Here is a 48,073-nt window from a genome sequence, read left to right on the forward strand (position 1 = left end):
AGTACATAACACCCGAGCATTTTAACCGTATTAAAAAAGACTACTTTGGTAACGTGCCTCTTCAACATGCGATAGACTTATTCGTCAAAGAGTGTGAACGTTTCGATCTAGATTTAGATGAATTAGTCCATCGTAAACAGGGCGAGCCGATTCATGATTTAACTTATGATTTAGATCATCCTAAAGAAGTGGGGATCTTCCAAACGCTATTAGAAATGGTCAAAGAAAATATGAACTGGATTTGGAATAGTTTCAGTCATCAAGATCAGGAAAAATTCTTGAAAGAGTATCACGGTATTCTGAAAGCAAATTCAAATCCAATGCCACCGACTACAGCACATTTAATTATCGATGGTATTCATGACGGTTTGATCGAAATTAAGAAGAATGTGAAAGACATTTATTACGATGAACCTAACAGTCGCTTCTGTATTTATTACGAGGAAGAGAATGAGAAACCATCCATTTTCGATATTGTTATTAATGCGACAGGTGCCAAAACGCATCTTGCCGATCTTGACCATGATGACCAACTCGTCATTAATTTGGAGAATAGACAAGTTGTGCAGTCTCATTCGCTGGGTGGTATTCAAATCATACCTGAAACCAATCAAGTGATTAGTCCGCGTTATGGCACCTTGCGACGTATGTATGCCTTTGGACAGCTCACAAATGGTATTAATCAATCGCGCAATGGTGTAAATATGATTGTGAAACAAGCTGCAAGTGTTGTAGATCAAATGTTTGACAATATGAGAGAACATTAGAGAAAAGAAAGACGAAGTTTAAGTTTCTGTTGGGGAAGCGTCGAATTCGATCAAGCGTGTACAGCTTCGAATCTTACTCAACTTATCGTTATAGGTGCAGGAGATCAAGTTTTAGAAAGTTTTTCTTTAACGTAAAAGGTTTGGTAGTGGGGAGACGTTGACGTACGTTTCCTCGCTACCTTTTGCTATATAGGGAGTCCTGCAAATTGAGTAGTGAAAGATGATGGCGAAACGAAATGAGAGGAGCGCTGATACTTACTTCAAACGTTTGACACTTGGAATGAGCTTCTCCACGTTATACAGACACCTGAATTGTGTTTCACAATATTTTGATGTAAGATAATGATAGACTCAATCATCGATGTCAATTGAACAATTAAATAGAGTAATTCTTTCGGGGCAGGGTGAAATTCCCAACCGGCAGTAAGTGAAGCCTGCGACCCGAGGTCATAAGATATGACCTTGGCTGATCTAGTGAGAATCTAGAGCCGACAGTATAGTCTGGATGGGAGAAAGAATGAAGTAAACGACAACCACCATAACGTGTGGTCTACTTTGTCATGTGAAGTATGCATTATAACACGGACTTACTGTGTTAATAGTGGTGACAAGCGTTAGTAGAGCAGACATATGTCAGTAATATGTTGAAGTCTGCGCAAGTTAGGTTTGTGTGCCATTATGACCTAAAGTCGTACGTGATGATACACATATGGAACATGTTAGTTTACTATTTTTCTCACACCTGAAGCGAAGCCTTAGGTGTTTTTTTAATGAGGTGATGAAATGAGTCATTATTTAAATTATGCTATTCAACTTGCGGAAATGGTTGAAGGACAAACTGGAGTCAATCCGCCAGTGGGTGCAGTTGTGGTTAACCAAGGGAGAGTTGTTGGCTTAGGCGCGCATCTGCGACAAGGTGATAAGCATGCTGAGGTTCAAGCATTGGATATGGCAGGTGCAGAAGCGCAAGGTGGCACGATATATATTTCACTTGAACCTTGTACGCATTACGGTTCTACGCCACCTTGTGTGAATAAAATTATTGATTTCGGTATTTCTAAGGTCGTGTATGCAATCAAAGATACGACGCTTTCTTCAAGAGGCGATCAAATCTTGAAAGAACACGGTATTGATGTGGAATTCCGTTACCAAGAAGCGGCGATGAGACTTTATGAAGACTTCTTCTTTGCTAAACGTAATGCGATGCCTGAAGTAACGGTGAAAGTTTCATGCAGCTTAGATGGTAAGCAAGCGACAGATATCGGTCAGAGTCAATGGATTACGAATAAGGCTGTGAAACAAGATGTCTTTCAACTGCGCCACACACATGATGCGGTCATTACAGGTAACGGTACGGTTCATGCAGACGACCCGAGCTATACGACACGCATTGAAGATGGTAAGCATCCAGTCAGAGTCTTACTTTCTAAAAGTGGTGAAATCAATTTCGATTTGTCTATGTTTCAAGATGCCACAGCACCGATATGGATTTATACTGAAAATCCAAACCTTTCCGCAAACCAAGAACATATAGATATTATTTATTTAGAAGAATGTACAATTGAACGTATCCTTTCTGATTTATACAGCAAAGGTATTGGGCGTGTACTCGTAGAAGCAGGCCCACAAGTTACTTCTCAATTTCTCCATTCAACACTAACGAAAGAACTCATCCTTTATTATGCCCCGATTATTATAGGTGGTTCTGGTCAGCATCAATTCTACCAAACTGATGAAGTACTAGAGCTATCGCAAGTTCCTAACTTTGAAATTGTTCGTACAGACATGCTTGAGCAGAATATTAAAGTCCAGTTACGAAAGAAGTGAGACGATGTTCACAGGTATCATAGAAGAGGTCGGTACGATTGAACGTATGCAGACTGTCCAATCTGTTATGACGCTCTCTATACGTTGTCAGACAATATTAGAAGACATGCAGATTGGTGATTCAATCAGTGTGAACGGCACGTGTTTAACGGTCACAGCTTTCGATTCAAATCACTTTGATGTCCAAGTCATTAAAGGTACAGAAAGCAAGACGTATTTAAATCAGTTATCTCAAGGAGATCCCGTCAATTTAGAACGGGCGATGAGTGGTCAAGGTCGATTTGGTGGTCATTTCGTACTTGGTCACGTTGACGATATTGGTCGTATCTCTCGTATTGAGAAGAACAGCAATTCAACGATTATCACAATTCAAGCACCACAAGATTTGTTAAATCAAATGGTCTCTCGTGGCTCTATAGCGGTAGATGGTACGAGCTTAACGATATTTCAACTGCGCGCGAATGAGTTCGATATCCATCTCATTCCAGAAACACGTCATGCGACCATTTTAGATAAAAAGAGAGAAAACGATCTCGTGCATCTAGAGACAGATATGTTATTTAAATACGTTGAACGCATCATAGGAGACCAGAAAGACGGTCTCTCAGTGGATAAGATGAAAGCGTTAGGATACTAGGAGGGGTAGAGGATGAAATTTGACCGCATAGACGACGCAGTAGAAGCCCTTAAGAATGGGGAAAGTGTCATCGTAGTAGATGACGAAGATAGAGAGAATGAGGGAGATCTGATAGCAGTCACCCAATGGATGAAAGAGGATACTGTAAATTTCATGGCGACATATGGACGTGGATTAATATGTGCACCCGTGAGTCAGGATATTGCACAACGTCTTGATCTAGCGCCAATGGTTTCACAGAACTCTGACGCCTTTGGAACTGCATTTACCGTGAGTATCGATCACCGTGAAACGACGACAGGAATTAGTGCAAACGAGCGTATGTTAACGGCGAAAGCGTTGGTGAGTCCAGAAACGACAGCGCAAGATTTCAACCGACCAGGTCATCTCTTCCCTCTCATCGCTAAAGAGGGTGGTGTCTTAGAACGTCAAGGTCATACTGAAGCAGCAGTGGACTTAGCGAAACTTTCAGGCGCTACACCTGCCGCGCTCATTTGTGAAATCATGAATGATGACGGTACGATGGCGAAAGGCGACGATTTGATGCAGTACAAAGAACAGCATGGCTTGAAGATGATTACGATTAAAGATTTGATGTATTATCGCCGTGAACGTCAAGCTCAAGCGATTCAAGCACGTGCGAAAGTGAAGATGCCGACAGATTATGGTCAATTCGATATGTATGGTTTTACGACGCATGATGGTGAGGAAATCGTTGCTATCGTTAAAGGCGAAATTAGTGAAGTTGAGAATGTACGCTTACATTCAGCATGTATGACAGGCGACATCTTCCATAGCCAACGTTGTGATTGCGGTAAGCAATTAGAAGCGTCAATGAAGTATATTCAAGAGCATGGTGGTATGATTCTTTATCTTCCTCAAGAAGGTCGCGGTATTGGATTGATTAATAAACTACGTGCTTATGAGTTAATCGAGGATGGTTATGATACCGTAACAGCAAACACTGCGCTAGGCTTTGATGAAGACTTAAGAGATTATTTCGAAGCGGCACAAATTCTTAAACACTTTGGTATTAAAAAAGTGAATTTGTTGAGCAATAATCCAGCGAAGTTTCAAAGTTTAGAACACTATGGTATAGAGATTGCGCAACGTATCGAAGTGATTGTGCCAGAGAATGAGCATAATCATGATTATTTAATTACTAAAAGAGATAAAATGGGTCATTTAATTTAGGAGGTACACATAATGAAATTTGAAGGTAAATTAACAGGTTCAAATCTGAAAGTAGCGATTGTGGTGAGTCGTTTCAACGACTTTATTACAATGCGTTTATTAGACGGCGCGAAAGATACGCTCGTGCGCCACGAAGTAGATGAGGATAATATTGATGTGGCACTCGTTCCAGGTGCATTTGAAATTCCACTTGTAGCGAAGAAGTTAGCGCAAAAAGGTAAATACGATGCAGTTATCACACTCGGTTGTGTCATTCGTGGATCCACTACACATTACGATTATGTCTGCAACGAAGTATCTAAAGGAATTTCACGTGCAAACGACGCGACAGATGTTCCAGTCATCTTCGGTATCGTGACTACTGAAAACATTGAACAAGCTGTTGAACGTGCAGGTACGAAAGCAGGAAACAAAGGTGCAGATGCAGCGATGAGTGCGATTGAAATGGCTAATTTATTTAAAACAATTAATGAAAATTAAGAGCGTGAACATAAGTAAGGGCAAGTTGAGTAGAATTCTACTTAACTTGCCCATTCTTTAATTTGAGAATAATATTAATCTTTCTATCAAGAAAATTCTAACTACTTTGTGATGAAAATGAGCACTGTCTCTAAATAAGACAATGTAAGTATCACGAAGTCATTTTTTAGCGAATTTCGTAACGAGACCTGCAACTACTCCGAAACCAACTAATGCACCTGCCACAAATCCAGTCTTCTTCAATGATTCAGGTGTCACGAATTCTTTGAATGCGAGATTTAAGTTCTGAGGACGTTCTGCCAAACGTCTCATAAAGTAACTGAACCAGTCATCCCCGTATGGCACGTAAACACAGAAATTATAACCTTCATTAGCAATTTCTTCGGCTAATTCAGATCTGAAGCCGTAAAGCATTTGGAATTCGAATTGATCTCGCTCAATATTATGATCCTTCACATATTGCTTCACGTGATTGATGATTTTGTCATCATGTGTCGCAATTGAAGTGACATGCTCTGCATTGTTCAACCTTTTTTCAATGAGGTGAATGTAATTTCGATCAATGTCTTCTTTCGTTTGGTAGGCGATATCTTCTTTCTCTTTATAAGCACCTTTAACCATACGTAATCTTAATTCTGGATATTTGTCGACAAGATCATCCGCTTTGTATAGATAAGCTTGAATAACGGTACCGACATTTTTGAATTCACCTTTTAAACGATCAATCGTTTGAGTAATATCAGCTAAGCTATCGTATTTCTCTGTATCGATATTGATATGCATGTTTCCAAATTCATTAGCTTTCAATAATATTTCTCTTAAATTACGATAAGCTAATTCTAAATCGAACTCAGCTCCGAGTTGACTGAGTTTCACTGACATGTGCGCATCGACATTATGATTGTTGATCGCGTACATGACTTCGAGGATTTCATGTTTCGCTAAGATGGCTTCGCCTTCATTCTCAACGAATTCTCCCAGTTTATCTACTGTCACTGTAATCCCTTTGTCGTTGAGCTTTTGAATTGTATCGATGAGCTGCTCCATCGTGTTTCCAGCTACTACTCGATTTGCTCCTAGTGTAGGGCCGATACTCTTAGCGAGTTTGTTTAAAAAAGTATTATTAGATATACCTATAAAAAAATCTTTCACTAGTGGCATTGAAACTCCTCCCATTCCTTTAGAAATATTGTGCCTTTCATATAGTGTAGCATGAAATGAATAGTAGTGAAATCGTTTACAAACACATAATTTACACAATTTGCAAATTTTCAAACATTAAAAGTGCGAAAGAAATTGCGACGCGGGACGTTTAGCCTTTTACCTATAAAATAAAGAAAATGGTTGTTACGACCTTAAAGAATCAGATTAACTATGCTTAGAAAGAGAGTAAAGTATTTTAAAAAGGAGAATGGGTTGAACGTGGAAATACGGAAACAGAGTTTGATACAATAAAGAATAAGAATTTGAACAAGAAGGGATTTAGAAGACATGTGGAAATGGGAAACTGAAAGCGAGGCGAAAGGCGTCATCGTCATCGCGCATAATATGTTAGAACACACAGGTCGATATGCATATCTCATTACGATGTTGCGACGCCAAGGCTATCATGTCATCATGGGCGATTTACCTGGACAAGGTCAGACCTCTCGTGCAAATAAAGGACAAATCGAGAGTTTCGATGTCTATCATGAAGCAGTCCTTGAGTGGATCCGCATTGCAAACGAGTACAAGTTACCTACATATCTCCTCGGTGTGGGTCTAGGTGGACTCATCGCGCTCAATTTATTGGAAAAAACTGAGGTGCCAATTGAAGGCCTATTACTCGTTTCTCCACTGTTAGAATTTACGAAAACAGCTAAGACGCGTAAAGATAAAATACTTTCAAATATTGGAAAGTTAGCGAAAGATACACGCTTTAATATGGGAATTGAAGCACGTGATTTAACGCGTAATGAAGAAGTAATTGAGGAAACTGAAGATGATCAAATGATGTTGCGTAAAGTGACATACTACTGGTACAAAGAAGTAACTGAAATTATGAAAGAAACCGTAGAGCATTTGAAAGATATTAAATCATTACCGTTACTCTTGATGCTAGGAACAGAAGATAAGATTGCTGATATAGAAGTAATTCGTGAAGTGAAAGCGAAGGTAGCTACATCAGAACTGTACTATAAAGAATGGTCTGGACTGTATCATGAAGTCCATAACGAACCGGAAAGAGATGAAGTGATGCGCTACATTCTAGCTTTCTTAAATAATAGTGTCAGCAATCTTGGATTCATCATTGATGACGAAAATCAAGTTAATTCAACTGACTAATGATAAAGGCTAAGCTCAGCAAGGGTCATTTAACATTATAATGCCATTAAGGTATGAGAAGACTAGGATTTCACACGTAGCGCTTGTGTTTTTAAGTGTCTGTGAAGTTCTAGTCTTTTTTTAGGTTTGTAAGATGACTCGAACAGTCTTTGTTTGAAAAATGGCAAATGTATAAACATACTGTAAGCGTGAGTAATTATATAGTGACGAAAATTTTACATGAAGCTATTAATCTTGCTTTTTATAGAAAAATTTGGTATATTTAATTTGTGAAATAAATCACATAGTTATACAAAGTTTTGTGATAGGAGAGAGTAAGTATGGAACGTACGAAAGGTAATAAAGTAGTATTAGTTGGAGACGGTGCAGTAGGTTCAAGCTACGCATTTGCGATGGTAGCGAAAGGTGTAGCAGACGAGCTTGTTATCATTGATCTCAATGAAGATAAAGTGAAAGGTGACGTAATGGACCTCAACCATGGTGCCCCTTATGGTGATTCACGCGTGACTGTTAAAGCAGGTCAATATAGCGATTGTTCAGATGCTGATATCGTAGTAATCACAGCTGGAGCGGCTCAGAAACCAGGTGAAACACGTTTAGACTTAGTTGAGAAAAATACGAAGATCTTTAAATCTATCGTGACAGAAATTATGAACAGCGGTTTCGACGGTATCTTCCTTATCGCGACAAACCCTGTCGATATCTTAACTTATGTCACTTATAAAGTCTCAGGTTTACCGAAAGAACGTGTTATCGGTTCTGGCACAATCTTAGATACTGCGCGTTTCAAATTTGAACTCGCTGAAGAATTTGGTGTATCTCCAGGTAGTGTTCATGGTCAAATTATCGGCGAACATGGTGATTCAGAGTTAGCTGTATGGTCACAAGCAAATATCGCAGGTCAACCTTTATTTGATATTTTAAAAAATGATAAAAAACGTGAAAAACGTATTGAAGAAATCTTTGTACGTACACGTGATGCAGCATATGAAATTATTGAAGCGAAAGGTGCGACTTACTACGGAATTGCGATGGGCTTATTACACATCACGAAAGCAATCCTCTTTAACCAAAAGAAAGTCCTCACTGTATCTAGCTATCTAGAAGGTGAATATGGACAAGAAGATGTTTACATTGGCGTTCCAACATTAGTAACTCGAGATGGTGCGCAACGTATCTTTGAATCCCCATTAAGTGAAGAGGAACAAGCGCAATTTGATAAGTCAGCACAAGTGCTTAAAGAAATGCAAGATAAAATTCAAAACCATATAATTGCATAAATCATAGATTGATCTTAAAATGATAATGAGATTAATTTAATATAAAATGTTTTGTGAATTTACTATATCTCTTTAGACAAACTATTTACATTGCATTTAACATATAGTCATTTTAAACTGTAGAATGTAAAGTGTTACTTCATGATGCGTAGGGATGTTATTGTAAAGTAACACTTCTTCTACAGTGTTCTACATTTTATATAAATTAATTTTTTCTTTATCGTTAAAATCTATGATTGGGGGAATGTTTGATGGGGAACACGACTGAACAAAAGGTGACGAATATTTTAGAACTTGAATCTTTATTTAAAGATGTTGAAGCGATCTTCAACAGTGTTCAAAGCGAATACGAGTTATCTAAAGAGGAAGTTCTGATTCTATTGACGCTTTGGGACAAAGGTTCTATGACGTTAAAGGAAATGGATGATCACGTACCTGTTAAATCATATAAACGTACACGTACGTACAATGATTTAGTAGAGAAATCATGGGTCACTAAAGAAAGACCTAAAAATGATGAACGTACAGTGATTATTCACTTCAATGCTTCTATGAAGAAAGAGAAAGAACAACTGTTAGATTACATCATTAAAGAAGCACAAGAGAGAAAAGAAAAAATGCAATCCAGTCTTAATTCTATATTAAATTTATCATAATAATAAATCTCGGTTGGAGAAGTTCACTTACTTCTTCGACCGAGATTTTTTGTAATGCATGATTATTGTTTTTGTTAAGCCTAAGATAGCTCGCATTGAGCTACCATCGGTTTAGTACGAATCAGCGCTTTTCTATCGCACAAATAAACGGCGGGTGATTCTGTTGGTTGATAAACTGATATTGGAGTACATGTGCTTTTTGCTGATCGATCTTACTCAAGTATTCCAGTAGAGCGTCTTTTTCTTCAGTGCCTCCGGGATGGCCATGATAAATGACGAGTATGATGATACCTTCGGGCGCCAACATTTCCATGATCGCTTCAATAGCAGCAATCGTTGAAGGCGCTTGAGTAATAATCGTTTTATCACCGTGAGGGAGATAGCCTAAATTGAAGATAGCGGCATCGACATGCCCACGGTGTTCTGGAGCAAGATGTTGCGCAACATTCGCGTGACTGTCTTGAATCAGTTGAACATTTGAATAGCCATTAACGCGCTCCTCAGTTTCTGATATCGCAGTTGCTTGAATATCGAACGCATAGACATGGCCTTGAGATGTTTGTTGCGCCAGGTACAGCGTGTCGTGTCCGTTACCACATGTCGCATCAATAACGATACTATCTTCTTTAATATGTTGGTTTAATAACGTTTTACTAAAAGGGAGGATGCGTTCGACTTTCATGATTGTACCTTGCTTTCAAACTTTTTACCTTGGTAGGAATGACGGCGTGCAAGTTCGTCATCAATGTCATTAAGCACTTCCCACTTATTCACGCTCCACATCGGGCCTACCATCAAGTCAATTGGACCGTCGCCAGTAATACGATGAACAATCATCTCTGGGGGAATGACCTCAAGTTGGTCACAAACAAGATTCGTGTACTCGTCTTGTGACATAAACTCCAGCATACCTTTCTCATATTGTTTAACCATCGGCGTCCCTTTAAGAAGATGGAGAAGGTGAATCTTAATACCTTGTACATCCATTTGTGCTACTTCACGTGCTGTCTCCATCATCATGTCGTAATCTTCGCCTGGCAAACCATTAATAATGTGCGTACAAATATTAATATTATGTTTACGTAACTTCTCGATACCTTCATAATACGTTTGCATATCATATGCACGATTGATGAGATCAGACGTACGTTGATGTACTGTTTGTAAACCTAACTCTACCCATAAATACGTGCGCTCATTTAACTCAGCCAGATATTCTACCACGTCATCTGGCAAGCAATCGGGGCGAGTGGCGATAGATAAACCAACCACACCCTCTTCTTTCAACGCAGCCTCATATTTCTCACGTAAGACTTCGACAGGCGCATGTGTGTTAGTGAACGCTTGGAAGTAAGCGATATACTGACCTTCATGCCATTTCTCATGCATACGATCTTTAATTTCTTTAAATTGTACTTCAATTGGATCTGCTCGGTTACCCGCGAAGTCACCACTTCCAGCTGCTGAACAGAATGTGCAACCGCCATGTGCAACTGTGCCATCTCTGTTCGGACAGTCAAAGCCGCCATCTAAAGCGACTTTAAATATCTTCTGACCAAATTTATTTTTCAAGTGATAATTCCAAGTATGATATCTTTTATCTTCAAATGCGTAAGGGAAATATTTACCCATGTTACATTTTCCTTTCTAAGTCATATAATCTTTCCACATTTTAACATATTCTTCTACCTTACTGGTGATAGTGAGAGAGGTCAAGTACAGGCTTTTACTCGCTAATAGTAAAAGAGGCATCTCGAAAATTTCTTTAATAAATAACAAAGGTTAATTAAAGGTAACGTTATAGAATGGAAAGTTAATTAAATAATAATTACTATTAACTGTGTTATAGTGAGTATAAATGTTGTTCTTATGAAAGGGGCGGTGTGAATGAAGATGCCTAAAGCGGTTTGGTGGCTCGTCATAGGTATGGCTCTGAATATCACAGGTGCCAGCTTCCTCTGGCCATTGAACACCATTTATATGAAAGAAGAGTTAGGGAAGAGTTTAACGCTCGCTGGTATCGTACTCATGATTAATTCATTTGGAATGGTCATAGGCAATCTGCTTGGGGGAACGTTATTTGATAAACTGGGCGGTTATCGAACCATTCTAAGCGGGACAGGTATCTGTTTAACGAGTACGACATTGCTCTTCTTCTTTCATGGTTGGCCTTGGTATGCGATCTGGTTGGTGTGCCTCGGATTCGGCGGGGGCATGATTATACCTGCGATCTACGCTATGGCAGGTGCAGTGTGGCCTCGAGGTGGACGGCAAACCTTTAATGCGATTTATCTCGCTCAGAATATAGGCGTTGCACTCGGAGCGACGACTGGCGGATTTGTGGCAGAAATTGACTTTAACTATATCTTCTTAACCAACCTCATCATGTATGTGTGTTTCGCGGTAGTTGCGGTTACCCAGTTTAATCTTCAAATGACTTACAAAGTGAAACCGCAAGAGAACACAGGGTTATTTTCCAAAGCTCAACGTCCGCAATTTATAGCGCTATTGCTCGTTTGTCTCATGTTTATTATTTGTTGGATTGCTTATATTCAATGGGAGAGTACGATCGCTTCATTCACACAGCAATTGAACATTTCGATGAGCCAGTACAGTGTGCTGTGGGCGATTAATGGTGTGATGATCTTAATTGCCCAACCGCTTATTCGTCCGGTAATTTATCTTTTACGGGGAAACTTGAAGTATCAAATGTTTGTCGGAATAGGAATCTTTGCATTATCATTTTTAATCACAAGCTTTGCGGAACACTTTATCATCTTCGTCATCGGCATGATTATTCTAACCTTTGGTGAGATGTTCGTCTGGCCTGCAGTGCCGACGATTGCGAACCATTTAGCTCCGAAAGGGAAAGAGGGCGCTTATCAAGGTTACGTTAATTCGGCCTCTACGGTGGGGAAAGCGCTAGGTCCTTTTTTCGGTGGGGCACTCGTCGATATGTTTAATATGCAGACGATGTTCTTAAGCATGATTGGTCTCTTGATTATCGCGTTGGTTGTGGTTAGTTTTTATGATAAAAGCTTACCCGAGGACCAGCGACCTTAACTCACAAGGTCGGGTAAAAGCATTTTACAATTTAAACTTGAAATCATGACCCCGAACACTTAATATAAGTAATGTATAGGAGTAGTAATTTAGTTGTTCGTCAACAGAGAGCTAGGATGGTGGAAACTAGTGGCGGAACACTAAATGAACTTACCGGATCATAAATGAATTGAGCGACATCTCTTACTATTATTGAATGAAGTGCACTGAGCGTGAACAAGGGTGGTACCGCGGCAAGGTTATTGTCGTCCCTGAATGTGTGGATAATAGTTTGAGGTGTTTTTTCATGAATTGGAGGAGAGAAAGTGAGCTTTAATCACAAAGAAATAGAACGCAAATGGCAACACTATTGGGATGAACATGAAACGTTTAAAGCGACTGACGACTTTGGTCAGAAGAAATTCTATGCGTTAGATATGTTTCCGTACCCATCAGGTGCAGGCTTACACGTAGGTCACCCTGAAGGTTATACGGCGACAGATATTATTTCACGTTATAAACGTATGCAAGGTTATAACGTGTTGCATCCTATGGGATGGGATGCTTTCGGCTTACCAGCGGAGCAATATGCTTTAGACACTGGGAATAACCCAAGAGCTTTTACACAACAAAATATTGATACGTTCAAGCGTCAAATCAAAGAACTCGGCTTCAGCTACGATTGGAGTCGTGAAGTGAATACGACAGACCCTGATTACTATAAATGGACGCAATGGATCTTTATTCAACTTTATAATCAAGGGCTTGCTTACGTTGATGAAGTAGCGGTGAACTGGTGTCCTGAACTAGGCACAGTACTTTCTAATGAAGAAGTTGTAGATGGCGTCTCAGAACGTGGCGGACATCCCGTTTACCGTCGCCCGATGAAACAATGGGTCTTGAAGATTACTGAATACGCGGATCGTTTACTTGAAGATTTAGACGATTTAGATTGGCCGGAATCAATCAAAGACATGCAACGTAACTGGATTGGTCGTTCTGAAGGGGCATCTATTCGTTTCGATATCAAAGGGGATACAGAAGAACAAATTGAAGTGTATACGACACGTCCAGATACAGTATATGGTTCAAGTTTCCTAGTGCTAAGCCCAGAACATCGCCTCGTTGAAACAGTGACAACTGAAGCTAAACAAGAACAAGTGAAAGCGTATCAAGAAGAAGCGGCGAAGAAATCAGACTTAGAACGTACAGGTCTTGCCAAAGAGAAATCAGGTGTATTCACTGGCGGCTACGCAATTAACCCATTAAACGGTGAAGAAGTGCCAGTATGGATTGCAGATTATGTGCTTGCAACATACGGTACAGGTGCAGTTATGGGTGTGCCTAGTGGTGACCAACGTGACTACGAATTCGCTCAAACATTCGATTTACCAATCATTCCTATCATCGACGGTGGAGATTTATCTAAAGAAGCCTACGATGGTGACGGACCACACATCAATTCTGGTGAATTAAACGGTTTACACAATGACGAAGCCATCGTTAAAGCAATTGAGTTACTTGAAGCCTCTGGTGCAGGTGAACGCAAAGTCAATTACAAACTACGTGATTGGCTCTTCAGTCGCCAACGTTATTGGGGTGAACCTATTCCAGTGATTCACTGGGAAGATGGCACGATGAGTACAGTTCCCGAAGACGAATTACCACTTTTACTACCTGAAACAGATGAAATTAAACCTTCAGGTAATGGTGAATCACCACTTGCAAACATCGATGACTTTGTGAACGTGGTAGATCCTGAAACAGGCATGAAAGGACGTCGTGAAACAAATACGATGCCACAATGGGCAGGTAGTTGCTGGTATTACTTACGCTACATCGACCCTAATAACGACGAACAACTTGCAGATCCTGAGAAATTGAAACATTGGCTACCGGTTGACCTCTATATCGGCGGCGTAGAACATGCGGTGCTTCACTTACTTTACTCTCGTTTCTGGCATAAAGTGCTTTATGATATCGGCGTAGTGCCTACGAAAGAGCCGTTCCAGAAACTGTATAACCAAGGCATGATTCTCGGTGAGGCTAACGAGAAGATGAGTAAGTCGAAAGGTAACGTCATTAACCCAGATGATATCGTTCAATCTCATGGCGCAGATACGCTACGTCTTTACGAAATGTTCATGGGACCTTTAGATGCAGCGATTGCATGGAGTGAAAAAGGTCTCGAAGGTTCTCGTCGTTTCTTAGATCGTATTTGGCGTTTACTCATTAACGAAGATGGTTCATTATCTGAAAAAGTGGTAAACACTAATAAGGGTACGTTAGACAAGACTTATAACCAAACTGTGAAGAAAGTCACTGAAGACTTCGAAAGCTTAAGCTTTAACACTGCTATTAGTCAACTCATGGTCTTTATCAATGATAGTTACAAAGCAGACGAACTTTACAAACCGTATATTGAAGGTTTCGTTAAAATGCTCGCACCAATTGCACCGCACTTAGGTGAAGAGCTATGGTCTAAATTGGGTCATGACGAAACAATCACTTATGAATCTTGGCCAACATATGAAGAATCTATGTTAGTAGATGATGAAATCGAAATTGTTGTTCAAGTTAATGGTAAATTACGAGCTAAGCTTAACATTTCTAAAGATATGTCTAAGGAAGAAATGGAAGAGGTTGCATTAGCAAATGATAATGTCAAAGCTGCTATCGAAGGTAAAGAAGTGAAGAAAGTTATAGCAGTGCCACAGAAATTGGTTAATATTGTTGCTAAATAAGAGAAAAGGAGCGTTTTAATTATGGAAAGCATTACAGTAGATCAATTAAAAGAGAAGATCTTAGATTCCAACCCAGTCAACATTGTTGATGTTCGTACTGACGAAGAAACAGCAATGGGTACAATTCCAGGAGCAAAAACGATTCCGATGGATCAAATTGAAGATAATCTTAGCTATTTCGATAAAGATCAAACATACTACATCGTATGTAAAGTAGGCGGCCGTAGTGCGAAAGTCGTTCAATATTTACAATCTCAAGGCATTCACGCAGTCAACGTTGAAGGCGGCATGGATGCTTGGGGCGATGAAGGTTTAGAAATCGACAGTATCTAATTGCTGAGTGAAATGAACGTAAATGTTTAAGTATATTTAAATGAAATCACCCGAAGATGATGGAAAGTCATCTTCGGGTGATTTTTGAGTTCATTTAAGATTTTAGCAGCACGGTAATGTGAGTTCTAGATATTGTGAATCGTAGTGTTCGCACATGGGTGAGGTGAAATAACTTTTAACCATAAGCTCACACGTTTGCTTTTACTCATCAGTGTGACTGTCAGGAACGAACTGACCTGCGTTGAGCCCAGCTACATGTCCTGTGACCAGTGCACTCGTAATATTATAGCCACCCGTGTAGCCGTGAATATCAAGCACTTCACCACTGAAGAAGAGGCCTGGAACGAGTTTGGACATCATCGTCTTCGGATAAAGCTCTTTCAATTTCACGCCACCGCCAGTGACAAATGCTTTATCTAAAGGAAGGGTGCCGTTAACGCTAAATTCAAAGTGTTTGAGCTGTGAGACTAACGCTTGTAGTTGTACATTAGATAAATGATGGCCCGTCAAATCATGTGGAATCTCTGCTTGTTCAAGCATAAAGAGTAAATAACGTTCCTCAACTAAACCGTGTAGACTATTCTTCACCGCTTTATCAGGTGCGTCTTGAATCATTTGACGAATTTGCGCTTGCAACTGATCTTGTTTCATCTCAGGAAAGACATCGAGGCTCATACGTACATCTTGGCGCTTTTGTTTCTGTTGCTCTTTGTAAACAAACTGACTACATCTTAAAGCGGCTGGACCACTGATGCCGAAATGGGTGAAGATCATGTCCATTTGATGTGTGATTCGCGCTTTACCATTTTTCTTCAGTACAGATAACGCTACATCTTTAAGGCTCAAGCCTTTAAGTCGTTTGTTTTTGATAAAAGGTTCTGGAGATTTAATAGGTACTTCTGTAGCGAAGAGTTCTGTAATCGTGTGACCCAGCCTTTCCGCGAAACGATAACCATCCCCAGTAGACCCTGTTTGAGGCACACTCGTTCCACCTGTACTAATGATGACGGTGCGTGAATGAACTTGTGCTTGATTATTCAAGGTAAGCGTAAAATAATCTTCGTGATGCTCAATTTGATTGACTTGTGTTTCTTCTATCACTTCGACACCTTGGTCGTAAATCGTTTGAGTAAGGGTATCTACAACGTCTTGCGCTTTGTTAGATACTGGAAACATTCGGCCATGGTCTTCTTCTTTCAGTTTTACGCCACGACTCTCGAAGAATTCGATAATAGATTCATTGTCAAAGATAGAGAAAGGACTATAAAGAAATTTACCGTTCCCAGGAATGTTTTGAATAATTTCTGCATAAGGGAGACGATTCGTTACATTACAGCGACCGCCACCTGAAATTTTTAATTTACGTCCTAAACCTTTTTTCTTTTCAATCAGCAAGACATTATCGCTATGTTGGCTTGCTGCGACGGCTGCCATACTTCCGCTCGGTCCGCCGCCAATGATTACTGTTTGATACATGCTTAATCCTCCATTTTAGGATAATCCGTTTACTCATTAGTGTATTATAGCAATCTTAGTTAGTATGTTATAGGGGAAGTATGTGAGAATTTCTCAAACTTTCAGTGTCAACATGATATAATATCTCGCAGCGATAATCATTTTATAGTAATATAGTTTTGAAAAATCAGTCGTATAACGTTATGATAAAATTTATGGTAATTATAGAAAAACTTAATTAAAGATAGGAAGATAAGGATGAGTGAAAGTAAAGAATTAGTGAGGGGAACGTTTCTCATTACATTGAGTATCTTGATCACCAAAGTGCTCGGTGTAATTTACAACATTCCTTTCTATCACATTATGGGGGATGAGAAGAATCTCGCCCCATTCAGTTATGCTTACACGCCGTATAATATCGCTATTGCAGTAGCGACGGCAGGTGTACCACTCGCAGCGTCTAAATATGTTTCTAAATATAATGCTTTAGGCGCCTACAAAGTGAGTCGCAAGCTCTACCGTTCGAGCTTTATCGTGATGGCGATTACCGGTATCATTGGTTTTTTAGTGCTTTACGGCCTAGCGCCAACGATTGCACACGTTACGCTCGCCCATGAGAATGGTGCACAAGGTGGCTGGACACTCGCTGATATCACGTGGATTATACGAATTATTAGTTTCGTAGTTATCTTTATTCCACTATTAGCGACATGGCGAGGTGTCTTCCAAGGTTACAAGTCAATGGGACCTACCGCTGTGTCAGAAGTGACAGAGCAAGTTGCACGAATTCTATTCATCTTAGTCGGTGCATACTTAGTGCTCAACGTCTATAATGGCTCACTATTATTAGCCAATGGTGTAGCTACATTCGGTGCCGCAGTCGGTGCGATTATCGGTATCTTCACCCTGTGGTATTATTGGCGCAAAAGAAAGTCAAATATTGAGCAGATGGTTCAAGAAGACCACACCGATATAGATGTATCTTATGGACAAATGTACAAGGAAATTATTTCGTACAGTATTCCTTTCGTTATCGTTAGCTTGAACTTCCCACTCTTTAACATGGTGGACCAGTTTACACATAACTTTGCTTTGGGGTTAGCAGGCGTGCCGCAAAGTTTACACGATAGTTTCTTTACGATGCTGAACTTCACGACAAATAAGATTGTCATGATTCCAACATCGTTATCAGCTGGATTTGCAGTCAGCTTAATTCCATTTATCACGAAGACCTTTGCATCCGGTGAAACAACAGAAATGCACCGTCAAATTCGTACATCTCTAGGTGTGTTGATGTTTATCACAGTACCTGCAAGTTTAGGCATTATGGCGCTGGCGTCACCACTGTACACAGTATTCTACAAATTCCAACCCGATGGTAGTTTACTATTGTTCTTCTATGCGCCAGTATCGATCTTAATTGCATTGTTAAGTGTGACAGCTTCTATGCTTCAAGGTATCGATAAACAGAAACTTACTGTCTTTGTCATCTTAGCAGCAGTCGTGATTAAACTCGGTTTAAACATACCATTGATTATGCTGTTCCACACACCAGGTGCGGTGCTTTCAACAGGTATTGCGTTGTTGTTCGCTAATATTTGTAATTTAATTATTTTAAAGGTTTATGCGAAATATGATTTCCGTGAAACCTGGATTCAATTTGGTAAAATATTCATGTACGGCTTTATCATGATGATTGGTGTAGAACTGACATTCTTCGTTCTTCAATTGTTCTTATCACCAGTTAGCAAAGTAAACGCGCTCATCATTCTTATCGTAGGTGTTATTGTTGGTGCTTTGATTTACGGCATAATCTCTATGAAGACTCATCTTGCGGATGAATTCTTAGGTGATATCCCGAACAAGATACGTAGCAAGTTAGGATTTTTAAAATGAGAATAGATAAATACTTAGCTCAAATGGGTGTGGGCACGCGTTCAGAAGTGAGGCAGTTATTGAAAAAAGGACGCGTGACGATTAATGATAAGGTCGAAAAGTCCCCAAAAGTGCATGTGGATCCAGAGAACGACGAGATAATCTGTGATGGCGAGACGATAGCTTATATCGATAAAGTTTATCTCATGCTGAATAAACCTCAAGACGTAATTTCAGCAACTGAAGATGACGCTCAGCGTACGGTGATAGATCTGATTCCAGAATATCAACATTTAGGTATCTTTCCTGTAGGCCGTTTAGATAAAGATACTGAGGGACTCTTGCTAATTACGAACGACGGACAATTTAATCATGATTTGATGAGCCCTAAAAAACATGTGGCCAAAACTTATGAAGTGCTATCAGAAAAAAATATTACCAATCATGATATAGATATGTTTAAATCGGGTATAGAGTTAAATGATGGTGCTACGAAACCAGCTCTACTGAAACAAACTGATACTCCCAATCAATCGTTAGTAACTCTATATGAGGGACGGTATCATCAAGTTAAGCGAATGTTTCATGCCATAGACAATGAGGTAAGGGCATTGAAACGCATCAAGATTGGAGCACTTCCACTTGATGAAGATTTAGCTCCTGGTACGTATCGCCAATTAACTCAGGAAGAATTAGAGTTACTGAAACAATAACTATAAAAAAGAGGTGTTAATTATGTCTAAGTTTCTTAAAGTTGTATTAGGACTTGGCGGTGTTGCCGCAGCAGTACTTTTATCTCGCAAAGAAAACAGAGATAGATTAAAGGAAGAGTACAACAAATACAAAGAAGATCCAGAAGGCTACAAACAGAACGCGAAAGAGGTAGCTGAATCTTATAAAGAGAACGCGAAAGAAGCGGCTCAGAATTATAAAGAGAAAGCAAGCTCTGTAGCAAGCGACTTCCAAGAAAAAGCTGGAGACACTATCGAAGAAGTGAAGAAAGATCCTAAAGCCTATGCGAAAAAGGTGAAAGAAGATCCGAAAGGCTTCTTAAATGAACAAAAAGAACGCTTCATCACTGGTGAAGAGAAAAAAGAAGACCACGTTGAAGAAGCACGCTTCGCTGACGAAGGTGCTGTAGATCCTTCAAACAACTTACGTGTGGTTTCTGAAGAAGATTTGAAAAATAATCAAAACCAACCTAAACAAGATAAAAACAAATAATAATTGAGATTTGTGCTTGGCTTACATATGTTGTGGGCCAAGCTTTTTTAATCAAGGAGAATTGTCGTCAAGGGTTCGTATCATTAAAACCAAAGCAAGTCGCATCCATATCTGAATGAACTTTGATTTTTAGTGCAGATGTGTTCATAGAAGGCGAGAGTATATGACATTAAAGTTCAGAATTATTTAAACAGTAGAAATTATTCTGAGAAATTTGTTCTTCCCACTGTAGTTCGCGCTTAATTTGATGTAGAATAAAGAGAAACCCAGTTTTTTAAACAAAGGAAGTTGATAAGTAATGTGGAAAGAAAAAGTACAAGCGTATGAAGATCAAATCATTGAAGATTTGAAAGGATTACTATCAATTGAAAGTGTCAGAGACGATAACAAGGCATCTGAAGATAATCCAGTAGGTCCTGGCCCACGCAAAGCATTAGACTACATGTATCAATTAGCTGACCGAGATGGTTTCAATACACATGATGTAGACCATATCGCAGGTCGTTTAGAAGCAGGTGCAGGCGATGACGTATTCGGTATACTTTGTCACGTGGATGTTGTGCCAGCTGGAGAAGGTTGGGATAGCGATCCATTCGATCCAGTTGTAACTGACGATCGCATTATTGCGCGTGGTTCACTTGATGATAAAGGACCAACGATTGCGGCTTACTACGCTGTGAAGATTCTCAATGAAATGAATGTAGATTGGAAGAAACGTATACATATCATCATTGGTACGGATGAAGAATCTGACTGGTTATGTACAGACCGTTATTTCAAGACTGAAGAAATGCCGAAATTAGGTTTCGCCCCTGATGCTGAATTCCCTGCTATTCATGGTGAAAAGGGGATTAGTGTCTTCGATATCGTGCAAGATCAGAAAGATGATGACGATGATGAACCAGAATATGAATTATACGCTTTTGAATCTGGTCAACGTTATAACATGGTACCTGATCAAGCAACAGCACGTCTATTCGTTAAAGAAAATATGACAGATGTTATTCAGAACTTTGAACAATTCTTAGTAGAACATCAACTTGAAGGTTCCAATTATGTTGATAGTGGCATCTTGCACTTGAACGTGGAAGGTAAAGCTGTTCATGGTATGGACCCATCTATCGGTGTGAATGCCGGATTGTATTTACTTCATTTCCTAGCGACGCTCAATTTAGACAAGACAGCTACGAACTTCGTACAAATCGGTGAAAGATATTTATTTGAATCTCATTTTGGTGAAAAAATGGGAATGAAATTCCACACTGACAACATGGGCGATGTTACGACAAACGTCGGTGTAGTGAGCTATGATAACCAAGAAGGCGGTAAATTCGGTGTGAACCTACGTTATCCGCAAGGTTTCGAATTTGATAAATCGATGGCCCGTTTCGAAGAAGAAATCAAAGCATTTGGTTTCAGTATCGATATGGGTAAAGTCCAAGAGCCCCACTATGTTGAGAAAGATGACCCATTTGTACAGAAACTTGTTGAAGCTTACCGCAATCAAACAGGTGACAATTCTGAACCTTATACTATCGGTGGCGGTACGTATGCACGTAATTTAGATAAAGGTGTGGCATTTGGTGCGATGTTCCCAGAGTCTGAAGATCTCATGCATCAGAAGAACGAATACATTACGAAGGATCAATTATTCCGCGCAACGAGTATTTACTTAGAAGCACTTTATTCAATCTGTGTGGAGGGATAGTTATGACAAAGGTATTAATCAATCAGAAACTCGTAGACGAACAAGAAGCAACCATTCCATACAATGATCGTGGATTTATTTTTGGGGATGGTATTTACGAATATATTCGCGTTTATAACAATAAGATTTTTACAGCTAAAGAACATTTCGAGCGTTTGTTACGTAGTGCGAATGAAATCGGCTTAGACATCGACCACACGGTAGACTCTTTAACGGAGCTCGTGAAAGAACTCGTCGTAGCAAACAAGATTGTGAATGGTGGCGTTTATCTCCAAATCACACGTGGTGCTGCACCTCGTGATCATCGTTTCCCAACTCCGCCAGTTGAGCCAACGTTGATGGGCTTTAGTAAAAGTTACGGACGCCCGTTCAAAGATATGGACCAAGGTATTAGTGCAGTAACTACTGAGGACATTCGCTGGTTACGTTGTGATATTAAAAGTTTAAACCTACTCGGTAATGTGCTTGCACGAGAATATGCAGAAAAATATAACGCTGACGAAGCGATTCAACATAGAGATGGTATCGTTACAGAGGGATCAGCGAGTAACGCATATGCTGTGAAAGACGGCGTGATTTATACACATCCAATCAATAACTACATTCTGAACGGTATCACGCGTCAAGTTGTGAGCTGGATTTGTGAAGATGAAGGCATTCCATTTAAAGAAGAAACATTTGATGTGGACTTCCTTAAAAATGCGGATGAAGTGATTATCACGAATACCTCTGTAGAAATCATGGGTGTGATTAAATTAGATGGTGAACAGGTCGGTAATGGTCAAGTAGGTCCGATTACGAAACAACTTCAAACACGATTTAATCACTACATTGATACGCATTGTGTTTAAGAGTAACTGAAGTGACTGAGCACTTTGAGAGAGGGCGAAAGCATCTCGTCTTCTTTTAAAGTGCTTTTTTCTTTTCATGTAAGTGCGTTTTTCACTATCGTGGAGGAGAACAATTGTGATATATTATGTGAGTTGCTCTAACAATTTGGGTAAGAGAAATGTGATGACAGATTAAAAATTTTGTTATCATCTCTTTACTTTTTTGTGACATTTTTAAAATAAACGACATACTTACTAAGTCTTAAGACCGATATTGTGATATAATTTGAGGGAGTCAAATTTTAAGATTAATAATATCACAAGTAAGTAAAATGTGACATTTAGTTTTGGTTTTTAGGTTGAAATCGCCAACCAAAAATTATAAAATTCAATATGAGTCTTTCGAAATAAGAACGAATATACATAGTGACAAAGAAATCTCTGGAAACCCTGACATGACAGGGTTAGAGATAGATACATATTCTATCGTTGAAGGTGCTTGAACTTCAAGATAAGTAGCCGAGCGAAGGGTGTGTAGGCTAGGAATACAAGGGATAACCTAGTTTAAAGCTCGGCTTAAAGTGTGTGACAAAAATTGTATGATTTGGCTCTAGAAATCAGCTTTTTCTTGAGCCATTTTCTAATTGAAAGTGAGGTGTACGACGTGGAGCAGTTCTACCAATTGGGTTGGACATTAGATTCAGCAGGTGGCGCGTCTGGTGAAGCTTATATGGCAGAGCAAGACGGTCAGAAGTTATTTTTAAAACGCAATTCGAATCCGTTTATCGCAGCATTATCAGCAGAAGGTATTGTACCGAAGCTCGTATGGACGAAACGTATTGAAACAGGTGAAGTGGTAACTGCGCAACACTGGAAGAATGGTCGTGAGCTCACTTTTAATGAAATGCCACAAACACGTGTGACGAACCTTTTAAAGAAAATACATAGTTCTAAAACATTACTTAACATGTTGAAACGTATGGAAATGGAACCTATCACACCTGAAATCATGCTCTCCAAGATTAATGCGTCATTGTCACGTGAAGTTTGGACCCATCATGTCGTACGTAAAGCGCTCACTTATTTAGAAGCGCATATACCGCAACTCGACCCACGTTTCTTCACTGTCGTACACGGAGATGTGAATCATAACAATTGGTTACTGTCAGATCACGATGAACTCTTCCTCGTAGACTGGGAGGATGCGATGATTGCAGACCCGGCTATTGATATCGGTATGTTGCTCTATAACTACGTGCCAGAATCTCAGTGGTCAGATTGGCTCGCTTGTTATGGTGTGAAAGAAACTCTTGATTTACAAAAACGAATGAAATGGTATACCGTAATTCAATCTATTGCAGTGATTCAATGGTACGAGGATCAGCAGCGCTTCAAAGATATGAATACTTGGTTAGAATTCTTAAACGAAATTATGAATCATAACGCGTTTATTTAAGGAGAATGAATGATGAGAATGCGCTATAAACCGTGGGCAGAGGATTATTTGAAAGCCCATACTGACATTGTGGATATAGATGGCCAACATGCGAAACAACTCTCTCAATGGTTTGATCAGCAGCAACCGCTCTATATTGAAATTGGTTCTGGAAGAGGTCAGTTTATTACTACAATCGCTGCTCAACATCCGGAAATTAACTTTATTGCGATTGAACGTGAGAAGAATGTGATGGTTAATATTTTACGCGATGTCATTGATCAAGAGTTGACGAACTTGAAACTCATTTGTAATGACGCAGCGGAGTTAACAGATTACTTCAAGCCGCATGAAGTTGATCGTATTTTCCTTAATTTCTCAGATCCATGGCCGAAACGTCGCCATACGAAACGTCGTTTAACGTACCACACATTTTTAGCGATATATCAAGAGATACTTAAAGAAGACGGTGAAATTCATTTTAAAACTGACAATCGAGGATTATTTGCTTATAGTCTAGAAAGTATGTCTCAGTTCGGTATGTATTTTACTAAAATTAATCTTAACCTACACGAAGAAGATGATGAGGATAATATCGAAACAGAGTACGAGCGTAAATTTGCAGATAAAGGCTCGCGAATTTATCGTATGGAAGCGCGCTTTCATCAATCCTAACTGTTCAATTATATAGTACTATTTAGAGAGTGAGTAGAATCGATGACGGTTCGTACTCGCTCTTTTTTGTTAAACCAGACATTTTACTGACAAGAGAGACTATATTAATATAGATTTAAATGACAGTTTAAGAGGGGATATTATGAAATTAGGACAGTTTACAATTCACTATCTCGATGGTGGCTATACACACATGGATGGCGGGGCAATCTTTGGCGTTGTACCTAAACCGTTGTGGTCTAGAAAGATCGAATCCAATGACAAAAACCAGATTCCTCAACCGACGCATCCGTTACTCATTCAAACTCAAGATGCGAATATTGTCGTAGATACGGGAATCGGTAAAGGTAAGTTGACTGATAAACAACTGCGCAACTATGGTGTGAGTAACGAAAGCCGCCTTATCGAAGATTTAGCACAACATCATTTGAAGCCAGAAGACATCGATATGGTGCTCATGACGCACATGCATTTCGATCATGCTACAGGCCTTACTGATAGTGAGGGGCATGCAGTGTTTCCAAATGCAACGCACTATATTCAACAAGATGAATGGGAAGAATTTCTCAATCCAAATATACGAAGCCAAGCGACATATTGGGCGATGAATCAAGGGGATTATCAAGAGCGAGTGAAGCTCTATCAGGATGCTGTGGAACCTTATCCTGGTATTAAGATGATACACACAGGAGGCCATAGTTTCGGACATAGTATCATTACCTTCGAGAGTGAGGATGAACGCGCAGTGCATATGGCAGACATCTTCCCAACGCACGCGCACCTCAATCCGTTATGGGTAACTGCTTACGATGATTATCCAATGGATTCTATTAGCGAGAAACAACACTACATTCAACAGTTTATAAATGATGAAACATGGTTCTTGTACTATCACGACCCAATGTATTTCGCGGTGAAATTTAATAGCGAAGATGGTAAAACGATTGAGAGTTCTATTATGCGAGAACATACGGATCAGTAAAAATGATTGTTGGTTTGATTAACAGAAGTGAGCGCTTTTGTTACATCAATGAATAAGACAGAGATGAATAGGGGAGTAGATAACAGATGACTATAGATAAACAAAAGACGTTAGAACGCATGCAAGCATTAACAGAACTTCACGGCGCGCCTGGCTTTGAAGACGATGTAAAAGATTATATGATCCAACAAATGAAACCTTTCGTAGATGATTTCGTATATAACCGTTTAGGTGGTTTCTACGGCGTTAAACGTTCGAAGAAAAAGAATGCAAAACGTGTGATGGTAGCAGCACACATGGATGAAGTCGGCTTTATGCTCACTAACATTACAGACAACGGTATGTTGCAATTTACTAATCTCGGTGGCGTTGCTACTGACATTTGGCAAGGTCAACGGCTTCAAGTTAAGACACGTGAAGGTAAAAGTTATGTGGGTGTCGTATATAATATTCCGAAACATTTTCAAACGCAAGGAGATCGACCACCTAAAATTGAAGATTTAATGCTTGATATCGGTAGTGCTTCAGCTGACGAAGTACGTGAACGTGGCATAGAGATAGGTGATAGTATTGTGCCTTATACTCCGTTCACACAACTTTCTGAGCATCGTTATACGAGCAAGGCTTGGGATAATCGTTACGGCTGTCTGATCGGTATCGAGTTGTTAGAGATGCTACAAGATGTTGAACTAGACGTGGATTTATATGTCGGAGCGAATGTTCAAGAAGAAGTCGGCTTACGGGGTGCGCGTCCATCTGCAGAACTCATCGATCCGGACATCGCATTTGTCGTTGATTGTTCACCAGCGAATGATATGCAAGGTAAACAGAAGTTATCAGGACAAATAGGCGCAGGTACATTGATCCGTATAAAAGATGGTACGATGATATTGAAACCGAACTTTAGAGATTATTTATTACAACTCGCTGATGAACATCAGATCACACATCAATATTATATTTCACCAGGTGGTACCGATGGGGGAGAGATCCATAAAGCGAATATCGGTGTACCAACTGCAGTTATAGGTATGTGTGCACGTTATATTCATAGCACTGAATCCGTCTTTGATATACGAGATTATGAGGCAGCACGCGCATTGCTTTACCAATCTGTGACTCAATTGGACGAAGAACAAATTGAACTTTTACAATATCGCTAAGTGAAAGAAGGTTGAAGTTATGAAAAAGTTAGAAAATGAACAACAGTTTGCAGACTATAAACGAGGTAAGGTCGTATTTATGTTCACAGCGACTTGGTGCCCAGATTGCAGAGTAATTGAACCCGATTTACCTCAATTAGAAGAAAAATATGACGACTTTGATTTCGTGTCAGTCGACCGTGATCAATTCATTGATTTATGCGCTCAGCATGATATTATGGGCATTCCGAGTTTCTTAGTCTATAGCAATGATGAGTTGTTAGGTAGCTACATCGGTAAAGAACGCAAATCTATCGAACAAATTGATCAATTCCTTTCTGAGTTAGCATAAGAAGCATAAAAGAGAGAGGAATTTCACTATAATGTTAAAAACAATACCCTTACAAACCACTTTTTTTCTGTTCGTAAGGGTATATTTATTGTAAACTGTAGAGAGAAACGCTTAGAGGAGTGTTGAGTATGAACGTCTTTCAAATGAGAGATAAACTTAAATCTCGCTTAAAGCATTTAGATGTTAAATTTAGTTACGATCGTGAAGAAGAAACTTTACGTATCTATCGTACTGATAATCATAAAGGTGTAACGGTAAAGCTACAATCTATCGTTGCTAAATATAAAGAACAAAAAGAAGATATCGTAGACGAAATTGTCTATTATGTGGAAGAAGCTATTTCACAAATGGGTGGCACAGCCTTAGAAGACTTAGATGATATCAAAGTGATGCCTGTCATGAGAGCACCGAGCTTTCAAAAAGAAAATAATGAAGGCACACCTTTCGTTTACGAAGAACATACTGCAGAAACATTAACTTACTATGCGTTAGATCTCGGTAAATCTTATCGCTTAATCGATGAAGACATGTTGAAAGAACTTCAAATTACGAAACAACAACTGAAAGAAATGGCATTATTTAATGTCCGTAAATTAGATAATCCCTATAAGACTGATGAAGTGAAAGGGAATATCTTTTATTTTGTCAATTCCAATGATGGTTATGATGCAAGTCGTATTCTCAACACGCGTTTTCTTAACGAATTCGAGCAACAGTGTGAAGGAGAAATGCTTGTCGCAATTCCTCACCAAGATGTGTTGATCATCGCAGATATTCGCAACAAGACTGGATATGACGTGATGGCACATTTAACGATGGAATTCTTCACTAAAGGGCTTGTGCCTATTACTTCACTATCATTTGGCTATGAAGAAGGTCATTTAGAGCCTATCTTTATTCTAGGTAAAAATAATAAACAAAAGAGAAATCCTAACGTGATTCAACGCTTAGAGGCGACACGTCAGAAATATAACAATAAAGATCAGAAATAAGGAGTTTGTTCAATGAATTTATTCTATAATCCTGAAGGCGTAGGGGATGTTGCATTTCTTCAATTAGAACCTGTAACAGGCCCTGTTAATTATGACAAGAAAGGAAATGTTGTAACGCTTTATCAAGAAGATCAAGTTGTCGGATTTAATATCTTTGAAGCTAGTAAAGCGGGTGTTGAAGGGAACGGACATATTAAGTTAACAGAAGGTCTCGTAAATGCTTTTCAACAACAACTTGACCAAGCAGGAGTAAATTATCAATTATCTGTTGATTTATCACCTAAATTTGTCGTGGGATACGTCGCAAGCAAGGAAAAACATCCGAATGCGGATAAATTAAGCATTCTTAAAGTCGATATCGGTGATGAGGAATTACAAATTGTATGTGGTGCACCTAACGTTGAAGCGGAGCAAAAAGTTGTGGTTGCTAAAGTAGGTGCAGTAATGCCAAGTGGTATGGTGATTAAAGATGCTGAACTTAGAGGCGTACCAAGTAGTGGAATGGTATGCTCGATGAAAGAACTGAACTTACCTAATGCACCGAAAGAAAAAGGAATCATGGTGCTAGATGACAGTTATTCAGTAGGTCAACCGTTTTTCGAAGACTAAAAGGAGGTAACGAACAGTATGAGCTGGTTCGATAAATTATTTGGAGAACAAGATAATCCTAATAAAGATTATCTCAACAAACGTAGCCATAGAAGACAAAAAGCCAAATATGATCAACAACATACGTTATTACCTCAAAATAATGATATTTATGAACGACCTAAAGGTAAGTTTAGATTTCCAATGCGCGTGCTAGAAGAGGAGCAACATGAAACAACTTCACACGAGGAATTAAGTGAAGAGAGATTTACGCCACATCAACAAGAAGAAGATACAACACCTTCACGTTCTAGAAAAAGACATCGTCATCGCGTTGATCACCATGTTCAAGAGCACAATGATGATGCGCCATCATTTGAACGTGCAAGCGCTTCAACACGTACGCAACGCCAAACTCAACCGAATAGTTCACATCAACGTAAAAGTATTCAGACTGAAGCATTACGTGCACATTCTAAACGAGGTCAAGATACGCAACCTCGTAACTATGCGACAAGAGAGTTCAAAGCATCTGAAGTACCATCAGCGATCTTTGGAACGCATCAACGAAGAAAGCTTGATAATGGTGTGATTCCACCGGTTGAAGACGAGCAATCTCACGAAAATCAACAGCATGATAAAAGTTACCGGACGCAAGATACTGATGCATTAAATTATTCTGATAAAGAGGGGAATAACCGTAGCGCGTCTTCAGAAACGAATACGCAGTCCTCTCAATCTTCTCAGAATGAGCAAGCTTCACAACCAGAACGTAGCGAGCAGCAGACTGAAGCGGCTGCATCACGTTCTCGCGATGCATCAAGAAATAGCACAACACAGCGTTCAAATACACGTGCACGTTCCCGCAATAATACGATTAATATTGAAAATATTTATGCTTCTCAAATCGTGGAAGAAATTCGTCGTGAACGTGAACGCAAAGTGCTACAAAAACGTCAGTTTAAGAAAGCATTACAACAGAAACGTCAACAACAACACGATGAAGAAGAGGATAGCGTACAACGAGCCATTGATGAAATGTATGCTAATCAGGCGAAACGTTACATAGGTGAAAGCTCACTAGACGAGGACACAGACAATCAAGAATCACTACAACAAGGTGAGACAGATACTGACGTTAATGAAGATTCCACTTCTCATTTTAACTATGAAGAGGTGAATCTGGATGATGTGCGTAATGTGCAACAGTTAGACGATAACGATGTCATAGTAGATGTCACTGCTACAGATTCTGCAAATGAGCATGCGATTCAAGAGCCAACTTCAGAATCACATCATCTTTCTGACAAAGCGGATACGGCTAATCAGTCAGAAGAGGAGATGGAAAGTCAAGAAGTAGACGGCAGTGTGGAGGATGTTCAAGAACCTCAACAAACATCGCAAACGTCTCAAGATAATGCTAACGTGCATGCTCAATCTTATGATGGTTTCAATAATCAAGAGGTAACTGATGCACAGTACCGTGATTTAGAAGAGGATGAGTCTCAAGATCAAGCAGAGCATCTTGCAGAGTCAAACGAGGTTAAAAATGACGATGAAACAGAGTACTCTGAGGATATGACGTCACCTCAAAACGACTTAGATGCAGAAGATGAAGCGAATGATACAACAACGCCTCAACAAGAAGACGTGCAGCAACAAGAGGATGAGCAATCTCAACTTAAAAAAACAAAAGATGATCAACCGTTAGTAGATGACTCAGACTATGTAGCCGATAAAAAGGATTCTACAGAACATCAAGATTTAGCTAATGTAACTACGACGAACCCAAATCAAGAAGAACAAGCACAGTCAGATGAGCAAGTCACTACATCAGATGGGGAACACGATGACGACAAACAGGAAGAATCATCTCATTCAGAAGAACGCAAGCAAGGTCAACAACAATCTCAGTCACAAGATCAGAAAGTTCAACATGCGGCATCTAAGCAAAAACCAAAAATACGTAAAGGTGCAAAACCGTTTAACGTCTTAATGACACCATCAGATCGCAAACGTGCAATGAATCGTAAGAAGAAAGATTATACAGTTAAAGAGCCAGAGTTGAAACCTGAAATGAAACCAACTCATACGCAACAAGCTCGCACAAGTGAAACACCATCATCCACTCACTCAACGAGCGCACCAATGGCTTATGAAAATGACTCTCACCAAAATGACACACAAGAATCTGAAACAGATACTGTAACTAAAGCTGAAACTCAAAGCCATGCACAACAACAGAATGATGAGACTTCTAATACACACACTGATACGAGTCGTGAATCTTCTGAAGCGCATCATAAACATGAACAAGACGTCAATAATCATTTAGGTGTTGAAACGGATACGCAATATAGAGATAGTGAAGCGCAATCATCAACGCATGATTCTATGCATGCACATGAACAGAATGAACACCAACAACAGCGTAGGCAACAACCTTTTAATCAACAAACTCAAGTAAGTGGCGAAAGTTACAATGAGGATCAAGAAGAGAACAGTACAAATCTTCAGCAAGATGATCAAATACAACAGCCTTATGTACAGCCATCTCAAGAAATGAATGGAAGCCAAAACGATGTCCCTGAAAATGACAACGCAAATACTCAAAATATGGCAGATACACAACAAACGGGAGTGGCTACACGTCAACAAGAAGCATCATCTACACAACAACCGAAGCAACAAATTCGCAAAGGGCCGAATTTGAACTTGCCAAATATCAATTTACTAGAAGAGCCGGAAGCACATGAAATTGATGAGACGTGGATTAATGAGAAGAAAGAAGAACTCAATGATGCGTTCTACTACTTCAATGTGCCAGCCGAAGTTCAACACGTTACTGAAGGTCCAAGTGTGACGCGCTTCGAACTTTCCGTTGAAAAGGGTGTGAAAGTCTCACGCATCACGGCACTTCAAGATGATATTAAGATGGCACTTGCGGCGAAAGATATTCGCATCGAAGCGCCGATACCAGGCACGAGCTTAGTCGGTATTGAAGTACCTAATAATTCAGCTACGAAAGTGAATTTACGCTCTATTATTGAAACAGATACCTTTAAGAATGCAGAGTCTAAGTTAACCGTAGCGATGGGCTATCGCATCAATAATGAACCATTATTGATGGATATTGCGAAGACACCTCACGCACTCATTGCTGGTGCAACAGGTTCAGGTAAATCGGTATGTATCAATAGTATATTGATGTCTTTACTATATAAGAATCACCCAGAAGAGTTACGTCTATTACTCATTGATCCTAAGATGGTTGAACTTGCACCTTACAACGATTTACCTCATCTTGTATCGCCGGTAATTACTGACGTTAAAGCGGCAACACAAAGCTTGAAATGGGCTGTGGACGAGATGGAACGCCGTTATAAATTATTTGCGAAATACCATGTGCGTAACATCACTGCTTTTAATAAGAAAGCTGCGTACGAAGATCGTATGCCTAAAATTGTAATCGTTATCGATGAGTTAGCAGATCTTATGATGATGTCACCACAAGAGGTTGAGCAATCGATTGCACGTATCGCTCAAAAAGCGCGTGCATGTGGTATTCACATGTTAGTAGCCACACAACGTCCTTCAGTGAATGTCATCACAGGACTGATTAAAGCTAACATTCCGACACGTATCGCCTTCATGGTTTCTTCAAGTGTCGATTCACGCACGATTTTAGATAGCGGCGGTGCTGAACGACTCTTAGGTTATGGTGATATGTTGTATCTCGGAAGCGGTATGAATAAACCAATTCGAGTTCAAGGTACCTTTGTTTCTGATGAGGAAATTGATGAGGTTGTCGACTACATTAAGAAACAACGTGAACCAGATTATCTATTTGAAGAGCAAGAACTGTTAAAGAAAAACGAAAATCAACCTAAAGATGAACTCTTTATGGATGTATGTCACTTTATGGTTCAAGAGGGTAATATATCAACTTCACTTATACAAAGACATTTCCAAATTGGATATAATCGTGCAGCACGTATCGTAGACCAACTAGAGCAACTCGGTTATATCTCAGGAGCAAACGGGTCTAAACCACGAGATGTATATATAACCGAAGCTGATTTAGAACAGATTTAATTAAAGGATTTAAGGAGTTGTTAATTATGACCCACTATCACTTCGTTGGTATCAAAGGCTCAGGGATGAGTTCTTTAGCTCAAATCATGCACGATTTAGGCCATGAAGTTCAAGGCTCAGATATCGATCAGTATGTGTTTACCGAAGTGGCTTTAAAAAATAAAGGAATCAAAGTACTTCCTTTCAGTGCGGACAATATTCACGAAGGTATGACCGTGATTCAAGGGAATGCATTTCCAGATACACATGAAGAAATTGTCAGAGCACGTGATTTAAACTTAGAAATTATTCGTTATCATGATTTCTTAGCTCACGTGATTAATCAATACACATCAGTGGCAGTGACTGGTGCACACGGCAAAACGTCAACAACAGGATTATTATCTCACGTGATGAATGGCGACAAGAAGACGTCATTCCTCATCGGTGACGGCACTGGTTTAGGTATTCCAGCGAGCGATTACTTTGCTTTTGAAGCCTGTGAATACCGTCGTCATTTCCTCAGCTATCATCCTGACTATGCGATCATGACGAACGTGGATTTTGACCATCCAGATTACTTTAAAGACATTGATGATGTATTCAGTGCTTTCCAAGAAATGGCTGATAATGTTAAAAAAGCGATTATTGCGTGGGGCGGAGACGACTATCTCCGTAAGTTATCTGTGGACGTCCCTGTTTATTACTATGGGTTAGATAGTGATAATGATATTTATGCGCAAAATATTCAAATTAGTGATGTAGGTACACAATTTGATGTTTATATCGAAGGTAAATATTACGATACTTTCTTATCTCCTCAATATGGTGATCATAATATTCTCAATGCGCTTGCTGTAATTGCAGTATGTTATTTCGAAAGTTTAGATGTTGAGAATATTAAAGAAGCGTTAGAAACATTTGGCGGCGTTAAACGTCGTTTCAATGAGTCAGAGCTTGGAGATCAGGTTCTTGTTGACGATTATGCTCACCATCCGAGAGAGATTAATGCTACAATTGAATCAGCACGTAAGAAATATCCGAACAAGAAAGTTATTTCAGTCTTTCAACCGCACACATTCACACGTACGCAAGCCTTTCTCGATGAATTTGCGGAAAGCTTAAGCGAGTCAGATCATGTCTTCCTATGCGACATTTTTGGCTCTATACGTGAGAACAGTGGCGAACTAACGATTCAAGATTTAATCGATCGAATCGATGGGGCGCAGTTGATCAGCGAAGATACGGTCGATCAACTCGATGACTATCCTTCCGCTGTCATCTTGTTCATGGGTGCAGGAGACATTCAGAAAGTCTTACGTGCCTATACCGCACATGCTGGTAAAATAACTGAATTTTAATACCATAACTGATGTTTATGTTAAAATAAGTTGGGTATTTAAAATAAATAACAACATATGTATTTTAGGAGGCGTTTTTAATGGAATGGATTTTACCCATTGCTGGAATTATCGCAGCGATTGCATTCTTAATTCTATGTATTGGAATCGTTGTCGTGCTCGTTTCAGTTAAGAAAAACTTAGACCATGTTGCGAAAACACTTGATGGTGTAGAAGGTCAAGTTCAAGGTATTACGCGTGAATCAACTGATTTACTACACAAAGTAAACCGTTTAACTGAAGATATCCAAGGCAAAGTTGAACGTTTAAACTCAGTAGTAGATGCTGTGAAAGGTATCGGCGACTCAGTTCAAACGCTTAACGGTTCAGTTGACCGTGTAACAAACTCTATTACGCATAATATTTCTCAAAACGAAGACAAAATTTCACAAGTTGTCCAATGGTCAAATGTAGCAATGGAAATTGCTGACAAATGGCAAAACAGAAGACAACGTAGAGAAAGTGCAAACTACAAATCAAATAGCGTAGCTAACGACCGCAATGCAAGCTATACTACACACGTAGAGAAAAAATAAATTATACTTAATATCATAATGCACTTAAATGAGGTATTACACTTTGTTTAAGTGCATTTGTTATAGGAGGCTTTAAATATGCAACATTATAATCGCGATGACTATGAAAGAGGCGAGCAAGATTTTACTATGAGACCTCATACGAGTCGCTATCAACCTAATAATTTCGTCTTTGGCTTCGTCTTCGGAACCGTCATTGGTTCAGCTATCGGTTTATTTGCTAATAATAAAGCGAAGAAGAAAAAGCAAGTGCCTCAAGAGGAAGTGCAATTTGATCAACACCTCCACGAAACGACACGTCAAGAGCAAGCTTTAGCTGAGGATCAAGTCGAAACGATTAAAGGTCGCATTGGTCATGCTTACAATGCAGACCAAACTCCAACTTCCGATGAACTCAGTGCACAACAAGCTGCCATTCAACAAGAAAGTTCTGATCACCAACTATCTGACACTTCTCCAGTGGGTCAAGAGAACATTTTATCAGAACGAGAAACGACTGATTCAGATCTTGAAAATATTGATGAAACAGAAACACCATCACAACAAGAATTAAATGCACAACAAAGAGCGATTAAAGAAGAAACTAACGACTTATCTGACAGTACAACAACAGCAACTCAACAGGAAACAACATCTTCCTCATCTTCAGATGCACAACATAAGCAAGGAACTGAATTGAATCAAATCAATTCAAATCAAGAACCTACAGCGCAAGAACGAGAAGCACAACAAGCAGCGATTCAACTAGAGGAAGAAGAGAAAAATGATGCTTTACATCAAGTCGATAAAAATCAACAATCTTCAGCTCAACGTCTTGCTCAAGCGTCTCAACAGAAACGCGCTCAGCTTAAAGAAGATAAAACAGTAGCACAACGTACTGACGCATTACTCGCGAGTCCTGGCATTGCATCACCACGTAAAGGTTTCGAAGTGCCAAACTTACTCGGCCAAAGTAGTGGTAGTGCTGAGTTGGCTCGTGCAGCTAAAGATAAAAAGCAAGCGATGAACACTAACAGTAAAGTCGCTGAACAAACGCGTCAATTATTCACTGAAGCACCAATTGCTAGCCCTGGTCAATCATTTAAAGTGCCACACTTAACAGGTGGTCAAGATACGACAATTAAAGGTCAAAGCCTTGCGAAAGCAGCGAAAGATAAACAAGCACGAATGAAGCAAGACGCTAAAGTAGCAACACGTACAGAAGCATTAATGACTGAAACACCAATTACGAAGGTCGCTAAGCCTTATATCGTTCCAGCACTCACAGCAGAGTCTATTGATAAAGCGCCATCATATGCCAAAGCAGTGGTTGCTTATACCAAAACTCAAAAAGATGCTGAAAAGCAAGGTCAAAATAAAAAAGCTCAAACTTCTCAACAGTCGACTTCAAACAAGAAGAAATCTGCAACAACGACAAAAGCGGCTTCATCATCCAAGGCTAAGAATACGAAGAAAACATCAACTTCTTCTAACAAATCACAACAAACAACTTCGAAGAAAAAGACAGCAAGTGCGCAAAAGAAATCAAATGCTAAAGGTACCAAATCACAATCTAAATCATCATCTAAGAAACAAAATGTAACTAAACCTAAAGATGCTAAGAAATCAGCACCACAAACGCATTCAAAAGCATCATTTGAAAATGGTCATATCCAACACGATAAAGCTGACAAATCGTCAAAACAAAGTAAAAATAACATCGCTTCAGCAACTGAAAGCTCAACTGTAGATACGACGAAAGATCAACAATCCGTGCCTTCTTACAACAATAAATCAAACAATACAAAAGGTAAGAAGACGAAGAGCAAAATCGAAAAACGTACTTTCGATGATAAATAAATATTGAGTACTTTAAAGTGATGAGTAATGAGCTGTTTAACATTGATATCGCTCATTACGCACAAGGTTCAAGTCAAACATAACAACCTGACTTGAACCTTTTTGCTTTTAGTGAAGTAGAAGAATATGTTGACTCGCTATATAGAGTGAAGAGGACTCGGTACTTTAAAGCTATTGAATAACAAAAGAAAAATGTAACTTATTTGAAGTGTTTCACGTTAATTGTTAGAATGGACAATACTAAATATTTTATCGCTTTAAAGCAAGATATAACATGACTATACATAGAGGTGAAAATTATGACTGACGAATTACAACAATACAGAGAAGAAATTTTTAATATCAATGAACAATTACTCGATTTATTAACACAAAGAGGAAAGGTCGCAAAAAAAATTGGCGACGTCAAACGCAAACAAGGAATTACAGTTTATGATCCTAAGCGCGAAAAGGAAATGTTAAATGCGCTCATTGATAAGAATGAAGGACCTTTCTCAGACAGCGTAATCAAGCAACTATTTAAAGAAATCTTCAAAGCTTCTACAGATTTACAGAAAGTAGACAATGAAAAACACTTATATGTGTCACGTAAATTGAAGCCGGAAGATACTGTCGTTCACTTTGACAATGGTGGTGCAATCGGCGACGGCAACAAATCATTCGTCTTCGGACCATGTTCCGTTGAGTCTCAAGAACAGGTTGATGCAGTAGCTGAAGACTTAGCGAGCAAAGGTGAGAAATTTATTCGTGGCGGTGCTTTTAAGCCACGTACTTCTCCATACGATTTCCAAGGGTTAGGCGAAGAAGGACTCAAGATCTTAAAAAACACGAAAGATAAATATAATTTAAACATCGTAAGTGAAATCGTTAATCCTGCAGACTTCGAAATGGCAGATCAATATGTAGATGTGTTCCAAATTGGTGCACGAAATATGCATAACTTTGAGCTATTGAAAGAAGCAGGACGTACGAATAAACCGATTTTACTCAAGCGTGGATTATCAGCAACGATTGAAGAATTTATTAAAGCTGCAGAATACATTGCTTCAGAAGGTAACCAGAACATCATCCTTTGCGAACGCGGTATCCGTACGTACGAGAATGCAACGCGTAACACGCTAGACATTTCTTCAGTACCTATTCTGAAACAAGGTACGCATTTACCAGTGATGGTCGATGTGACACATAGTACAGGTCGCAAAGATATCATGTTACCAACTGCCAAAGCAGCATTAGCTGTAGGTGCAGACGGTGTAATGGCAGAAGTTCACCCTGATCCATCAGTCGCGCTAAGTGACAGCGGTCAACAAATGGATCTCAATGAGTTCAACCACTTCTATAATGAGCTAAAGCCTTTAATCGACAAGTACAATAACGGTGAACTTTAGTCGTCAGAGGATAGGGAAGCGTAGCATTATTTTCAGTTCAATTCGTTAAGTTATTGTGAAAATGACTTGTGATAACGAGGTTGTCAAAGGCGCCTACAGCTTTTGGCAACCTTACATTGTATTGATGTATCTTAAATTCTTGGAATAATGATATTTTGTCGAAGTTTGTACTTATTTACCTTTATTTTCAAAAACGACTCACCATGATAGGTTAAAATTTAATTAATGTGTAAAAATAAAAGAAAGTCATATCGTTTATATGGAATAATTAATTTACCGGGTTTGACATCATTGTGACAACCGAGACGGATTCATTTTACTCCAACGTGATTTATGATAAACTATGAAAACAATTATGAAAGCGTATATGACATACGTTGAAACGCTTACGAGGAGGTCGCTTATGACTGTAACGATATATGATGTAGCGAGAGAAGCTCGTGTTTCAATGGCCACAGTTTCAAGAGTTGTAAATGGAAATCAGAATGTGAAACCTGAAACGCGAGATAAAGTAAATGAGGTTATCAAGAAATTAAATTATCGTCCGAATGCAGTCGCACGAGGCTTGGCTAGTAAACGTACGACAACTGTCGGAGTGATTATTCCTGACATTTCTAACGTGTATTATTCTCAACTTGCACGTGGTTTAGAAGATATTGCGACAATGTATCAATATCACTCTATCATTTCAAATTCGGACAATGATCCGGTTAAAGAGAAAGAAATCTTTAATAACTTATTAAGTAAACAAGTTGATGGTATCATCTTCTTAGGTGGTACAATTTCTGAAGAAATGAAAGACTTGATTAACAAAGCATCTATTCCAGTCGTTGTCTCTGGTACGAATGGTAAAGATGACAATATCGCTTCTGTAAATATTGATTTCGAAAGTGCTGCAGAAGAAATTACAGAACATCTTATTGAGTCAGGCGCACAATCTTTCGCGTTCGTCGGCGGAGATTACTCTAAGAAGGCGCAAGAAGATGTACTGACAGGCTTAAAGCATGTCTTATCTCAACATGGCTTGCAACTTGATGACAAGATGATTTACAACGGAGATGAAACGTATAAGGACGGTTTACGTGCATACGAACAACTTGATTTAGCGCAAGTTGATGCTTTATTGTCCATCAGTGATGAGCAAGCTATCGGTATCGTTCACAGTGCACAAGATAACGGCGTGAAAGTACCAGAAGAATTACAAGTGATTAGTTTCAATAATACGCGCTTAGTTGAAATGGTTCGTCCTCAACTTTCTAGCGTAATTCAACCGCTCTATGATATTGGGGCAGTAGGCATGCGTTTATTGACGAAGTACATGAAAGAGGAAGAAATCGAGGATCCAAACGTGATCTTGCCACATCGTATTGAGTATCGTGGTACAACTAAATAATACTATGCAGAAGACATTGTGAGGCATTCATATTCTATGAGGATGCGACTTCACAATGTCTTTTTGTGTGGTAAAAGGGCGCTGAGTTAGCTTGGCAGTATTGGTTATCAAACTGGAAATAGCCAAGTGCAAGGCATATAATCCTTAATAATGCTCCCATGATTTCAACTGTTTTATTCAAACCAGCTACAAATTTGTTGTGTTCGCTCCCAATTCTTCTCGCTAATTTCTTTCGCTCGCGGTACACTTTGATAATTTTTACACTCATCTGTCCAAGTAGTCGGAAGCGGTTCTGTATTATAAGGTTGCCACTTGTTAAGCCAGGCATCTGGAAGAGGGCCGCGCTGAATGGGTTGACCTTGAAGGGCAAGATAAACATGCGCCCAAGCTCGTGGTACCACATCCCAAATGTTATAACCGCCACCACCAAACATGAGTACTTTGCCATCAGTGTATCTTTCAGCAAGCTGTTGAATCATATATGGTATTTGATACAAGCTTTCAAGTGTGCAACTCATATGTGTCAGTGGATCTAAGTAATGTAAATCAACACCATGTACACTTAAGATAATATCCGGTCGAAAGGCTTCAATGACAGCGCTGATCGACGTTTTAAAACACTCCAAAAAAGAATCGTCTTCAGTAAAGGGTTCAAGTGGCAGATTAACAGAGTGACCATACCCGTGTTCTTTGCCACGTTCTGTATAATGACCCGTTCCAGGGAAGAGAAATTTGCCCGTTTCATGAATAGAATAATTCAATATATTCGGATTCGTATAGAATGACCATTGTGTACCATCTCCATGATGTGCATCGGTATCAATACAGAGTACACGCGCATCATATGTCTCGCTTAAATAAGCTGCTGTAACTGCCACATCATTGTAGACACAGAACCCATTCGCTTTACCAGGCAAACTATGATGCAAACCACCACCGAGATGACAACCGTTCCGAACCTTGCCAGTCATAATCGCATCCGCCAGATTTAAAGCACCGCCCACAATACGGGCGCTATGTTGATGCATATGTTTGAACGGACTCGTCTCATCATCCAAACCATACTTACGTGCCTCAATATCACTCAATATGCCTCGTGACGCATGTTGAATTGCTTCGATGTAGTCATATGTGTGGACGAGAGCTAACGTTTCTTCAGATGCGATTTCAGGCGTGATGATGTGCTGCTGATCTAGCACACCCATGTCTTCTAATAGCTCTGTAGTGAGTTTCAATCGCATTTGGTTAAAAGGGTGCTCATCACCAAAGCGATATTTAAGAAGCTCATTTGAATAAACATACCCCGTTTTGAAATGTCCCATCTTTCCCAACTCCCTTTTTCGATAAATTTCAACCCCTTGTTTGTCGAGAAACATCATTACCGCTTACAGATATCTTAAAAGAAAAAGCGATTCTGAAAACGCAAATCATCAAATGCTTGCTGTTGTTCTAGACTAATACGTGAGCCAATACGTGCCATCAAACAATTTGCGGGATGACTCGTAATCTCTGGATCATCGGTCGCAAAGATTTCTAATCCGCCGTGGCTCATCAAATGTTGCATGAGCCTTTTATATTCAAAGACATCTAAACCACTTTGCTTCAAATCCCAGTGCCAATAATACTCAGTTGTTATAACGATGTAATCTTCAAATTCATCACTTTCAAGGCTGAGTCGAATCAGCTGACTCCCTAAGTGCAGGTGACGATAAGCAGCACTTAACTCAACCGCACCTAATTCGATTAAATACTCGAGCTGGCCATCAGACCATCTCTCAAGCGGATCTGGATGATGATAGGTGACATAGCCAATAATATGTTGTTGTTGCCGTATGACATAGATACGCCCTTCACTCAACTCGCTTATTTCTTTGAGCGCTTCAAATTGCTCTTGTGGAGGTCGAAAGGCGTGAAGTCCTTCATCAAACGTTAATTGCTCCAACTTTTGACGTGATAGAGGCCCTTCAATAACGAATTGTCCATCTTCCGTCTGTAATTCTCGCTTTTGAAAAGTTTTCACATGAATCATTGTAAGCACTTCCTTTGAATTCATTCATCGGTCTCAATGTGATATTGTTCCTACTTCCCAAAGAAAAATCCTTACATGTATTATACCTAAAAGTAAATTATTTTGGAATTATTTTGAAAATTGTTGATAATTGTTTATAATACAAACTGTAAGCGGTTACAATAAATAAGGGGGATTTTCTATGAAAGTTGAAATTTATAAAGGGGACAAAGGGAATTTCAATCTTCAAGATTATACAGAAACATATCGTAACTTTGATTGGTCAGAAGTCGAGAAAGCTTTTACCTGGTCAGAGACAGGAAAGGTTAACATGGCTTACGAATGTATCGATAAGCATGTCGATCAAGGTCGCGGTGATAAAGTTGCACTGCATTATCAAGACGAGCAACGTACAGAAAGTTATACTTTCACAGAAATGAAAGAGCGTTCTAACCAAGCAGCAAATGTTCTAAAAGATAAAGCGAATGTCAACAAAGGAGACCGCGTATTTATCTTTATGCCGCGTACACCTGAGCTATATTTCGCATTTATGGGAATTCTTAAGTTAGGTGCCATCGTAGGTCCGTTGTTTGAGGCTTTTATGGAAAAAGCAGTGACAGACCGCTTGGAAAATAGTGAGGCGAAAGTCATTATTACGACAAATACTTTACTCCCACGTATACCAGTGGATCAATTGCCTCATCTGGAAACAGTTGTTGTGGTCGATGATGATGTTGATGATGATTATGTTGACTTTAACCAAGAAATGAAAGCAGCGAGCACAGATTTCAATATGGAATGGCTCAATTTAGATGATGGACTCATCCTACACTATACATCTGGATCTACAGGTCGACCTAAAGGTGTACTACATGAGCAACGTGCTATGATGGTTCACTACATCTCAGGTAAATACGTGCTCGATATCCAAGAAGATGATGTTTACTGGTGTACGGCAGATCCGGGTTGGGTTACAGGCACGTCTTACGGTGTGTTCAGTCCGTGGTTAAATGGTGCAACGAACTGTATTGCAGGCGGCCGTTTCTCACCTGAAGCGTGGTATCAAATGATTGAAGACTTTAAAGTGACGATTTGGTACACAGCTCCGACTGCTTTACGCATGTTGATGAGTGCAGGTGATGATGTCATTAAGAATTATGATTTATCTTCACTCAGATCTATTCTATCAGTAGGTGAACCGCTTAACCCTGAGGTCATCAAGTGGGCGAAAGACGTCTATGGACTACGTGTACTTGATACGTGGTGGATGACTGAAACAGGCGGCCACATGATCGTTAACTATCCTACGATGGATATCAAACTCGGTTCTATGGGTAAACCGTTGCCAGGTATTGAAGCAGCAATCGTTGATGACCAAGGGAACGAATTACCAGCCAATCGGATGGGTAATTTAGCTATTAAAAAGGGTTGGCCTTCAATGATGGTTGCGATTTGGAAGAATCCAGAGAAATACGATTCTTACTTCATTGGAGATTGGTATGTTTCTGGTGACTCAGCGTATAAAGATGAAGATGGCTACTTCTGGTTCCAAGGTCGTGTCGATGATGTCATTATGACAGCAGGTGAACGTGTAGGACCATTCGAAGTTGAGTCTAAGTTAGTCGAACATGAAGCGGTTGCTGAAGCAGGTGTTATTGGTAAACCTGATCGTGTCAGAGGTGAAATTATTAAAGCCTTTGTAGCGCTTAAAGAAGGCTACGAACCATCTGACGAGTTGAAAGAAGATATCCGTCAGTTTGTTAAAAAAGGTTTAGCGGCACACGCAGCACCTCGCGAAATTGAGTTTAAAGATAAATTGCCTAAGACGCGTTCAGGTAAAATTATGCGTCGTGTACTTAAAGCTTGGGAACTCGATTTACCAGAAGGCGACTTGAGTACGATGGAAGATTAATGTTATCGAACTACAATTTCTCTTACTATTAATAATGAACTATAATCCAACAATGTTTGATGCTATGATGAAATCTATCAATGTCGACCCCCATCCACATTGATTGCTAAATAAAATAGAAATGCTCAAGGTTCGGAAAAGTGTAGTGCTTTTTCGAGCCTTTTGTGAAATTTTAAGGTAAGTAGGGAATAGGAAACGTTGTGCTAACCTATACATACAGATGTTAAATGCATGGGTGTACCGATTGAATGAGAGTAGAAAATCTGCGAGGTTGGATAAACATATTTTTCGCGTGCAATACTACAAAATGCGTCGATTTCGGCACATATCATATAAGAATACATGAATTACGTGAAAGCGTTATCTTAAAATAATCGACAAGGCGTATAAAGTCAGTTAAGATAAATATGTAAACGTTGTAACACAGTTTTATTCAATTACATGTTTCATTTTTTATTTTAATAATTAAAAAAGGGGCGAATTAAGTTGGCACAATTATCTGATTTAGATATTGCGAATCAATCGACACTTCAACCAATTACTGAAATAGCGAAAGCTGCAGGTATTCCTGAAAGCGCGCTAGAACCATATGGTCATTACAAAGCGAAGATTGATATTAACCAAATCAAAGGCAATGACAAAAAAGGTAAGGTTGTATTAGTTACTGCGATGAGTCCAACACCAGCAGGGGAAGGTAAATCTACAGTAACTGTAGGTCTTTCTGACGCTTTCCACGCATTGAAGAAAAATGTTATGGTAGCGCTTCGTGAACCTGCATTAGGACCAACTTTCGGTATTAAAGGCGGAGCTACAGGTGGCGGTTACGCACAAGTACTCCCAATGGAAGACATCAACTTACACTTCAACGGTGACTTCCACGCAATTACTACAGCAAACAATGCGCTTTCTGCATTTATCGATAACCATATACATCAAGGTAATGCACTCGGTATCGACCAACGTCGTATCGAATGGAAACGTGTCTTAGACATGAACGACCGTGCATTACGTAGCGTCGTAGTAGGCCTTGGTGGCCCAACTAAAGGTGTACCACGTGAAGATGGCTTTAACATCACAGTGGCATCTGAAATCATGGCTATCTTATGTCTTGCTACAGATATTAAAGACTTGAAAGAAAGATTTGCTCGCATCACTATCGGTTACACTAGAGACCGTAAACCAGTGACAGTTGCTGATCTTGAAGTTCAAGGTGCTTTAGCAATGATCATGAAAGATGCGATCAAACCTAACTTAGTTCAATCTATCGAAGGTACACCAGCACTTGTTCATGGTGGACCATTCGCAAACATCGCACACGGCTGTAACTCAGTTCTAGCTACTCAAACAGCTCGCGATCTAGCTGACATCGTTGTAACTGAAGCAGGATTCGGTTCAGACTTAGGTGCTGAGAAATTTATCGATATCAAATCACGTGCAGCTGACTTTGAACCTTCAGCAGTCGTTGTCGTTGCGACTATCCGTGCGCTTAAAATGCATGGCGGCGTAGCTAAAGACGACTTGAAAGAAGAAAATGTAGAAGCAGTTAAAAAAGGTATCGTTAACCTAGAACGTCACGTAGACAACGTACGTAAATACGGTTTAGAACCAGTTATTGCATTAAATGCATTCGTTCACGATACTGATGCTGAAACTGAATTCGTTAAAGAATGGGCGAAAGAACACGGTGTACGCCTTGCTTTAACTGAAGTTTGGGAAAAAGGTGGTCAAGGTGGTATTGACTTAGCTAACCAAGTATTAGAAGTCATCGACCAACTACAAGAATTCAAACGTCTTTACGACTTAGACTTATCCATCGAAGAAAAAATCGAAAAAATCGTTACTGAAATTTACGGTGGTAAATCTGTATCATTCAGTAGTAAAGCGAAAAAACAATTACAACGCTTCAAAGAGAATGGTTGGGACAACTACCCAGTATGTATGGCTAAGACACAATACTCATTCTCAGACGATGCATCACAACTTGGTGCGCCTGAAGACTTCGAAATCACAATCCGTGAATTAGAAGCGAAAACAGGTGCTGGCTTCATCGTAGCACTTACTGGTGCAATTATGACTATGCCAGGTTTACCTAAGAAACCAGCTGCGTTAAACATGGACGTGACTGATGATGGTCACGCAGTTGGCTTATTCTAATCTCACGCTTATACCAGTGAGTTAGAGTACACATGATTTCATTGAATTGTTGTTATCCTAATAAAGACCTCATTCCCAGAGTGGAGTGAGGTCTTTTTACATAGTATGAGGTTTTACTTTGCAGTTTGTAAATGTTGTGCAATATCATAATGTTTCGCTTGTTCGTAGTCCTTTTCACTAATCTTATTCTCAACACGCATGCGTCGTAATACATAATGTTGACGATCAATACCTACTTGTAAACGCGCTTTCGTCTTAAGCGTACCGTCTTCATGATAAGGCGTATAAGTATAAGGACTTTGTAGTAAACCGATAAGATAAGCAGATTCAGCCACGTTGAGCTCATTAGGAGACTTGCCAAATAAACTATAGGAAGCGGGAGCTATACCACTAATGTTATTTCCTTTAAAGTCTCTACCGAATGGCACGATATTTAGGTAGGTGTAGAGAATTTCTTTTTTACTCAGTACATGTTCAGTGCGCATCGCTAAGACGATCTCGTTCGCTTTCCGACTATACGTTTTTTCATTGGAAAGAATTTGGTTTTTAACTAACTGTTGCGTAATCGTACTACCACCAGACGACACAGTTGCATTAAAGATATCCTGAAACATCGCTCGGAACAAGGCTTTGGGCAGAACACCTTTATGCCGGTAGAACGACGTATCCTCTGAAGCGAGCAGGGCATCTACCACGTGGTTATTGACTGAGCGCGGGCCAACGACTAGGCTGTTAAGTGAATCATCATACTCACTAGTCACGTCCGAAACGTTACGGTTCAATCCGTCGTCTCCAGGAAAGTGTAATAAGTCAGTTCGCAATTGTTGATCAGAAATCTTGCTTTGAGCCTGCGTCAAATGATGAAAGTACAATAGTGTGACGATAAAGCTCAAACAGATGACTCCTGTCGCCACTAGAACGAGTAATGTGAGCCCTTGTTTAATTCGATCGTAGTAGAAGTCAAATCGAGCAAGCTTAGTATGCGAATGCTGTTCTGCCTTATGCTTGTCGTTACCGAGCATAGCGCACCTCCCAATTTATTTAAGATAAGTATAACATATTTGGAGACATTGACTTTTAAAGCACTGTTACTTATAATATAAAGCAATTCGATATCTCTTTGGATTAGAGGACAAGTAGTGAAAGTCTATTATTTCAGAAAGCTAGTGGGTGATGCAAACTAGTATAATGGCTTTGATGAATACACCTCATAGTGAAGTTATAATCCAACGTTTCATTAATGAGCGTATCATTAATAAAGCTGACTGAAAGTTAAGTATGGTGGTACCGTGCAATATGCGCCCTTACGTGATCGTAGGGGTATTTTTTATGGCTTTAAAAGGGATAACGTATTTGCAAGGTTTGAACTGTAACACTTTTTGTATAACATTTAGGTTAATTATATAAAACTAGGGAGGAATCAACATGTCTAATGCATTAATTGAAGAATTAAAATGGAGAGGACTCATCTATCAACAAACGGATGAAGCGGGAATTGAAGAGTTATTAAATAAAGAACAAGTCACACTTTATTGTGGAGCGGACCCAACTGCGGATAGCTTACATATCGGTCACTTACTGCCGTTCTTGACATTACGTCGTTTCCAAGAACATGGCCACCGTCCTATTGTCTTGATCGGTGGGGGAACAGGTATGATTGGTGACCCTTCAGGTAAATCAGAAGAACGTACACTTCAAACTGAAGAACAAGTTCAACACAATGTTGAAGGCATTAGCCAACAAATGCATCGTTTATTTGAATTTGGTACAGAAAAAGGGGCCGTACTCGTAAATAATAAAGATTGGTTAAGCCAAATCTCACTCATCGATTTCTTACGTGATTATGGTAAACATGTTGGTGTGAACTACATGTTGGGTAAAGACTCTATTCAAACACGTCTAGAGAATGGTATTTCTTACACAGAATTTACCTACACGATCTTGCAAGCGATTGATTTCGGTCACCTTAATCGCGAACTCAACTGTAAGGTTCAAGTCGGTGGCTCAGATCAGTGGGGTAACATCACAAGCGGTATCGAGCTCATGCGTCGTATGTACGGACAAACTGAAGCTTATGGTTTAACGATTCCTCTTGTAGTTAAGGCTGATGGTAAAAAGTTTGGTAAGACTGAAGGTGGTTCTGTTTGGTTAGATCCTGAAAAGACGAGCCCTTACGAGTTCTACCAATTCTGGATTAATACGACAGATGACGATGTTATTAAATTCTTAAAATACTTTACTTTCCTAGATCAAGATGAGATTGCGAAACTAGAACAATCATTAGAGGAAGCTCCTCATTTACGTGAAGCACAAAAAGCGTTAGCTGAAAATGTGACACGCTTTATTCACGGACAAGAGGCTTTAGATGACGCGATTCGTATTTCACAAGCTTTATTTAGTGGTGATTTGAAATCACTTTCTGCTGATGAATTAAGAGCAGGATTTAAAGATGTGCCACAGGTCACTTTATCTAATGACACTACGAATTTAGTTGAAGCGATTGTGGAAACGGGTATTTCTTCTTCTAAACGTCAAGCACGTGAGGATATTAGTAATGGTGCAATTTATATCAATGGTGAGCGTGAGCAGGACTTGAAGTATGAGTTGAGCGATGAGGATAAGATTGAGGGCGAGTTCACTATCCTCCGCCGCGGCAAGAAGAAGTACTTTATGGTGACGTACGAATAATTCTATAAATTAACTATCGTCTGACGACGATTATCCCTTGCCTAGGGGGCCGCGTTCAACTAATTATTGTAGCGCTTTGCGCAACAATAATGGATTTTCACTGCGACCTTAATCCCTCAGGCGTGTCAAATCGTCGGT

At 39.5% G+C, this 48,073-nt stretch carries 39 protein-coding genes and 1 riboswitch (1 of these 40 running past the window's edge); of the genes, 32 read left to right on the forward strand and 7 right to left on the reverse strand.

The genetic code is table 11. The features are described 5' to 3' along the window. The 5 genes from CD126_RS03530 to ribH all read left to right on the forward strand — a co-directional run. Window positions 1-767 carry the 3' portion of an FAD/NAD(P)-binding protein gene (locus tag CD126_RS03530; RefSeq protein ID WP_049407751.1) on the forward strand. 718 nt of this gene lie to the left of the window's left edge, so 767 of the gene's 1,485 nt are visible here — the last part of the coding sequence; the start codon falls outside the window, past its left edge; the stop codon is at window positions 765-767. 386 nt (window positions 768-1,153) lie between these two features. After that, window positions 1,154-1,288, forward strand: a riboswitch (FMN riboswitch). 262 nt (window positions 1,289-1,550) lie between these two features. Next, entirely contained in the window at window positions 1,551-2,594 is a 1,044-nt protein-coding gene (gene ribD / locus CD126_RS03535) for a bifunctional diaminohydroxyphosphoribosylaminopyrimidine deaminase/5-amino-6-(5-phosphoribosylamino)uracil reductase RibD (protein WP_049407753.1), read from the forward strand. A gap of 4 nt (window positions 2,595-2,598) precedes the next feature. Continuing rightward, on the forward strand, window positions 2,599-3,231 hold the full coding sequence (locus tag CD126_RS03540; RefSeq protein WP_049411205.1) for a riboflavin synthase: 633 nt from the start codon (window positions 2,599-2,601) through the stop codon (window positions 3,229-3,231). 12 nt (window positions 3,232-3,243) lie between these two features. Beyond that, window positions 3,244-4,425: a 3,4-dihydroxy-2-butanone-4-phosphate synthase gene (gene ribB, locus CD126_RS03545; RefSeq protein WP_103370045.1), complete on the forward strand. Its 1,182-nt coding sequence runs from the start codon at window positions 3,244-3,246 to the stop codon at window positions 4,423-4,425. A gap of 12 nt (window positions 4,426-4,437) precedes the next feature. Further along, window positions 4,438-4,905, forward strand: coding sequence for a 6,7-dimethyl-8-ribityllumazine synthase (ribH, locus tag CD126_RS03550; protein ID WP_002471545.1), 468 nt, complete (start codon window positions 4,438-4,440; stop codon window positions 4,903-4,905). A gap of 159 nt (window positions 4,906-5,064) precedes the next feature. Here the strand turns inward: ribH and CD126_RS03555 are convergent, their stop codons facing one another. Continuing rightward, window positions 5,065-6,066 (reverse strand): proline dehydrogenase family protein, encoded by a 1,002-nt coding sequence (locus CD126_RS03555; protein ID WP_103370046.1) that lies wholly within the window; start codon window positions 6,064-6,066, stop codon window positions 5,065-5,067. A gap of 330 nt (window positions 6,067-6,396) precedes the next feature. Between CD126_RS03555 and CD126_RS03560 the strand changes: the two genes are divergently transcribed. The 3 genes from CD126_RS03560 (at window position 6,397) to CD126_RS03570 (ending at window position 9,166) form a co-directional block, all read left to right on the forward strand. Next, complete coding sequence (locus CD126_RS03560) at window positions 6,397-7,230, forward strand: alpha/beta fold hydrolase (protein ID WP_049407761.1); 834 nt, start codon at window positions 6,397-6,399, stop codon at window positions 7,228-7,230. Between the two features lie 320 nt (window positions 7,231-7,550). Next, window positions 7,551-8,510, forward strand: a complete 960-nt coding sequence (locus CD126_RS03565; RefSeq protein WP_002472993.1) for an L-lactate dehydrogenase — start codon at window positions 7,551-7,553, stop codon at window positions 8,508-8,510. 251 nt (window positions 8,511-8,761) lie between these two features. Beyond that, window positions 8,762-9,166 (forward strand): transcriptional regulator, SarA/Rot family, encoded by a 405-nt coding sequence (locus tag CD126_RS03570; protein WP_002472994.1) that lies wholly within the window; start codon window positions 8,762-8,764, stop codon window positions 9,164-9,166. A 121-nt stretch (window positions 9,167-9,287) separates the two neighbouring features. Here CD126_RS03570 and mnmM read toward each other — a convergent pair whose 3' ends face one another. Then, the gene (gene mnmM, locus CD126_RS03575; protein ID WP_103370047.1) at window positions 9,288-9,848 is read right to left on the reverse strand and encodes a tRNA 5-(aminomethyl)-2-thiouridylate-methyltransferase MnmM; all 561 of its coding nucleotides are present in this window, start codon (window positions 9,846-9,848) and stop codon (window positions 9,288-9,290) included. Beyond that, complete coding sequence (gene mnmL, locus CD126_RS03580; RefSeq protein ID WP_103370048.1) at window positions 9,845-10,798, reverse strand: tRNA modification radical SAM protein MnmL/YtqA; 954 nt, start codon at window positions 10,796-10,798, stop codon at window positions 9,845-9,847. The genes mnmM and mnmL overlap by 4 nt, the downstream gene beginning before the upstream one ends. Before the next feature lie 255 nt (window positions 10,799-11,053). Here mnmL and CD126_RS03585 point away from each other — a divergent pair, with 255 nt between their 5' ends. The 3 genes from CD126_RS03585 to CD126_RS03595 all read left to right on the forward strand — a co-directional run bounded on the left by CD126_RS03585 (window position 11,054) and on the right by CD126_RS03595 (window position 15,285). Continuing rightward, entirely contained in the window at window positions 11,054-12,229 is a 1,176-nt protein-coding gene (locus tag CD126_RS03585; RefSeq protein WP_049407766.1) for an MDR family MFS transporter, read from the forward strand. A 305-nt stretch (window positions 12,230-12,534) separates the two neighbouring features. Further along, on the forward strand, window positions 12,535-14,952 hold the full coding sequence (gene leuS / locus CD126_RS03590) for a leucine--tRNA ligase (RefSeq protein ID WP_103370049.1): 2,418 nt from the start codon (window positions 12,535-12,537) through the stop codon (window positions 14,950-14,952). Window positions 14,953-14,973: 21 nt separating this feature from the next. Next, on the forward strand, window positions 14,974-15,285 hold the full coding sequence (locus CD126_RS03595; protein WP_049407770.1) for a rhodanese-like domain-containing protein: 312 nt from the start codon (window positions 14,974-14,976) through the stop codon (window positions 15,283-15,285). Window positions 15,286-15,486: 201 nt separating this feature from the next. Here CD126_RS03595 and CD126_RS03600 read toward each other — a convergent pair whose 3' ends face one another. Then, the gene (locus CD126_RS03600; protein WP_049407772.1) at window positions 15,487-16,761 is read right to left on the reverse strand and encodes a BaiN/RdsA family NAD(P)/FAD-dependent oxidoreductase; all 1,275 of its coding nucleotides are present in this window, start codon (window positions 16,759-16,761) and stop codon (window positions 15,487-15,489) included. A 237-nt stretch (window positions 16,762-16,998) separates the two neighbouring features. On the opposite strand from CD126_RS03600, the gene CD126_RS03605 reads away from it, so the two are divergent. The 18 genes from CD126_RS03605 (at window position 16,999) to ccpA (ending at window position 39,173) form a co-directional block, all read left to right on the forward strand. Continuing rightward, a complete protein-coding gene (locus tag CD126_RS03605) occupies window positions 16,999-18,636 on the forward strand; it encodes a putative polysaccharide biosynthesis protein (RefSeq protein ID WP_049407774.1) in 1,638 nt (545 codons plus the stop codon). Further along, the gene (locus CD126_RS03610; RefSeq protein ID WP_103370050.1) at window positions 18,633-19,328 is read left to right on the forward strand and encodes a pseudouridine synthase; all 696 of its coding nucleotides are present in this window, start codon (window positions 18,633-18,635) and stop codon (window positions 19,326-19,328) included. The genes CD126_RS03605 and CD126_RS03610 overlap by 4 nt, the downstream gene beginning before the upstream one ends. Before the next feature lie 22 nt (window positions 19,329-19,350). Further along, window positions 19,351-19,839 (forward strand): YtxH domain-containing protein, encoded by a 489-nt coding sequence (locus CD126_RS03615; protein WP_049407778.1) that lies wholly within the window; start codon window positions 19,351-19,353, stop codon window positions 19,837-19,839. A gap of 298 nt (window positions 19,840-20,137) precedes the next feature. After that, window positions 20,138-21,547, forward strand: coding sequence for a dipeptidase PepV (gene pepV / locus CD126_RS03620; RefSeq protein WP_049407780.1), 1,410 nt, complete (start codon window positions 20,138-20,140; stop codon window positions 21,545-21,547). Window positions 21,548-21,549: 2 nt separating this feature from the next. Continuing rightward, window positions 21,550-22,398, forward strand: coding sequence for a D-amino-acid transaminase (gene dat / locus CD126_RS03625; protein WP_049407782.1), 849 nt, complete (start codon window positions 21,550-21,552; stop codon window positions 22,396-22,398). Window positions 22,399-23,041: 643 nt separating this feature from the next. Further along, window positions 23,042-23,833, forward strand: a complete 792-nt coding sequence (locus tag CD126_RS03630; protein WP_049407784.1) for a phosphotransferase family protein — start codon at window positions 23,042-23,044, stop codon at window positions 23,831-23,833. A 12-nt stretch (window positions 23,834-23,845) separates the two neighbouring features. Beyond that, entirely contained in the window at window positions 23,846-24,487 is a 642-nt protein-coding gene (gene trmB / locus CD126_RS03635) for a tRNA (guanosine(46)-N7)-methyltransferase TrmB (RefSeq protein ID WP_049407786.1), read from the forward strand. A gap of 142 nt (window positions 24,488-24,629) precedes the next feature. Further along, on the forward strand, window positions 24,630-25,469 hold the full coding sequence (locus CD126_RS03640) for a YtnP family quorum-quenching lactonase (RefSeq protein WP_049407787.1): 840 nt from the start codon (window positions 24,630-24,632) through the stop codon (window positions 25,467-25,469). Window positions 25,470-25,555: 86 nt separating this feature from the next. Beyond that, window positions 25,556-26,632, forward strand: coding sequence for a M42 family metallopeptidase (locus tag CD126_RS03645; RefSeq protein WP_103370051.1), 1,077 nt, complete (start codon window positions 25,556-25,558; stop codon window positions 26,630-26,632). Between the two features lie 19 nt (window positions 26,633-26,651). After that, window positions 26,652-26,963, forward strand: coding sequence for a thioredoxin family protein (locus CD126_RS03650; RefSeq protein ID WP_049407792.1), 312 nt, complete (start codon window positions 26,652-26,654; stop codon window positions 26,961-26,963). A gap of 128 nt (window positions 26,964-27,091) precedes the next feature. Next, window positions 27,092-27,955: a DUF1444 domain-containing protein gene (locus tag CD126_RS03655; RefSeq protein WP_002471188.1), complete on the forward strand. Its 864-nt coding sequence runs from the start codon at window positions 27,092-27,094 to the stop codon at window positions 27,953-27,955. Window positions 27,956-27,967: 12 nt separating this feature from the next. Next, window positions 27,968-28,564, forward strand: a complete 597-nt coding sequence (gene ytpR, locus CD126_RS03660; RefSeq protein ID WP_049407794.1) for a YtpR family tRNA-binding protein — start codon at window positions 27,968-27,970, stop codon at window positions 28,562-28,564. 18 nt (window positions 28,565-28,582) lie between these two features. After that, window positions 28,583-32,638, forward strand: coding sequence for a DNA translocase FtsK (locus tag CD126_RS12095; protein WP_169931236.1), 4,056 nt, complete (start codon window positions 28,583-28,585; stop codon window positions 32,636-32,638). 26 nt (window positions 32,639-32,664) lie between these two features. Beyond that, complete coding sequence (murC, locus tag CD126_RS03670; RefSeq protein ID WP_049407798.1) at window positions 32,665-33,978, forward strand: UDP-N-acetylmuramate--L-alanine ligase; 1,314 nt, start codon at window positions 32,665-32,667, stop codon at window positions 33,976-33,978. An 80-nt stretch (window positions 33,979-34,058) separates the two neighbouring features. Beyond that, window positions 34,059-34,553: a DUF948 domain-containing protein gene (locus CD126_RS03675; protein WP_002471234.1), complete on the forward strand. Its 495-nt coding sequence runs from the start codon at window positions 34,059-34,061 to the stop codon at window positions 34,551-34,553. A 78-nt stretch (window positions 34,554-34,631) separates the two neighbouring features. Then, window positions 34,632-36,392, forward strand: a complete 1,761-nt coding sequence (locus CD126_RS03680) for a hypothetical protein (RefSeq protein WP_049407800.1) — start codon at window positions 34,632-34,634, stop codon at window positions 36,390-36,392. Between the two features lie 299 nt (window positions 36,393-36,691). Continuing rightward, window positions 36,692-37,780, forward strand: coding sequence for a bifunctional 3-deoxy-7-phosphoheptulonate synthase/chorismate mutase (locus CD126_RS03685; protein ID WP_049407802.1), 1,089 nt, complete (start codon window positions 36,692-36,694; stop codon window positions 37,778-37,780). Between the two features lie 403 nt (window positions 37,781-38,183). Continuing rightward, window positions 38,184-39,173: a catabolite control protein A gene (ccpA, locus tag CD126_RS03690; RefSeq protein ID WP_049407803.1), complete on the forward strand. Its 990-nt coding sequence runs from the start codon at window positions 38,184-38,186 to the stop codon at window positions 39,171-39,173. Window positions 39,174-39,346: 173 nt separating this feature from the next. Here the strand turns inward: ccpA and CD126_RS03695 are convergent, their stop codons facing one another. Beyond that, complete coding sequence (locus CD126_RS03695; RefSeq protein ID WP_049407805.1) at window positions 39,347-40,495, reverse strand: acetoin utilization protein AcuC; 1,149 nt, start codon at window positions 40,493-40,495, stop codon at window positions 39,347-39,349. Between the two features lie 74 nt (window positions 40,496-40,569). Next, window positions 40,570-41,202: a GNAT family N-acetyltransferase gene (locus CD126_RS03700; RefSeq protein WP_103370052.1), complete on the reverse strand. Its 633-nt coding sequence runs from the start codon at window positions 41,200-41,202 to the stop codon at window positions 40,570-40,572. Between the two features lie 181 nt (window positions 41,203-41,383). Here CD126_RS03700 and acsA point away from each other — a divergent pair, with 181 nt between their 5' ends. Beyond that, window positions 41,384-43,093 (forward strand): acetate--CoA ligase, encoded by a 1,710-nt coding sequence (gene acsA, locus CD126_RS03705; RefSeq protein WP_103370053.1) that lies wholly within the window; start codon window positions 41,384-41,386, stop codon window positions 43,091-43,093. Window positions 43,094-43,579: 486 nt separating this feature from the next. Then, a complete protein-coding gene (locus CD126_RS03710) occupies window positions 43,580-45,247 on the forward strand; it encodes a formate--tetrahydrofolate ligase (protein ID WP_103370054.1) in 1,668 nt (555 codons plus the stop codon). A 113-nt stretch (window positions 45,248-45,360) separates the two neighbouring features. Here the strand turns inward: CD126_RS03710 and CD126_RS03715 are convergent, their stop codons facing one another. After that, entirely contained in the window at window positions 45,361-46,269 is a 909-nt protein-coding gene (locus tag CD126_RS03715; protein WP_049407813.1) for a transglycosylase domain-containing protein, read from the reverse strand. A 403-nt stretch (window positions 46,270-46,672) separates the two neighbouring features. On the opposite strand from CD126_RS03715, the gene tyrS reads away from it, so the two are divergent. Next, window positions 46,673-47,935 (forward strand): tyrosine--tRNA ligase, encoded by a 1,263-nt coding sequence (gene tyrS, locus CD126_RS03720; RefSeq protein WP_049407815.1) that lies wholly within the window; start codon window positions 46,673-46,675, stop codon window positions 47,933-47,935. Window positions 47,936-48,073: the final 138 nt, after the last annotated feature.

This window comes from Staphylococcus pettenkoferi (genome assembly GCF_002902685.1).
GTDB classification, from domain to species: Bacteria; Bacillota; Bacilli; order Staphylococcales; family Staphylococcaceae; genus Staphylococcus; species Staphylococcus pettenkoferi.

Bases quoted from the DNA above. Each gene is read 5' to 3' on its own strand.
- ribD (WP_049407753.1), top strand. From the start codon at position 1,551: ATGAGTCATTATTTAAATTATGCTATTCAACTTGCGGAAATGGTTGAA.
- CD126_RS03540 (WP_049411205.1), top strand. From the start codon at position 2,599: ATGTTCACAGGTATCATAGAAGAGGTCGGTACGATTGAACGTATGCAG.
- ribB (WP_103370045.1), top strand. From the start codon at position 3,244: ATGAAATTTGACCGCATAGACGACGCAGTAGAAGCCCTTAAGAATGGG.
- ribH (WP_002471545.1), top strand. From the start codon at position 4,438: ATGAAATTTGAAGGTAAATTAACAGGTTCAAATCTGAAAGTAGCGATT.
- CD126_RS03555 (WP_103370046.1), bottom strand. From the start codon at position 6,066: ATGCCACTAGTGAAAGATTTTTTTATAGGTATATCTAATAATACTTTT.
- CD126_RS03560 (WP_049407761.1), top strand. From the start codon at position 6,397: ATGTGGAAATGGGAAACTGAAAGCGAGGCGAAAGGCGTCATCGTCATC.
- CD126_RS03565 (WP_002472993.1), top strand. From the start codon at position 7,551: ATGGAACGTACGAAAGGTAATAAAGTAGTATTAGTTGGAGACGGTGCA.
- CD126_RS03570 (WP_002472994.1), top strand. From the start codon at position 8,762: ATGGGGAACACGACTGAACAAAAGGTGACGAATATTTTAGAACTTGAA.
- mnmM (WP_103370047.1), bottom strand. From the start codon at position 9,848: ATGAAAGTCGAACGCATCCTCCCTTTTAGTAAAACGTTATTAAACCAA.
- mnmL (WP_103370048.1), bottom strand. From the start codon at position 10,798: ATGGGTAAATATTTCCCTTACGCATTTGAAGATAAAAGATATCATACT.
- CD126_RS03585 (WP_049407766.1), top strand. From the start codon at position 11,054: ATGAAGATGCCTAAAGCGGTTTGGTGGCTCGTCATAGGTATGGCTCTG.
- CD126_RS03595 (WP_049407770.1), top strand. From the start codon at position 14,974: ATGGAAAGCATTACAGTAGATCAATTAAAAGAGAAGATCTTAGATTCC.
- CD126_RS03600 (WP_049407772.1), bottom strand. From the start codon at position 16,761: ATGTATCAAACAGTAATCATTGGCGGCGGACCGAGCGGAAGTATGGCA.
- CD126_RS03605 (WP_049407774.1), top strand. From the start codon at position 16,999: ATGAGTGAAAGTAAAGAATTAGTGAGGGGAACGTTTCTCATTACATTG.
- CD126_RS03610 (WP_103370050.1), top strand. From the start codon at position 18,633: ATGAGAATAGATAAATACTTAGCTCAAATGGGTGTGGGCACGCGTTCA.
- CD126_RS03615 (WP_049407778.1), top strand. From the start codon at position 19,351: ATGTCTAAGTTTCTTAAAGTTGTATTAGGACTTGGCGGTGTTGCCGCA.
- pepV (WP_049407780.1), top strand. From the start codon at position 20,138: ATGTGGAAAGAAAAAGTACAAGCGTATGAAGATCAAATCATTGAAGAT.
- dat (WP_049407782.1), top strand. From the start codon at position 21,550: ATGACAAAGGTATTAATCAATCAGAAACTCGTAGACGAACAAGAAGCA.
- trmB (WP_049407786.1), top strand. From the start codon at position 23,846: ATGAGAATGCGCTATAAACCGTGGGCAGAGGATTATTTGAAAGCCCAT.
- CD126_RS03640 (WP_049407787.1), top strand. From the start codon at position 24,630: ATGAAATTAGGACAGTTTACAATTCACTATCTCGATGGTGGCTATACA.
- CD126_RS03645 (WP_103370051.1), top strand. From the start codon at position 25,556: ATGACTATAGATAAACAAAAGACGTTAGAACGCATGCAAGCATTAACA.
- CD126_RS03650 (WP_049407792.1), top strand. From the start codon at position 26,652: ATGAAAAAGTTAGAAAATGAACAACAGTTTGCAGACTATAAACGAGGT.
- CD126_RS03655 (WP_002471188.1), top strand. From the start codon at position 27,092: ATGAACGTCTTTCAAATGAGAGATAAACTTAAATCTCGCTTAAAGCAT.
- ytpR (WP_049407794.1), top strand. From the start codon at position 27,968: ATGAATTTATTCTATAATCCTGAAGGCGTAGGGGATGTTGCATTTCTT.
- CD126_RS12095 (WP_169931236.1), top strand. From the start codon at position 28,583: ATGAGCTGGTTCGATAAATTATTTGGAGAACAAGATAATCCTAATAAA.
- murC (WP_049407798.1), top strand. From the start codon at position 32,665: ATGACCCACTATCACTTCGTTGGTATCAAAGGCTCAGGGATGAGTTCT.
- CD126_RS03675 (WP_002471234.1), top strand. From the start codon at position 34,059: ATGGAATGGATTTTACCCATTGCTGGAATTATCGCAGCGATTGCATTC.
- CD126_RS03680 (WP_049407800.1), top strand. From the start codon at position 34,632: ATGCAACATTATAATCGCGATGACTATGAAAGAGGCGAGCAAGATTTT.
- CD126_RS03685 (WP_049407802.1), top strand. From the start codon at position 36,692: ATGACTGACGAATTACAACAATACAGAGAAGAAATTTTTAATATCAAT.
- ccpA (WP_049407803.1), top strand. From the start codon at position 38,184: ATGACTGTAACGATATATGATGTAGCGAGAGAAGCTCGTGTTTCAATG.
- CD126_RS03695 (WP_049407805.1), bottom strand. From the start codon at position 40,495: ATGGGACATTTCAAAACGGGGTATGTTTATTCAAATGAGCTTCTTAAA.
- CD126_RS03700 (WP_103370052.1), bottom strand. From the start codon at position 41,202: ATGATTCATGTGAAAACTTTTCAAAAGCGAGAATTACAGACGGAAGAT.
- acsA (WP_103370053.1), top strand. From the start codon at position 41,384: ATGAAAGTTGAAATTTATAAAGGGGACAAAGGGAATTTCAATCTTCAA.
- CD126_RS03715 (WP_049407813.1), bottom strand. From the start codon at position 46,269: ATGCTCGGTAACGACAAGCATAAGGCAGAACAGCATTCGCATACTAAG.
- tyrS (WP_049407815.1), top strand. From the start codon at position 46,673: ATGTCTAATGCATTAATTGAAGAATTAAAATGGAGAGGACTCATCTAT.